Raw genomic sequence first — 54,144 nt, forward strand, 5'->3', positions numbered from 1 at the left:
CTTTTTCAAATGAGCTGCAGCAATTTTTTATGGACTTTGATCATAAAATTTCGTTTAAAAAAGGTGACTTTCTCTTTCAAGAAGGTTCACCTTCAACTCATTTATTTTTTATTACTTCTGGAGCTGTACAAGTAGGTAAAGTGACGCCGGAAGGACGCGAACTGACGCTTCAGCTGGCAAGCTCAGGAGACTTAATCGGGGAAGTTATGCTGTTTTGCGGATCTACTCCCCATATGCTTCAAGCAAAAGCCATTGAACCTTGTACAGCGATCAGCATTCAAAAACGGGTGTTAGAAAACGAACTAGCACAATACCCTGCTCTTTCTATGGAGTACATGAAGTGGATGGGACTCCAAATTAAGCGAATGCAGACGAAGTTTAGAGACTTAATTCTAAATGGAAAAAAAGGAGCTCTCTATTCTACTCTGATTCGCATGTCCAATAGTTTTGGGGTAATGAAGCCAAATGGTATTTTATTAAACGTAACGTTGACAAATCAAGAGATCGCTAATCTATGCGGGACATCCCGAGAAGTGGTCAATCGCATGCTCGCTGAGTTGCGAAAAAATGAAGTAATTTCAATGACAGATGGAAAAATTATCATTCATAAGCTCTCTTTTTTAAAGAAAGAAATAGACTGTGAAGACTGCCCTGTGGAATTGTGCAGAATTGAATAAGAAAAAAAGCCATCATTGATGGCTTTTTTTCTTATTGAACACCTAATGCAATTTTAGCGTAGCGCGTCATGCGATCTTTATCCCATGGCGGATTAAATGTGATATTCACTTCTACATTTTCTACTTCTTCAAGCGAAATTAATTGTTTTTTTACTTGTTCGCCAATCACACCAGCTAGCGGGCAGCCAATAGAAGTTAACGTCATCGTCACGATGACTGTGTTGTTCTCTTCCATTTCTACACCGTACACTAAGCCTAAATTTACGATATCAACGCCAAGCTCCGGATCAATCACTTCTTCTAGTGATTCCATAATTTTATCTTCTAACTGTTTATCCACATTCATTCTCCTTTCTTTTACTTCCGTAATTATCTTCACGTATTAAATATACCCTGAAACAATTTATCGTAAGCAATCAATAACTATGACTTACACCGTAACAAGACAATTTTTACATGTCAATCGTTCTGCTTTTCTCATAGGAAAAAGTTGTGTAAAATATGGGAATACAAGCATGAATACTGGTAGAATTCAATATAATCGTATAACTACTTCAATTTAAAAGGAGCCTATATGAGAAACGACCAACACTTAATCGCATTAGATCTAGATGGAACATTATTAACGAATGAAAAAACTATTTCCTCTAAAACAAAACGAGTATTAGAAAAAGCCAAACAAGAAGGACATATTGTAATGATTGCCACTGGCAGACCTTATCGTTCCAGTGCTATGTACTACAGCGAATTAGATTTATCCACCCCTATCGTAAACTTTAATGGAGCGCTGGTCCATCATCCCCTACAGCCTAATTTTGGCACGCATCACGAACCTTTAAACCGAAGTACTGTTCATGAGATTGTAACCGCTATGCAAGACTATCGCATCAACAACATCATGGCAGAAGTGCAAGATGATGTATACCTTCATTTTGAAGATCGAAAGTTAATGGATGTCCTTAGCATGGGGGATCCTAAATTACAAACGGGTGATCTGCGTCATACGCTGCAGCACGATCCAACGTCTATTTTAATTCACGCAGATGAAGAACATGTACAAGATATACGCTCTCATCTTTCAGATGTTCATGCAGAAGTACTAGAACATAGACGCTGGGGAGCACCTTGGCATGTTGTTGAGATTGTAAAAAAAGGACTGAATAAAGCGGTAGGTCTTGAGCGCGTAGCTAATCATTATCAAATTCCACGCGAACGAATTATTGCGTTTGGAGATGAAGACAATGATTTTGAAATGATTAAATTTGCAGGACATGGAATTGCCATGGAAAATGGTATTAACGAATTAAAACAGCTAGCGCGTGAAGTAACAAAATCTAATGAAAATGATGGTATTGCTTATTATTTGGAAAAAACGTTAAATTTATAACTTAGCTTTTTTTGAAAAGCAAGGTAAATTTTTATCGCTATCATTTTTTTTATTTAGCACACACTATAACCGACACTTCTTAAGGTGTCGGTTTTATTTATATTACGAGGAGGAATTTATGATGGGCAGAGGCAATCGATCAAAACGTTTTGTGAAACAAGGTGCAGACGCAGTTCAAAAACATGATGAACGAATTCCTTATCATATGACTATGGCGGAGGCAGAAGCATTTCAAGCTCAGCAGCGCCAAACTCCTCATGGAGGACAGTAACTTATGAAAAATTCACTTTTTGGTCAAGTAAAAGATGCGATTCGAAATGCAGTATCCGGCCATTCAGAAGATCAGCTTCACCGTCAAAAGAATGGCAACGGTGAACTTGATATTTCAGAAAGCGTATTAAATAGCATTGCTTCTAACGCTTCTCCACAAGAACAAGAGCAGTTAAAGCAATTCCAAAATTCATTGCATCAAGCGTATCATACAGATGGAGAATCACATTCGCGAGAGAAAAGCGCAGATATTACGTCGGATACGCTGTCTCATATCGTTCAGAATGCTTCTTCCGAAGAGAAGGCACAGCTTGAACAGCTTCAAAGCACTTTAGAAGGCGGTCAGTCTCACGCTCACGGTGAAGCTCACACGTCCAGCGAGAGCGTTGCAGCTGATATACTATCTCATGCACAGCAAAATGCTTCTCCTGAAGAAAAGAGCCAGCTTGAACAGCTTCAAAGCACTTTAGAAGGCGGTCAGTCTCACGCTCACGGTGAAGCTCACACATCTAGTGAAAACGTGGCAGCTGACATGCTGTCTCATGCACAGCAAAGCGCTTCTCCTGAAGAACAAGCTCAGCTTCAGCAGCTTCAGAATACTTTGGGAGCTTCTGGTCAAAATCATCAAACGTCTCAGGCTCATACGTCTGCAGCTTCTGATGAAAACATTGCAGCTGATATGCTGTCTCATGCGCAGCAAAATGCTTCTCCTGAAGAACAAGCTCAGCTTCAAGAACTTTCTAATGACTTAAAAGGTACACATTAATACAAAGGGTCCAGGTAATTAATACCTGGACCTTTTTAATCTTTGCGAAACAAACCAAAGATTCCCGTTGTCTGAACAATATTGGTAAATGCCTTAGGATCTACCTCTTTAATTACTCGTTCCAAGTCAAATAATTCATATCTAGTCAAGACAATCATTAGCATTTCTTTATCTTCGTTTGTAAAGCCGCCTTTAGCCGGTACCGCCGTAATGCCTCGCACGAGTTTGGCGTGAATCGCCTTTCTTAGCTCCACTCCTTTTTTCGTTACGATCATTGCTGTGAGTTTGACATGACGCGTATGAATAACATCAATGACGCGAGTGGTCGTATAAAGCGTCACAAGCGTATAGAGTGACTTCTCAGCACCATATAAAAGACCTGCTAGCACGATAATAATTGCATTTAATATGAACATATAAGTGCCAATTGGTCGGTCTTTTACTCGAGACAAAATTAGGGCAATAATATCGAGCCCACCAGTTGAAGCTCCAAATTTTAACGTAATTCCTACCCCTACCGCTAAAATAACGCCTCCAAAAACTGCGTTAAGGATGATGTCTTTAGAAAGTGCTTGAATAGGAATAATTCCAAGAAACAAAGTTGTTGCAGCAACGCTGATAAAGCTGTAAACAGTAAATGACTTCCCAACTTTTTTCCACCCTAAAATAGTTACAGGGATATTTAACAACAGCAGCAGCACTCCAGTGGAAATAGTAAAAGGGGTGTAATCTGTCACGATACTCGAAACAAGCTGCGCTACTCCCGTAAAGCCGCTCGAATATACATTAGCAGGTATCAAAAACAAGTTGAGCGCAAGCGCATTCAATAATGCTCCTACCAAGACGACTATCGCTTTTTTTGCTTCAAGCCACATATTCAAATGACCGACCTCCGCTTTTTTAAAACTTCTTACTTTCTTATACCCATTTATAAAATGAATAAAGTCAGCATCTTTAAAATAGTTAGTACATATAGTATGTACGATTTGGCAGAATTAAAAAAACTTATTCAAAAATTGTATTTTCCTCAAAGTGCTTATACACTAATACTATGTCGTATATAACGTTTCTCAATGTTTATACATCAAACTCATTTAATATTTTATAAATGCAATTAGGAAGGTGACATTTATGTCAATTAAACTTTTAACCGATAGTGCAAGCGATTTGCCTTTATCTTTTTTTAAAGAAAATAACATTGGCTTTTTACCGCTTCGCGTAAGCTTGGATAACCAAGAATATTTAGATCTACAAACGATTGAACCAGCCTCTGTCTACGAAGCCATTCGTAAAGGCAAGATGCCAAAAACATCTCAAGCGGCTCCAACTACTATGTATGAAGTCTTTGAGAACATAGCTAAATCAGGTGATTCGTGCATTTATTTAGCATTTTCTTCAGAATTATCCGGTACATATCAAACAGCAATGATGATTCGAGAAGAGCTCCTAGAAAAATATCCTGATTTCCAATTAGAAATAATCGATACGAAATGTGCATCTCTTGGCCAGGGAGTAGTTACTTATTATGCAGCACAATTATTACAACAAAACCTCTCACTAGTAGAGATGACAGAAAAAATAAAGCAATACGCTCTGCATATGGAGCATATTTTTACGGTAGATGACCTAGATTTTCTTGCTCAAGGAGGCCGCGTGAGCAAAGCTTCTGCTTTTGTAGGAGGTCTGCTTAATATTAAGCCGCTGCTTCATGTGGAAGATGGAAAATTGATTCCAATCGAAAAAATCCGCGGTCGTAAAAAAGTATTTAAACGCATGCTTGACGTGATGGAAGAGCGAGGAAAAAATCTCTCTTCTCAAACCATTGGAATTAGCCATGGAGATGATTTAGAAACAGCTCTTCAGCTGAAAGAGATGATTCAAGAACGTTTTGGAACCAAACATTTTATTATTAATATTATTGGTGCAGCCATAGGTTCTCACTCTGGCCCAGGGACGATTGCAGTCTTCTTTTTGAACGAAATCACCGAATAATTTAAAGAGGTCAGGGCATTCTAAAGGTACGATCAAAAAGGGGTGTATCACAATGCCAAAAACGAGCGATAACGATAAAAAAGCAAAAGATAATAACGCAAAGCTTCACGAAAAGAATCTGCAAGCTAAGCATAACGGTGAGCTTGGAAAACATTCATTTTCTAAAAAAACTGATCACTTATAAAAAGAAGCCGCTGAAAATTCAGCGGCTTCTCCTTTTAGTTTTCTTCTTTTTTAAAATATGTCCATCCTTCTTCTTGATAAACTTTTCCTTCTTTCATCATTTTACCAAGCGCACGCTTAAACGCAGCTTTACTCATATTAAAGCGCTCACGGATATCTTCTGGATAGCTTTTATCCCAAAATGGCATAACGCCACCGCGACTTTCCATGTAATCGTATAGTACTTGTGCATCTTCATCCATGCTTTCTTGTTTGCGAGGAAGAAGTGATACGTTTAAGGTTCCGTCTTCTTTTACATTAATGACACGGCCGGTTACATACGTACCAAGCTTTGGTTCTCTACGTCTTTCGCTTTCGTGGATAAACCCAACATACCCTTCATCTGTCATAATAAATGAACCTACGCGCAGGACGCGATAGATATATCCGCTCACTTCACGATTAAAAAGTTCAGGTGGAGCATCTAATGCCATTGCTTTCATCACATCATCTGTAGCAATTTTCCCGTACATCTTACCGCGCTTTGAAATCTTCATCGTACAGTAAACTTTGTTTCCAACTTCTGGCCACAGCTCTTCTAGAGCAGGTAAGTCGGTTGAACCAATTAACATATCTTTGTTCATGCCGATATTTACAAACACACCTAAACCTGGATTAACGTCTACGACCTCAACCCACTCATAGACACCTTCTTCAACAAGGGGTAAGTGCATCGTTGCCGTTAAGCGATCATGCTGATCAAGGTATAGGAAAACTTCTACTTCTTCTCCTTCAGCAAGTTCTCTTGTTGTTTCATTTTTATGTAGCAAAATTTCTTCTTCGCCTTCTGCTAACATATAACCAATCGGCGTTTCCCGGTTTACTGTTAAATACGCTTTCATCCCAGCTTCTACATTCATCGTTCTATCCATCCTTTATATAAATTAGTAGTGATTGTTCCTTCACCACATACCTTCTCACTTTGCATCAAACAGCATTCTAAAGTTCAAATTAACTTAAATGCATACGTTTTGTTAAAAAGCTGCTTCTATAGCTTACAACAAAAAGCATAACTTGTATTGTATCAATTACCGGCTCTCTATTCAATATCAGTTGTATACAGTTTGTGTTTTATTTATAATAAAAGAACAAACTCTTTACATATGGAGGTTATTATGGCTAAAGATAGTTCATTTGACGTTGTGTCACAAGTCGATTTATCAGAGGTAACAAACGGCATTACCATGGCAACAAAAGAAATTAAAACCCGCTACGATTTTAAAGGCAGTAAAAGCGAAATCTCGCTTGAAAACGAAGAGCTTGTTCTTATTTCTGATGATGAATTTAAGCTTGAACAGTTAAAAGACGTACTGATTTCTAAGCTCATCAAACGCGGCGTACCTACACGCAATATCTCCTACGGTAAAATTGAAAATGCTTCTGGAGGAACGGTTAGACAGCGCGCTAAGTTAATTCAAGGTATCGACAAAGACAACGCTAAAAAGCTAAATACAATTATTAAAAATACCGGTTTAAAAGTAAAAAGCCAAATTCAAGATGATCAGCTTCGCGTAAGCGGTAAAAATCGTGATGACCTGCAGCAAATTATTTCAGCTATTCGCAGCGCTGATTTACCTATTGACGTACAATTTATTAATTACCGCTAAAAATGGATGCCCCTGGCATTCATTTTTTCTTTCAAAGCCTTTTTTTATCCGTTTAGGCTTATCCCTGTGCATAGATACACTCTCTTAACAAATACTAGTATACGCTTACATACTTATATTAATTAAGGAGTGTATACCAATGAATCAAAATCAAAAACAAAACTTCCCTCCTCAGCATCAGCAAACTCAGCCAGGTATTGAGAAAGATATGCATCCAATCCCTACCTCTATCGCTCCAGACTATAAGGCAAGCGGAAAATTACAGAACAAAGTAGCCGTTATCACAGGAGGAGACAGCGGAATTGGGCGTTCTGTCGCTTACCATTATGCGAAAGAAGGTGCAAACGTTGTTGTAACCTATCTTAATGAACACGATGATGCAAATGAAACTAAAAAACAAGTTGAACGAATGGGAGCTTCTTGTTTGTTGCTTGCTGGTGACATAGGAGATGAACATTTTTGTCAAGAAGTCATCTCAAAGGCCATTCAGACTTTCGGAAAAATAGACATCTTAGTCAATAATGCAGCTGAACAGCACCCTCAAAAAAGTATTACGGATATCACGACTGAACAGCTTACCCGTACGTTTCAAACGAATATTTTTTCAATTTTCCATTTGACCAAAGCTGCATTGCCTCATTTAAAACAAGGAAGCGCTATTATTAATACAACGTCTGTGACAGCCTATCATGGGCATGACCAGCTGATTGATTACTCTTCAACCAAGGGTGCTATCGTGGCTTTCACACGTTCTTTGTCAGCTTCGCTCGCAACAAAAGGCATTCGTGTAAACGGCGTAGCTCCAGGACCCATCTGGACACCTCTTATTCCGTCTACGTTCGACGAACAGCAAGTTGCAACATTTGGATCTAACACACCTATGAAACGCGCAGGACAGCCTTCTGAGCTCGGAGCGGCCTATGTATATTTGGCAAGCTCTGATTCTTCTTATATGTCAGGGCAAGTCCTTCACATTAATGGAGGATCCATTGTAAACGGATAACATTTCTCTTCGGTCATTCATTTATTTTTATGTGGAAACACTATCAGAATTCAGCTATTTTTGTTTAAATAGAGATATGAACACCGCTAAAGGAGAGTATTTGAATGACCGATACATTAAGCACTCTTAAACATATATATGAAACCATTTTAAATAAAGTCGATGCTGGTATCCATGCGGTCGATGAAACAGGAAAGACGATTATTTACAATGAAAAGATGACAAAGATGGAGCTGATGGATGAACAAGACGTTTTACATAAAAACTTGCTAGATGTGTTTATGTTCAAAGAAAATCAGCAAAGCACGCTTGTACAAGCGCTGCAAAAAGGAAAAGAAACGGTTAACGTCAAGCAAACGTATTTTAACAATCAAGGGCAAGAAATCACAACGATTAATAACACCTTTCCTATTTTAAAAGACGGTGTCATTCACGGAGCGGTTGAAATTGCTCAGGACGTGACAAAACTAGAGCGTCTAATCCGGCAAAACATTAGGCAAAAAGGAAACACACGCTTTACGTTTGATAGCATCATCGGAAGCAGTCAAGCCGTTCACGATGTGATTGAAGACGCCAAACGCGCCACTAGAACTCCTTCTTATGTCTTAATTATTGGAGAAACAGGCACGGGGAAAGAACTGTTTGCTCAAAGCATACATAATGGCAGCAGCCGCTCTTCTGCTCCTTTTATTTCACAAAACTGTGCTGCGCTACCGGATAATTTAATTGAAAGCCTTTTATTCGGTACGAAACGCGGAGCTTTTACAGGTGCAATGGATAATCCTGGTCTTTTCGAACAAGCGCAAGGAGGCACATTACTGCTAGATGAAATCAACTCGTTAAACCCAAATCTGCAGGCTAAGCTTCTTCGAGTACTGCAAGAAAAAACCGTACGAAGAATTGGGGATACAGTGGACAAACCGGTGAACGTTCGAGTCATCGCGAACATGAATGAAGACCCAATCGATGCGATTGCAGAAAATCGATTACGCAAAGACTTATATTATCGACTTGGCGTCGTGACGCTTTTTATTCCTCCTCTTCGTGAACGAAAAGAAGATATTATTGAATTAACAAAGTTTTTCATCAAAAAATACAATGATTTGTTTCAGATGAATGTAAAAACCATAGATCACCAAGTCATGTCTTCGTTTCTCTCTTATGACTGGCCAGGGAACGTACGGGAATTAGAACACATTATTGAAGGTGCAATGAACTTGGTGATGGATGAAGATGTTATTCACTATTCTCACCTGCCTTTCCAATACAGAACGAAGTTCCAGCTAAAGCAGCATGAACACTTTGAAAATAAAACAAGCAGTGAAGCACCTTCTTATCCAAGCGCTTTTCAACCTTCTCTTCCTTTAAAGGAACAGCTGTTAGCGTTCGAAGCAGAATGTATTAAACAAACGCTTGAACAACACAGCCACAACATCTCAAAAAGTGCTAAGATACTAGGGCTGACTAGACAAAGCTTGCAGTATCGTATGAAACGATTAGACATCCGCTCTAAATAAAAAAGAAGTGCACAGTGCACTTCTTTTTTATTTTGCTTTATAAACCGGTGAATCCGATTGTTTTTGATTAATATTTTTCTTGATTCCTACGTGATAATACACGTAGAGTACAATAATTAAAGGGACCCCGCAGTAAAGACCAATTCGTTGATCCGGAATAAAAATTAAGCTGATTAATACAAGTCCATACAAACAAAAACCTAGAATAGGAACGAACGGATAAAGGGGCGTTTTAAATTTCAATTCCTTTACATCTCCCCCTTCCGCTAAAAAACGACGGCGGAACATAAATTGAGAGGCACAAATGGACATCCAAACAATAATGGTCACCATTCCTGAAATCGAAATAAACCAAAGATATACGGTTTCAGCAGCCACGACGCTTGTAATCAACGAGCATCCCGAAATAATCATCGTCACAATTAACGCGTTAATTGGAACACCTTTTGAAGATAATTTCTTTAAAGGTTTTGGCCCCATATTGCTGTTTGACAATGACCAAAGCATACGGGAAGCAGCGTAGACCCCAGAGTTCGCCACGGATAACACAGCTGTTAAAATGACAAAGTTCATGATATCCGCTGCATAGGGAATTCCAATTTGATCTAATACGGCAACAAACGGACTTTCAATAACTCCCGCTGTTTTGTATGGCAGAATAGAGACTAAAACAAACATAGCTAACACAAAGAAAAACAGCGTTCTCCAAATGACGTTTCGAATAGATCTCGGCAACGTTTTCTCAGGACTTTCACTTTCTCCTGCTGCAATGCCAACAAGCTCCGTTCCTTGAAACGAAAAGTTAACCGTTACTAAAGTCAATAAAACTGCCAGTATTCCATTTGGAAAAAGACCTGCGCCTTGGGTAAAATGTGAAAGAAACGGTGCGGGTTCTCCTCCCTTAAAATCAATAAAACCAAAAACAGCAGCTCCTCCAATTAAAATAAATAGAATAATAGCCGTAACTTTAATACTCGAAAACCAAAACTCAGTTTCAGCATAGCTTCGAGCAGAAAGAGCGTTAATTAAAAACGTAATGACCCCAAAAATCAAGCACCATGACCATATAGGTACATCAGGAAACCACCTCTGCATTAAAATTCCTGCTGACGTAAATTCAAGCCCTGTCGTATTTGCCCAGCTGAACCAGTACAGCCATCCAATCATAAAGCCTGTAGAAGGTCCTAAAAACCTTGTAGCGTATTCTTGAAAGGAACCTGAAACCGGCATTGCTACCGCTAGCTCTCCTAAACAAAGCATAACTAAGTACATGAGGAAGCCGCCTATTATATAAGCAAGAATGGCTCCTCCCGGCCCTGCCTGGCTAATAGTAAAACCCGAACCTAAAAATAGGCCTGTTCCAATCACGCCTCCTAACGCAATCATAAATAAATGTCTGCTTTTCATTGTTCTCTGTAATTGGTTTTGTTCTGTATGTCTATTCATCGGTACCTCCGTTCTTCATTTTCTTATATGTGGTTTGTACAAGCATGCCTACTTTTTAGCATCTGAACAGTTGTTTCTTGAATCAGCTTAGGAAGGACGCCGAACGAATAAGGCTTATACACTCGCTCTGTCCACTTATGTCCGTCTTTCCCATATACTCCTATATTGATGGACGGAATATTTAACTCTCGAATTTCACGGAAAGGAATCGCCCCTGCAATCCCCCACCCCGGAAAGTTACGTGTAAAAGCATCGATTTCCTCATCTGTCTCATGAAGAGATAAAAAGCTGCCATCCGCTAGGTAGGGAAAAAATTTTTTAAACTGAAACGTCTCTCCCGTCTGTTTTCCAACCTTCTCCACAGCCGCTTGTAAAGGATAAAGAAGCTGCTGATCTCTACTTTCGTCTTTCTTCAAGTGATTATGAGGCAAGTAAGGCGGTGCAAAAAAGACAATTACGCGCGGACTTTGATGCGGATCTAACTTTTGAAGTTCTTCAATTACTTTAAAGCACCTTGTTCTAAGTTCTAAATGCGCATACTGTTCGAAAGCTCGTTCAATACAAGCCTGAGCATTTATCCCTTTTTGATCCAATTCTTCCAGATAATCTTCCAAACTCACAACATCCACTTTCCAAGACAAGTTTCGCTTTGGTAAATTCGTTCTTCGCGCAAAAAGTTCGTAATAATCAGAAAGTTTTTTCTCTACTTTTTCACATGCTTCGATTGATAATCCAATTAATTGACTCATCACTTCTTTTGCCGTTCGTTCATAGATGAAATAGTTAAAATACAAATGACTGCTTACGGCGGTTTGCACATTATAAGCCTCTTTATTATCTCGTTGATACAGACAGGAAGGTGGCAGTACCAGCTCTCCTTCAATATTTTCAGCTAGATTAATATTGTTATGGATGCTTCCCGTAATCTCAGATGCAATCAAATTAGGATCTATACCAGCAAGCGTATCTCCTACGTGTACCTCCCTTCCGTAAATATAAAAACATGGAAGCAGTTTCCCAGCAGCTCCTGTATAAATATAGCGCGTGGAATCTCCATCGTAAAGAGGTGTAATAAAGTCGGTATTAATCGCTGCTACATATGAAAGATTTTTCTCTTTTTTCAAACGGTTCAGTTCAGAAACAGCAGAAATAATTCCAGCATGCTGACTTTCCTCATCTGGGTTGACCATAAAAAGGACGTTTCCTTCTAATTGATTTGGATGCTTAGTAAAATGCAGCACATTGGCTAAATGTACAGCAATTCCACTTTGCATATCAACGGCTCCTCTTCCAAACATCCATTCACCTGAACGAGCATCTCGCTGTACATCTTCATTAATGTTATGCATAGAGAAATAGTGCTGAAGTTCTTCTGGATCTAACGCTATGTCTTTTAATGGACCAAAATCTTCAATGCCAACCGTATCTAAGTGAGCGTGATAAATCATTGTTTGAGCATTTTTTTTGCTGCCTTGAATAAAAGCAAATACATTTTTTCTACCTAGCGTATCGCCATTAATTTTCTGTTCCCAAACGTGAAGGGGATTTTCTTTGAAATAAGGAAAACTTTGAAGCGTGTTTTTAATGAAATCAGCAATCTTTACTTCGCCGCTTGTCCCATTGATACTTTTGATTTTCACTAACGCTTTTGTTAAACATTCAACTTGCTCTTCTATGCTTAGCTGTGAGAGTTGGGTATACACTTCTATTCCTCCTGCCTATCAAATAAAAACGTTATTTAGCTGCATATGAACAAAAATAGTACGATATATACATATCGTACTATTTTTATTTATTTTAAACCGATTACTCAGCAAATACTTTTTCAATTCGTTCAATTGCCCAGTCCAACTCTTCTTTTGAAATCGTTAGGGGCGGAGCAAAACGAATAACCGTACTATGCGTTTCTTTACAAAGCAAACCTTGGTCTTTTAATTTTTCACAATAAGGACGAGCCTCTTCGTGTAATTCTACCCCGATGAACAGGCCTCGGCCGCGCACTTCTTTAATAACTGGATTGCTTAAGCTTTGGAGCTTCTGCTTGAAATAAGAACCTAATTCTAATGAACGCGCTGGAAGTTCTTCATCTTCAATTACTTCCAAAGCAGCTAATGATACGGCACAAGCAAGCGGGTTTCCTCCAAATGTTGAACCATGAGAGCCAGGGTTAAAGACACTTAAAATGTCTTCGTTAGCGACTACGCAAGAAATAGGGAAAACTCCTCCTCCAAGCGCTTTACCTAAAATCAGCATATCTGGTTCTACACCTTCCCAATCACAAGCAAACATCTTCCCTGTACGCGCTAAGCCGACTTGGATTTCGTCAGCAATAAATAGCACATTGTTTTCTTTACATAAGTCAGCTGCAGCTTTTAAGAAGCCTTCTGGAGGTAAAACGATACCTGCTTCGCCTTGAATTGGCTCAATTAAAAATGCGGCCGTATTTGGTGTAATAGCAGCTTTTAACGCTTCTAAATCACCGTAAGGAATCGTTTGAAGTCCTGGAAGCATCGGTCCAAAACCACGTTGATATTCTGCTTCAGATGATAATGAAACAGCTGTCATTGTACGACCGTGGAAGTTGCCCACACATGCGATGATTTGTGCTTGATTTTCAGCAACACCTTTCACATCGTAAGCCCAGCGGCGTGCAGCTTTAATGGCTGTTTCCACCGCTTCTGCTCCCGTATTCATTGGAAGAGCCATATTTTTATTTGTTAATTTACAAATCTTTTCATACCATGGACCAAGCTGATCATTATGAAACGCTCGTGACGTTAACGTTACTTTATCAGCTTGACGTTTTAATGCTTCAATAATTTTTGGATGACGATGTCCTTGGTTAACAGCAGAATAAGCACTTAGCATATCCATATATTTATTATTTTCTGGATCGTGTACCCATACGCCTTCTGCCTTTTCAATTACAATCGGCAGCGGATGATAGTTGTGTGCCCCAAATTTTTCTGTTTGTTCAATGATTTTCACCGTTTTTTGTGTTTCAGTTGTCATATTTACTCCTCCTTATTTCCCAATTAGAATGTTTCAGATGTTGTTTTTGCTTGCATGTGAAGAACAAGATAATCCGGTCCGCCTGCTTTTGAATCCGTTCCTGACATATTAAATCCACCAAAAGGCTGGTAACCAACAATCGCTCCTGTACATCCTCTGTTAAAATACAGATTTCCAACATGGAACTCTTCACGAGCGCGTTCAATATGCTCGCGGTTATTTGATAATAAAGCGCCTGTTAATGCATATTCTGTATTGTTTGCAATCTCCATCATATGATCAAAATCTCGCGCTTTAGAGAATGCTACTACCGGACCAAAAATTTCTTCTTGCATGAGACGAGCTTTTTCATCTACATCCGCAAAAATAGTTGGCTGAATGAAGTATCCAGTTGAATTGTCTGCTTCTCCTCCCGCAACGAGACGCCCTTCTTCTTTTCCAATTTCAATATACGATAATACTTTATTGTACGAAGCCTCGTGAATAACAGGTCCCATATAAGTCGAAACTTCTTCCGGGTTGCCAACGGTTAATGTTTTTGTTAGCGCAACTGCTTTTTCAAGCACTTCATCATATACATCTTGATGCACAACAGCACGAGAACCTGCGGAGCATTTTTGCCCTGCAAAACCAAATGCAGAATATACGATTGAAGAAGCTGCTAAATCAAGATCTGCATCTTTGTCTACAACCACCGTGTCTTTTCCGCCCATTTCAGCAATAACTCGTTTTAGCCATTTTTGTCCCGGCTGTACTTTTGCTGCTCTTTCGTAAATGCGGCAACCTACTGCGCGCGAGCCGGTAAATGAAACAAAGCGTGTTTTTGGATGTTCAACTAAGTAGTCACCGATTTCAGGTGTAGCACCAGGAATAAAGTTTAATACGCCTTTCGGTAAACCTGCTTCTTCCATTACTTCTACAAATTTCGCTGCTACTACAGGAGTGGCATCAGCTGGCTTTAATAAAATCGTGTTGCCTGTTACGATAGCTGCTACTGCTGTTCCAGCCATGATAGCTAACGGGAAGTTAAATGGTGAAATGATAATACCTACGCCAAGCGGAATATAATTGTACTGATTATACTCACCGTCTCGACTCTGTACTGGAGAACCGTCTTTTAACGTCAAGACTTGACGTGCGTAGTACTCTAAAAAATCAATTGCTTCTGCTGTATCAGCATCTGCTTCGTTCCAAGGCTTTCCTGCTTCTTTTACAAGATAACTAGAAAATTCATGCTTTCTGCGACGAATGATGGCCGCTGCACGGAAAAGAATATCTGCTCGATGTTCTACTTTCCATTTTTTCCACGTTTCAAAAGCTTTTAAAGCTGACTGCATCGCTTGCTCTGCTAGATCTTTATTTACTGTAGATACATATCCAATCACTTCTTTTATATTCGCTGGGTTAACAGACGTAATTTTCTCTTCAGTTTCCACTTTTTCACCGTCGATCACAAGCGGGTACGTTTTGCCAAGCTGTGTATTTACATATGTTAATGCTTCTTGAAATGCCTTTTTATTGTTTTCGTCCTTAAAATTTGTAAATGGTTCATGAGAATAAGAAACTACCATGATATATACCTCCTAGTATGCAAATCTTTGTTTACTTTATAGTTATGCAAATAGCGTGCCAACTTTTAATAAAACTTTACAGCCTATTTGTCATCAAGGTTTTCGCCACTTATATGATTCTTTCTTTTTGATAAAGAAAAAAATAATTGGCATGTGTATATTTTTTTTGCGCTTTAAATGCCAATTTATTTGGCATAAAAAAATATATTGAGACATACCTAAATCAATCTAATCTAAAAACGAAAAAATCCGAACGAGTTTGATTCTCCATCAAGAATCAAACTCGTTCGGACCTTCCTTCAACTACAATACTTTTGTCTCAGCCTCTTTTCTATTTGTATATAAAGTTATCTTTTCGTCATTTGAATGGTTTTGCAGGACTGTCTTTTAATCATTTTGTGAGGAACGCGCACTTGTTCTGCAACGGCATATGGCGTTTCAATCTGCTTAATCAAGCAGCGTACAGCCTGATAACCAAGTTCAAAAATATTAATATCAATAGATGTGAGAGCTGGTCTAGCCATTTCGGCGATTAAGACATTGTTAAAACTGACAATTGAAATGTCTTCAGGCACTGAAATCCCCAATTCATCTAATGTATTTAAGACACCTAATGCCATTAGATCATCTGCTACTACTAGAGCCGTTGGACGTTCTTTTAGAGATAAAAGTTCGCAAACAGCTTCTTTTCCTCCCTTTTGTAGAAATTCTTCATGAATCACATACTCGTCCCGGTAAGGAATGTTGGCTTTTTGAATCGCTTTATCATAGCCTGTTAAACGGTCAATGGTAACGACTAATTCAAGACTTCCACCAATAAACGCAATACGCTCATGACCAGATTCAATTAAATATTCCGTCGCTTCTTTTCCAGCTTTAAAATTATCATTATCAACAAACGTGATGCTTTCACTATGTTTAAACGGCTTTCCAATAACTACAAACGGTACGCTCTGCTCTTGCAAATAAGAAAGCACCTGATCATCAACTTTGGAGTACAACAAAATTAATCCATCCACTCTTCTCCCTTGCACCATTTGAACAACTTCTGCAAAAATCTCTTCTTCCGTTTCCCCAGTGGACATATAAATCGCTCTTTTGTTTTCATGAGCTCCAGTGCTGATTCCTCTTAGCACTTCAGGAAAGAATGGATTTTGAAACACCTTATCCGCTGAGCTCGGCATCACTAGGCCGACTGCCTCTGTCGTTTGATTTGCTAGACTTCGTGCAATAATATTTGGGTGATAACCAAGTTCTTTCATAGCCGATCGCACGCGCTGTTTTGTTTTTTCACTAATTCTTGAGCTGTCTGCAATGACGCGAGATACTGTCGAAGGGGCTACATTTGCTAAAATTGCCACATCTTTTATTGTTACACCCATAATTCCACCTCTTAATTATGTTTTCTTCAATACTTATCCAATATAATTTGACAACTACGACGCGCTGTCCTTTTTACGAGATTGAAAAATTTTCTTTTCTTGTCTTCTTTTTGACGATGCTTTGTACAAAAAGATGCCAAATCCCGTATAAACAGCGGCAACCGCTGCGATATATCCAATATTAAGCCCTGACTTTTTCACTACTTTATATACATTTGTGGTCTCAGGCTCCAATGAAATGTTGTATACATCGTCAACTGGCCGTATAATTCCTTCCGTTATTAACCCTCTTAGTTCATTTTCTTTTCCAACTTTTTCAAGCGGGACATTAATGGCCGATGTTTCCTTTGTATTATTAATCACAACAAACGTCGTTTCATCCTCATATTTTCTCTTATATACAGCCACACCTTCTTGTTCAGAAACAAGGGTAAAGCTTCCATTTCGAAGGGAGGGTGACTTTGCTCTAAGTTCAGCCAGTTTTTTCAAATGATCTATAATATCAGGATTAGCTAAAAAATTCATCATGCCATAATTTTCTGCTCCCTTTCCCCCATTCAGCGCAATTTCTGTTCCATAAAAAACGATTGGTACACTCGGCGAAGTATAAAGGTAGGAAAGCCCTTGCTTTGTTCGGGCTCCAGGGTGATTTTCACTCTTTAATGCTTTTGCTGTAAAACGTGTGCTATGAACATCATCTAAAAAGTTGGCTAAAGGCTGATTACTTCCTTTTCCCCACTTGTCATACAACATTTTCTGCGGATGATTAGTACCGCTAAACGTAGCGGCAGTGGCTTCGGCTAGCGTTCTATCTACAAGCAAATCCATTCCTAACGAATCAGTCTGCTCATTTTTTTTAAATCGTTGCCCGTTTATTTCTCCTATTAATAGAAAAGAAGGATCCATGCTTTTTAGCGTCTGAGAAAATGATGAAATAAATGCAGAAGGAGCTTGATCGATATCTTTAACGTAATATCCGTCAATATCTGCTTGTTTTCTCCACCAAGCAGCATTTTTAATAAGGTATTTCTGCACAGCGCTTTCTTTTAGATTAAGATGAGGCAATGCTTTAATTACTTCGTTATCTGTACCGGATTCATTACTTATCCATGTTTGTTTTCCTTCATCTGCTAACCAGGTATGATCGTTGCTGATTGTCAAAGGAAATTCGACCATAATTTTTATATTGCGCTCATGTGCTTTCTTCACAAGATTTTGTAAGTCTTTTAACGTTCCAAAATGATCGTCTATTTTATAATGGTTGGTCACCGCATATCCATGATAGCCTGTCTCGTCATTTTCCATAAAAGGAGTCAATAAAACAGCGGTAAATCCCATCTCTTGAATATAGTCTAACTTTTGTGCTACTCCCTGTAAATCGCCTCCATAATAGGCATCTGAGCGTTCATAGTTAACATTTCGATCATTTTGTTCACTTCCGTTATAAAAACGGTTAATCATCAATGAGTATATCACCTCATCACGTATATCTTTATGATCTTGCGCTGAGGCGCTGCTTCCAAAAAGCAATAATAGTATAAGTAGCATACTTGTCCTTTTCCATTTCATCTATTCCCCTCCTATAGACGAACTGTTTCAAACTCACTTTTGTTTCCATTATAACGTTAACGCTTACATTATTGTTAAATAAGTTGATAAAAACAAAAAAAGTGATTAAAAGTTTTTACTTTTAATCACTTTTTTCCATCTATATACTGCTATACCGTCTCATTTACGTTCGATATATGAGGTTTGTCCGATACTTTACCAACTTTATTTAATCGATCAATCAATCCAACACCAAATTCAGGATGAAGATTACCGTCTCCTGTCGCTACAAAACTTTCACGAAATTCGTAGGCGGATGAACCGTGTTCAGCAAAATCTAAACCAGCAATTTCTTCTTCGCTTGATACTCGAATAGAAGAAAAACGCGTGAGAACAAATAAGAATAACCCAACCGTTCCAATTGTCCAGCCCATCACAGCTATAATTCCAAGAGCTTGAATACCTAATAGCTGTATGCCGCCGCCATAAAATAAACCATTAGTCGTATCAAACAGCCCCACTGCTAACGTCCCCCAAATACCGCAAATTCCATGAACAGTAATAGCGCCAACTGGATCGTCTAACTTCATTTTGCTATCGATAAGATGCACAGCTTCTACTAGAATAATTCCTGCAATTAGCCCAATGACGATCGCACCTGGAATCGATACGTTTGCTGTTCCAGCTGTAATCCCTACAAGTCCAGCTAAGGCACCGTTTAATGTTAAGCTAGCGTCAATACGTTTGTAGCGAAACTTTGTATATAAAGCAGAAGACAGGACTCCACATGACCCAGACATTAATGTAGTTGCGATGATTCCTGGTACAAGGGCAGGATCCGCTGCTAATGTACTTCCTCCATTAAATCCAAACCAGCCAAACCAGAGGATAAATACACCTAATGCGCCAAGTGGAATGTTATGTCCTTGAATAGCATTGACTTTTCCATCGCTTCCATACTTTCCAAGGCGTGCTCCTAGAAAAGCAACTGCTACTGCCGCACCAAGAGCTCCAGTCAAATGAACAACTGTCGACCCTGCAAAATCTACGAAGCCTAGTTTAGACAACCATCCTCCTCCCCATACCCAGTGGCCTACAACTGGATAAATAACAGCTACCATCGCAATTGTGAGCAGCATATAGCTGGATAATTTCATACGTTCCGCTACCGCTCCTGAAATAATCGTAGCGCACGTTGCTGCGAAAACAATTTGGAAGACAAAAAAGCTCATTTGATCGCTTTCTCCATTTAAAAAGAAACCGCTTGAACCGATAAATCCTCCTTTAGAACTTCCGAACATAAGAGCAAAACCAATTACAAAATACAAGACGGAGGATACAGCTACCGTTAGCATATTTTTCATTAAGATATTAAGCGAATTTTTCGAACGAGTGAAGCCTGTTTCAACCATTGCAAACCCTGCGTGCATTAAAAACACCAATACTGCCCCAAACATTACCCACATCATATCAATTGATGCGCTGACTGATTCAACAGTTGGATCAGCGGCATTAACGCGTGTTGCTGCCAACAAACTAATAAACAAAACCGCACTAATTTTCTTTTTCAACGCTTAACTCCCCCTCTATTAAAATAACACTCTCTTTTTATAAAATTGCTTCTATACCTGCTTCTCCTGTTCTAATTCGTACAGCATCCTCTACCGGATATACAAAAACCTTTCCGTCGCCTATTTGATTCGTAGAACAAATTGATTGAATGATCTTAATGACTTCATCAACTTGTTCTGTTTCTAAAATCATTTCTACTTTGACTTTAGGTACTAGTTTTATTTCAAAACTTTGTCCTCTGAACAGTCCCTGCTCTCCTTTTTGCTGACCGCAGCCTGCCACTTCTGAGACAGTTAATCCGTTTATTCCTACTTCCTCTAATTTTACGCGCAGTGCTTGAAATTTTTCTGGACGAATGATAGCTTCTACTTTTTTCATCGTAATCCCTCTTTCATGTTAGTTTTATTCACATTTAATGTTATATATATTATCATATAGTTAATTTTCTGAATATTCAAGTTAATATATCGTAAAAATGAGACTTTTTTCTTATTTACATAATAGTTAACGCTTTCATATCTTTTCAAAAAAAAGTAACGCAAAGGAAAAGTAATTCCTTTGCGTTACCCCGTAGAAATAGATGTCATAATTTTCTTTTTCACTTGACTTGTGACAAAGTGCTTTTCTGTAAATACGTCATAATTTTCTTTTCGAATTTTATCAAGAATCGCTCGGTATAGATGCGCCGCTCCTGTAAGAGGTAAACGAGAAGCCACGGGATATTTATGAATCGACTGAAGCCCTTTTATATAATACATTTCCGCTTCTTTGGCCATGTGCTCCCACATTTCTATAAATTCAGAAGTGACCCACCGGTTCTCTAATAGCGTGCGCGTATATCCGTAAGAATTCATAAGGTCTTTCGGTAAATAAATGCGCCCTCGCTCTAGGTCTTCTCCCACGTCTCTTAAAATGTTGGTCAGCTGCATCGCAATGCCTAATGCAACTGCTTCTTCTTCTAATTCTTTATGAGTAGTTGGAGCTAAAATCGGTAACAGCATTAACCCTACCGTACTCGCTACGTGATAGGAGTATGTTTTCACTTCATCAAGCGTATCGTATTCTTTTTTTACTAAATCCATTCGCTGGCCGGTAATCATATCATCAAACGCTTGAACATTCATCTCATATTGTTCAAATACATTTCGCAGAGCTACCCACATGGGGCTTTCGTTTAATAATTCTCCATTTTTAAACCGGGCAAATTCTGATTCGAATTGCTGCAGCTCTATTTCAGGGTTGCTTCCTTCATCCACAATATCATCAACTTGACGGCAAAATGCATATACCGCCCATACTGCCTTTCTTTGTTTTGACGGCAGCATGGAAAAAGCTTTATAAAACGTTTTTGAGTTTTCTTTAATAATTTCTTCACACTGATTGTACGCTTTGTCTAACGAAATGTTCATCATATAGGACCCCTTTCTCTATTAAAGGATAAACCATCATTTCCTAATGGCTTCACAAGATCTTAAGAGAGCTTTGCAACCGTTTGAATAGACGATTGTTCAATGAGATGATCAGCCAACATTTTTGCTCCTTGCATAACAATTGGCACGCCTCCGCCTGGATGAATAGATGCTCCGACCGCAAAAACATTTTTGTATTCGTACGGCTGATACTGGGGTCTGAATACGCCTGATTGAAACAGCTCAGGAGCAATACCAAAGCTTCCGCCTTCGTAAAGTCCAAATGCTTGCGCATCATTTGGCGTGCGTACTTGTACCCACTCTATTTCTTTACGAAGGTCTTCAAACCCTTTTTCTTCCAAGGTGCAAATAACTCTATCAACAAATTCTTGCTGATTGCTCCAGTCAATATGTCCACCTGATGGAACCGGTACAAGTGCATACAGTACACTTTTTCCTTCAGGAGCTAACGACGGATCAATAACAGAGGGATTAAATGTATAAATAGCTGGATCTTCAGGAATCGTTTTATGCTTAAACACCGCTTCCATATGTTTAGCCAAATCATTGCCCATGAAGTATTGATGTACATTGTGATGATCATATCTTCTCTTCAAACCAAGGTAAAGCAGCAGACAGCTGGACGAAGGTACATATTTTTTTTCTTTTTTTTGAGCAATTTTCGCCATGTTAGGAAAGTCTCCATTTAAAATAACTTGATCAAATGGGTAAAGTTTTTCGTCAACAATAACCCCTTCTGTCTTGTCTCCTGATATAGAAAGTTCCTGAACCGCCTTATTCAAATGAATGTTTACACCCTGCTCCATTAGCGCCTTTTCAAGAAGTGGCACAAGACTTGCGTATCCACCTTTTACATAATAGATGCCGTGAGCGTGCTCACTGTAAGGAACAAGGGAATAAATAGCTGGTGCCGAATAAGGATTCCCTCCAATATAGAGAGATTGCAGAGAATAAGCATCTACTAGACGCTCGTCATCGAAATACGTTGAAACAAATTTTCTCATTGATTTATTTGCATTCATTTTTTTTAATGTCTTAATGTTTTGCCATGTCCAAAAATCTCGTTTATTTACAAATGTTTTTTCCAAAAATGCCTTGCTTCCTAATTCAAATCGTTTTTTTAACTCCTCCATAAAGCGCCGGTAGTTTTGCTCTTCACCTGGAAATAAACGGCTAATCTCCTCTAACTGATCTTTTTCAGTCGCTTTTTTGGTATAGGTCGTTCCATCTGGAAAGTGAATATCGTAAAGTGGATCACAGCGTATTAGTTCATATTGAGAAGAAGAAATGCCCGCTTCATCTAAAATACGTTTAAGCATTAAAGGCAATAAGACAATTGTTGGGCCTTCATCAATTTTATAACCGTCTTTTTCTACAAACGCCAGCCGGCCGCCCAGCTTGTTTTCTTTTTCGAAAATATCAACAGAAAAACCTCGTTTGCTTAATAACAAAGCGGTGATTAAACCGCCTATGCCGCCTCCAACAATTGCTGTTCTCATAATGCACTCTCCATTTCCTTCATGTTTTTAAACGGCTCATTCAGTAATTGTCCGTCTCTTTTTAAGATGAGCTTTGTCGTAATGCGAGATGATTCCAGAATAGTTGGTAGACCGCTCCCTGGATGAGTTCCTCCTCCAACTAGCCAGCAGTTTTCTAATTCTTCAAATTTATTATGCGGACGCAGCACCATCATTTGAGTGAGCTGATGTCCAAGGTTAAATGTCGCTCCTTTATAAACCAGCACGTCTTCTTCCCACTGCTTAGGTGAAATGATTTTTTCAACTTCAATATGACTCTCTAAATCTTTGAAACCCGTTTTCTTTTCTACAATTTTTAATACTGCATCTCGAAAAGCTTTTTGTTTTTCATCCCAGTTTACACCGCTGAAATTATTCGGAACCGGCGCTAAAATATAAAGAGCGGACTTTCCTTCCGGCGCTAAAGTTGGGTCTGTTACAACTGGGTTTTGGATGTAGATGGAAGGGTCTTCTGAAAGAGCTAACGTTTTTGTGATCTCTTCTACATTTTTCTTATAGTCTTCAGCAAACACAATCGTGTGATGAGGCAGGTCTTTGTACTGTTTGTCTATGCCTAGATAAATCATAAAAGTAGAACAAGAGTATTTTTTCTTCTCTAGCTTTTTAACTGCATATTTTTTAAGCGTACCTTCATCTAGTAAATTCGTCATCGCATGGGCAAAATCTCCATTGATAATGACGTCATCTGCCCCTATTCGCTCTCCATTTTCTAGAATAATTCCTTTTACTCTCTTATTTTCAACCCAGAGTTTCTGAACACCTTGGTTTAAGTGGATGTGCCCTTGATGTTCTTCCACTACTTTTGCCATTGCTTGAGATAGCTGATTTACTCCTCCTATTGGATGGAAGATACCGTAAGCATGTTCCATAAAAGATAAAATAGAAAAGGCTCCTGGACATTCCCAAGGGGACATTCCCAAGTACTTTGATTGAAAGGTAAAAGCTAATTTCAATTTCTCATCAGTGAAATATTTGCCAAGTACATCATAGAGCGTTTTACCTAAGGATAAATGCGGAAGTGCTCGAATTGCTTCGGGCTTTAAATAGTGATGAAAACGATCCATCTGGCCCTGCAATAAAGGCAACAAAGCCGCCATCTTTGCTTCGGTGTCTTTCATGAAACGCTCATACCCTTCTCCGTTTCCTGGGTATAAACGTTCAATTTCTTCTTTCATCTTTTTATGGTTATCCGTCATCTGAATCTTTGCATCATCAAAGATAAGCTCATACATGAGATTTAGACGTTTTAAGTCCATGTAATCATGCGCATTGCAATTAGCAGCTTGAAATAATTCTTCAAAAATCTGTGGCATGCTCAAAAATGTAGGGCCCATATCAAATGTATAACCTGACATTTTAATCGCTGAATTTCGCCCGCCCACGTATCCTTGCTTTTCATATACATCTACTTTATAGCCATGACTTGCTAACAGCATCGCTGCCGCTAGTCCTCCTGGACCTGCTCCAATCACGATTACGTTTTTTTGCATACATACACTCCTAATCCTATACAATAGTTATACAAACATTATACAAACCTTTATTATTAAACACAACGATAAACTGCTTGTCTTTATCCAAATCATAAAATTACCAGTAACTACACCATTGAAATATGACGTTTGTACCATTTTTCCGGGGTTTCAATACACTTTCCCTTTATTCGGTGCTTTCAAGCGTTTATTTTATATCTATGTAAAGTTATACAAAAATAGACTGCAGTCTCCTTCTCTACTTAAACGTACAAAAAAGAGAAATAGATGACTAATGTCATAAAAAAAACCCTCTGTACTGAGAGGGTTCTGTCATTCAACAACCTGAATATTATTGTGAGTAAACCAGACGTGAATTTGAGCTAGATGAGCTAGCAGCTGAGGCCCTGTCATTAATTGACCAAACCACGGTGCTTTAAACCCTTCTCCGCCTGTATCAATAATATGCTTTAACTGCTGCTTATCAAAAAATTCATGAAGAGGTGACTGTTTATCTTGTAAAAGGGATTGAAGCCATACAGTTACAGCCTTTGTATAAGCAGGATTATGCGTTTTAGGGTACGGGCTTTTCTTGCGATAAAGAACGTCATGAGGCAAAATCCCTTCAAGGGCTTTACGTAAAATGCCTTTCTCTTTATTGCCCGTCATTTTCATCTCCCACGGAATGTTCCATGCATATTCCACAAGACGATGATCTGCAAAAGGTACGCGTACTTCTAAGCTCGCTCCCATGCTCATGCGATCTTTACGATCTAATAAAGTTGTCATAAACCAAACCTGATTTAAATAAAACAGCTTTCTCCGCTGCGCATCTTCTAACGATTCACCTTCTAATTCAGGCACTTCCTTTAATGTTTCTTCATATCTTGCACGCACATAATCTTCTAACTGTAATTTCTTTCTCCATGAACTTTGCAGCAAATCAATTCGAGCATCTAATGAACGCATCCACGGAAAGGTATCCGAAGACAAATCGTGTTTTCGGTGAAACCACGGATATCCTCCAAAAATTTCATCTGCACATTCTCCTGATAAGCTCACGACAAAGTCCTTTTTGATTTCACGGCAAAACCAAAGCAGCGATGAATCTACATCAGCCATTCCAGGAAGGTCTCTCACCTCTACAGCCTCTGTTAAATGCTGCACAAGGTCCTCCGTTGAAATAATGCAGCGGTGATGATTTGTTTGAAACGTATCCGACATGAGCTTGATATAAGTTCCATCAGAATTGGGCTGAAACTCATTTGCTTTAAAAAATTTATCATTGTCTTCATAATCGATAGAATACGTATGAAGAGAGCCCTTGCCGCTTTCTTTGAACGCATTTGCAGCGATTGCTGTAATGGCGCTTGAGTCTACTCCACCGGATAAAAATGTACAAACCGGAACATCGGAAACTAGCTGTCTTACAATCGCGTCTTGCACTAAAAATTTAACTTTTTCTGTCGTTTCACCTAGATCATCTGTATGCTGCTCACTTTTTACGTTCCAGTATCGCCAAATCTTCAACCCGTTACGCGTAAGCGTGAGCGCGTGAGCCGGACGCAATTCATTTATTTCTTTAAATACGCCGTGGCCGGGAGAACGAGAAGGTCCTAAGCCAAATACTTCTGCTAATCCATCTAATCCTACTTCCGCTTTCACTTCAGGATGAGCTAATATCGCCTTTAATTCTGATGCAAATTGAATTCCGCCTTCATAAGATCGATAGAATAGAGGCTTCACTCCCATTCTGTCACGTGCTATAAATAACTTTTCATTGGCTTCATCCCAGATTGAAAACGCAAAGATACCGTTAAAATGATCTACGCACGCTTCTTTCCATTCTATATAAGATGTTAGAAGTACTTCCGTATCGGAATGCCCTTGAAATTGATAGCCCCTTTTTATTAATTCTTTCCGAATATCTTCTGTGTTGTAAAGCTCCCCATTATAGCAAAGCGTGTAGAGCTGTTCGTTTTTTTCTCTCGTCATCGGCTGTCTTCCGCCTTGAGGATCTACTACGACTAAGCGTTTGTGTCCAAAGGCAACATGCTGCTGTGTCCATACGTTGGTGTCATCAGGACCTCTTTTCGATAAAGTATCAGCCATTTTTGTTATTGTTGCTGTTTCATTTAAAAGCGATCGCTTTAAGTCGACCCAACCCGTTATACCACACATCGTTTATCATCCTTTCTTTCACGCTCTTGTTTATGAATGAAATAATGCCATTGTATGCACGCAATAGGTACAGTTGAATTGTCCTTATATTTTATTTTCACTTTCGAGTTATAAAGACAGCTTTTTTAGGCAATAAAAAAATATGGATAAATTTCACACGGAGGTTTGATTATGAATCATTATTCTAAACAACAAGCTATGAACAATCAGCCGCGTTCCTTCGTGATTGGTACGGTTGAATGTGTTGATTCACAGTGGATTTTCTTTGAAGATGAAAGTGACGAAGCTTCCATGCTCCATGAAGTAATGGATGATACATTAGAACTTCTTATTGATACACGCTGGGAAAAAGCCATTATGGTTGATGACCGTCAAATAAAGCTTCACGATGGAACGTATTTATTGCGAAATGGGGATAAGCTAAGACTGACCAAAAAGCTACCTTATGCATACGAACAGCTGCTTCAATCACTGCCGAAAGAGACCTTTTTATCATTTACTCATCACTTAAACTCATTAAAATTCTCTCTTTATGATTGTATTTACTGTCACAACACATTATGTTTTTTACCGACAGACGGTGATACAAAAGGTGCTAATTTTATCATTTATGACAATGAGGAAAAAATTTGTGCGGTTCAGCATTTATTCGAACGAGGCACGCATCATCTAGACCGGTTTGAATATACGGTTAACGATGGAGAACGTTCAATGAATCTTTTTTTAGATTAAAGCAAAATAAAAAAGCTATCTTGTTTAAGATAGCTTTTTTATTATCCTAGTACAACATATCCGTAATAGAATACTAAGATAAGCGCAATTGCAAGAACTGCCCAAGCAACGCCTGTACGCTTGCTTTTTTCAGTACGAACAAGTACCATTTCCATTCCAACAAGCACTAACACTCCGGCAATTCCTTTAATAAGAGCTGCGCCTTGAAAATGATACCAAGCTGCTAACATATGCAGACCTGACACTAATACTAATAAGTATAAAAGTCTCGCTACCATATGTAAGATCTTTTGACCTTTAGCTTTACCTGCTCGATGTAAAATCAACGAAACCACAAACGAGATAATCAATAATGTCCAAAGCGTTACATGAATATGTAGTGGAGCCATTTATCTCACGTCCTTTCTGAAAATATCATATCATGAAAACCTTTCCTTCACCAATAATAAAAGGAAGGAAAAGGATTTTTAGCGACTTCGTCCATAAGTAGCATACCGAATGAGTTTTTCAAGGGGCCCATCTGAAAATAGGCTAATCCATATCCAGCTTCCCAGCAGTTGAATAGAAAGGATAATCGCCGCAATAGACAAACCTTCTACAATTGAAATATGCCCATAGTATCCTAATCCATATGAGTAAAAAAGAAATGTACATACAATAGACTGGACAATATAATTAGTTAAAATCATTCTTCCCAAAAAAGCAAATGGCTGCATGACTTTTTGAATAGATACGCTTCGCATAGCTAATGTAACCAACGTTACAATAAAAATTGCTCCTGCCGTTCCTCCGATTGTATCGTGAATATAGGATGTGGCTACATTGTGATCTAAAGTATAAGGCAATACAGATGATGCTCCGTATACGATGAATGAAATAAGACAAATCCACTTTGTCTCAACTATATATTCTTCTATTTCTTTAAACCATTCGCTTTTTGCTATAAAGCCGCCTAATAAAAACAGCGGAAATAGTGATAAAAACATAAAAGGAACCGTATTTAAATTATAAGCGTAGTACCAATCAAGCAGGCGCTGATGAAAGATTGATGCAAAACTTCCGTGTCCATATACTTGAAGAGCTTTATCAATAATTGGCTGGTAAATTCCTGCTGCTGTCTCTCCTTCATTAGCAAAAGCAGCTACTGTTAAAATAACAGTCATAATTACAGCGTAAATACTAAATATTCCAGTTCCCCACGCTAATAACACTTCTTTCTTTGCTTCTTGAAAAAACAGCATAATCAAAGCAAAAAAGCTGTATATCACAATCATATCACCATGCCAAATAAATAAAGCATGAATGGCTCCAACGATAAGCAAAGCCGCCATTCTTCGTACATAAAAAGGAGTAAAACTTATTTGTCTTTCATATGTACGCTCGAACATTTTCATAAAACCAAACCCAAACAAAATAGCAAGCAGCGCGTATCCTGTCTGCCCTACAACTACATCAACTAATCCGTTAGCAACATAATTCATTCTTGAACCGTCTAACAAATTATTGTCGTAATACGAAGCAGGCGAATAAAAATTCGGCATGTTTATGAGCAAAATACCGATAAGGGCAATTCCTTTTAATACATCCGCCGCTTCAATACGCTGTTCTTTATCAGCTGCATTCATTTTAAAACGTTTCATTCTTTCACACCTTACATGATTTCATTATTGCCTTCACATTATATCGAACGCAAAAGTTTTTCTTCAATGTTTACTATTTCCATTCCTCTTTTTAATGTTTTACTTCTCCTCTGCATATAGATAAGGAAAAAGCATTAATCACCTTTTTATCTAGGCTTCATATGCTGTTACTAGACTAAATTAAAAGGGTGTTTGCCTATGCCTGCCATTGTTGGTGTTGTTAATCTTAACAGTGTTGGTTCAGCCAGCGTCTTTCATATTGGAGATGTTTATACAATAGCCCCTATTTCCACTGCTAAAACATTTGCTGGCGCAGGTTCGTTTAATACAGGTGACGGATTATATGTTGTGAATCAGCAGAGCTCAACCAATACGTCAGACAATGACGTAAATGACCAAAATGTCGCTGGAAATCTATAATAGAAATGAAGCTCATACAGGGGGATGCTTATGAACTTTTACGTGAATCAAAGTATCTGTATTCAAAGTATGAAGATTAGTGCTGTAAGTAACTCGTCGGTACTTCAAATTGGAAGCGTAGGTGTTATTAAACCGAACTCAAATCTCTTTAATACAGGAGGATTTACAGGCGCTGCACCTACTGAAACAAAAAAAGGAATTCTTGGATCTGTCTCTCCTTCTACCTTTACTCCAGGAACCGGCGCAGGAGCCGCCCCAGCCCCTTTTTCACAGTCGCTAACTCCTCCAGCTCGAGACAACGACTGACATGTTACAGCCTTCAGCGCCATATGTATATATATAACTATTTTCTTTATCAGAAGGTAAGGAAATCGAGGTGATTGAAGGTGGATAACATGGACTATATTCAGCAGGTACATCAGTATGTTCAGCAAATGTCTTCGTATATTCAGCAGCAAGAAGGACGAATTGCTCAGCTTGAAAAAAACGTACAAGAACTTCAGCAGAAAATAAAAGAGTTAGGTGAACAGCCACCTATTAAAATTGATAAAATTGAATATAAATTTGAACAGTTAAAAATTGATTCTTTAGATGGAACACTTAATATTGGATTAAACCCTCTCACACCTGACAATTTAGAAGATATCATTATTAATGAGAAACCAGAAGTAACATTTTCGCAAGGAGCTCAGCCACAAGGGCAGCCGCCTCAAGGTGAGCAGCCGGGACAACCCGGAGGCCCTGGACCCCAAAATCCTAGCTTAAAACCATTGGAACGTCACTTAGAAAAACAGTGGGTCTCAGATATTCACGAAACGATTATAAGTGAACTGAATCAACATGGATTTTCGATGGTTCAACATGTGCTAGATGAGCGCTCGATGATGATTGATGAATCGTACTACGAGTTTATTTTAGAAGATATTAAAAAGCAGCTGCAGCAGCGAATTACTTTTTATATACAGCAAGTTCAACCGGAAGAAATGGAACGAAATTTCGAACAAATCAAACCTCAAATTATCGGTAAACTTTATGAAGATATGAAAAAAGGAATTGACGCATTTTTAACGTATTTACCTGAATCTTTAAAGAAAGGTGGACCCCCTTCATGAACTTTAACGTTGTAAACCGCGAATTGCTTGTTGGAGACGTTAGTATTACAGGCGTATCTTCTTCCTCTCTTTTTTTAATTGGTGATGCAAACTATATCTCTTTATCCTCAACATTTGATACGCCAGCTGAATCTTTGATTATCGGCCCTTATGTCCCACTATCGTTATCATAAAGGAGCTTATGTATGCTTTCACGCACATCTTCTGTTAATTATATAGAAATTAATTCCTTGTCGGCGAGCTCCTTTTGCCAAATTGGAGATTCAACAGAAATTCACTTACTTAATAGAGCTTTAGCTGATCGGAGACAGTATCCGTTTTTCTACGGCAGAGAAGGAAATTTTGATGATTATGCTATCTTTAGTGAGCCTATTCCCCATGGTGACTACGAACCTATTCCCGTTCAAACGTGGAATGAAATACCTTTAATCCGCGTTAACAGAATTGATATAAAAGGGTGCTCATTCTCGTCAGTTATTCATGTTGGCTCGACCTGCAATGTTTATGCAGAAGCCCGCATTAAGCATATTCGTGAACTGATCAACGATGAACCTTCAAAGGAAGCTGAAGCCGGAACATCGAAAAAAGCTGCCTCAGCACCTAGCGGCAGTGAGTGAACCTTTTAAGAAATGGCTCATATACTAAACTAATATCACGAAAAAAAGGGTGTGAACCTCATGCCAGCAATAATCGGACCCGTTAGTATCACGAGCGTCGGGGGCGGTGTCGTAACGTTTGGAGATACGTTTTATGTTTCTCCAAAAAGCGCTGCTAAAACAGCCTCAGGCTCCGGCTCTTTAAATACAGGTAACTTTGTTAATACAAATAACGGCATTTCAGGAACAAATACGTTAGATCCAGATTTATTCGATCAAAATATAGCGGCAAATGCTTAAAAAAACCCCTTATCTTTGCTACTAAAGCAGATAAGGGGTTTTTTATTCACTTGGATTTTCGGCTGTTTGATTTTTTGGTTTTAGGTAATTTAGAAGAAGGCTGTTTACGAATCCATTTAATAAAAGAGCTAATTTTAGAATCAGCTTGTAATAAAGAAATCGTATTAAGACGAATGGCTAATTCATCATTTGTGTATAACGCATGAATTTGTTTATGACACGGAATACATAAGTTTGCCGTTGGTTCAAACGCTCCGCCCATTTCCTTAGGCGTTAAATGATGTACGGTCGTCAAGACATCCTGCCTTCCGCATAATTCGCATGTTCCTATTCGCCTGTCTTTTTTCTTCATATAGATTTCCTTCCCTATAAAGTTTCTACTCTTACACTAGTTCCTTTGCCGGAAGGCTCGGACGGCTCAACAATCAAACGTTTTGGCAGCCGAGCCCGAAGTTCTTGCACGTGACTAATGACTCCAATTGATAAATTATTGGACTGAAGTTTTTCAAGCGCCGTAACCACGGTATCAAGAAGCTCGCCATCAAGCGTTCCAAAGCCTTCATCTAAAAAGAAAAACTGCAGCGGATATTCTCCTCTTAGCTGAATTTGTGCAGACAATGAAAGGGCCAAAGCCAGCGAAGTTAAAAACGTCTCTCCTCCGGATAAAGTTGAAACCGGACGTTTCACCCCTCCATTTGCATCATCTCTCATGATAAAGCCGCCTTGTGAATCAACTTCAATCGCATAGCGCTGACGTGTTAATATACCCAGACGCTCTGAAGCATCTCGGCTAACGGACATCAGCTGCTCTTCAGCAATATATTCCACGAAAGCATTCCCTTTAAATACTGTTTGAAGCTTCTGATACTGTTCAAATAAAGCTTGTTTTTCTTCACGGTTCTGTTCAAGCACTAAAAATCGCTCATGTCGTTCTTTGACGCTTTTTAACGTTTGCTCAGCCGCTCCCTTAAGCTGAACCGCTTCTTTTACAGCCGCTTTTATATCATGAAGCAGCTGCTGAGTTTCTTCAAATTGCTGCTCTTCTATGGACTGGTGATTCAGCTGGATATTTAACTGTTCAATTGATGACTTCATCTGTTTTATGTTGTCCCAATAAGCCTGAACAGTTTCATCCAACAATTTCATCTCATCATTTGATAACAAAGCTTGCTGAACTTCTTTTCCTTCGCTGAATAAAGAATTCCCTATAGCTTCTTCCCATTTTTCAGCTGCTTTTTTATACTGGATATGAGCTGTTTCTAGAGATTCGCTCGCTGCTTTTTCATCCATTTGCAGCGTTTGATACGCTTTTTGAACAGTCTGCCAATGCTGATACGCCTGCTGTTCATTCGTCTCTAACTCCGTAAGTAAGTGCACTGTTTTTTGCAGCGCTTGTTCAATATCTTCTTGATCTGTAAGCGTACGCAAGCGTTCAATTTGCGAGTGAACAAGAGATTGTTTATGAGACAGCATTGCTTTTAATTCTGTAAATTCTTTTTCGCCCGCATATTTCTCTTCTTTTAGACCTTCGATTTTCTTTTGCTGATTTTCAAAAAATATGCTACTTTTTTCAATTCGAGCCTTTATTGTCTGCTCTTCTTTTTCTCGCTCATTTAGCTGTTCATTAATTTTTTCCATCTCTTCAAATACAAAGGAAGGATAATCTTGTTGAAAAGCTTCTTTTCCTGCTTGTAACGCTTGTTTTTGCTGATTGACTTTTCCTTCTAATTCAATTTGTTCTTTTTGATAATGAGCAAGCTCTAATTCAATCTTTTCAAGACTTTGCTGGACCTTTTGTACCTTCCCTAGAATTGCCTGCTGTTTTTCACTTACCTGCAAATAATCCTGCTCAAGAGATTTGATTTCAACTTCTATTTTCTTAGCATACTGGCCAAAGGCATCTGTACCCATTTCTCCTAAAGCAGAAACTTCGCCAGCTTCGTTCATAAACTCAGCTAACTCAGGTATTTTTTCAACAAGAGGTTTAGCTAGCTGTTCAAGCTGCATTTTGAGCGACGAATAGCTAAATCGCTGTTCACGCAATTGATTGACTTGATCTTCGAACTGATCCGCTGACTCAGTTGTGACGTCATCTTCTTGTTGGTGTAACACGGGGTTAGGATGATGCTCAGAGCCACAAACTGGACAAGGCTCTCCTTGGGTCAGCTGCTCAGCTAATTGATGAGCCAGACGGCGTGACCATTCTTTTTCTTTGCGTCTTTTTAGATCGCTCATTAAACGATCTGCTTGTTGAAAAAGCTGCTGAAACTCTTTTTCCCGCTCACATACAGTATGATACAAGCCTTGAATATCTGAAAATAACGCTTTACTTTGTTCTATTGTTTGCTGATATCTCTCTTGGTGTGTCTGTTTTTGTGTATGCAAATGCTGAAGCTGTTCCGCTTTTTCTTTATACGTTTTTTGGCCTTCATCTAGATTTTTTTTATCATTATTCCATACTTGATAACGGTAAAATGCTTGCTGAACAGCCTGCCGATAATCAGGTTGAATCTCCACCTTTGTTAATGCTTCTTTTAACTCTTTTTGAAGAGTCAAGCCTTGCTGATACCGCTTATCCGCTTCCATTAATTCATCGTTTTTCGCTTGAAGTGCCTGCTGCTTTTGCTGAAGAGAAACTTCCGCTTCTTTTATTTCTTGCTGACCTTCTTTAATTTGTTTTTGAAGATCAGAAGCTTGTTGAAGCTGTTCTTTTTGAACAACTAATTTGGGCTGCTGTTCATTTTTGTACAAGCGAGCCTGCTCATATAAGCTATTCGAACGCTTATATTCCTCACTTTTTTGAACAATTTGTGCTTTTAAATTTTCTACTTTATCTTCATAAAGCTTCTGCTGTTTTTCAGCTTGTTCAAATGTTTCTAAATAAGGAAAAAGACGCTCAGCCTGCTGAGCTTTCGTCAGCACATCCTGCTTTTGTTTAATCTCCTCTTCCTGTCTAGAAGCATGTACTAGCTTTTCTTCTAGCAATGTTTTTTCCTGCTGTGCTTTCCAAAGAGACGCCTGCTGATCGTATCGCTCTTGCAAATCAGCCGCTTCTTTTTCTCGTTTTTCCAAAAGTACAATGCTATCACTTACAAGCTGCTCAGCTTCCGTTACTTTCTCTGTTGAAGCTTCACCTAATCCCGTTTGTTCTGCCGTAATTTTATCTAGGTCTGTTTTTAGCTGCTGAACTTGATAGCGTATTTTCTTACTAAGCTGATCCCCGTACTGCTCGAGATTAAAAAGACGCTGAAGCATTTGACGACGCTCCGTCCCTTTTAATGATAAAAACTCCGCAAATTTTCCTTGTGGTAATACAACAGCTCTTGTAAAATCATCAATTGTTAAACCAAGAAGTTCCTGTACCTGCTGGTTTACATCATTTGTTTTATCCGCTAATACGTACGTTTCATCTTCGATTTCAATCAACCGACTGGAAGCTGATTTCACACGCAGCTCATCCGTCCGTTTAAAGCTTCGTTCAACAGTATAGCGTTTTTTATGATTAGCATTTTCCAGTTCGAACGTAAACGATACTTTCAGTTCATTTTCCCCGTGATTTAAAATTCCTTGTGTATTATTAGCTGCACGCTCTACTTTTCCGTATAAAGCTAGTGTAATGGCATCCAAAATGGAGGATTTCCCGCTTCCAGTAGGACCAAATATTCCGAAAACACCGCCTGAACACAGCGCTTCAAAATCGACAGTTTGTTTTTCTCTAAAACTGTGAAGCCCCGAAACGGTCAAGTTAATAGGTTTCATTTTTCATCCTCCTTTCCCGATATATCTTCGTCGTTAATCAAGGTTAAAAACAGTTTGACTAATTCAGTATCAGGTGCCCCTCCGCCGGTTTGCCTGCTGTAGAACTTTGTAAACAGTTCTTCGATTGGCACTTCGCGCTGTGAACGTGTTTCAAGTGCTAGTTCTTCTGCTTTGAATACCGGACGGATATGAATAAAGCCTGGATGAAGCTTGCGAAGACGATGGATTTCTTCTAGTGAAAGTGCATCTTCTACGTGAACTTCTAAATCAACCCATGCCTGCGTATCTTTTTGCTCATCAAGCCATGTATATACTTCTGCCAATCCGTTTTTCGCTTTCCAACGCGTCAAGGGCTTTCCGCTAGATAATGGAATTTCAGTCATCTCAACCTCTTTTCCTGGCTTAGCATCTAAAATGGTAACCGACTTTGCGTATCCTGACTCCGAAAAGCTGTAAGCAAGAGGTGAACCGGAATACCTTGCCAGAGTGTGGGCGCGATTGATCATTTGCGGACGATGCAAATGCCCTAACGCTACATATTGAGCGTTGGCAGGTAAACTAGTTGCCGCCACCGTATAAGCTCCTCCTACTTCAATTGGACGTTCTGAGTCCGTTGAACTTCCTCCTGCTACGTAAATATGGCTCATCGCAATGTTAACGCTATCTGTAGTAAACTGCTCACTCATTTTATCGAAAATACCTTTTACTCTGGCATCATATGAATTTCGAAGAGCCAGCTCATCATTTTCTTCTGCTAACAGTTCTTTTAATCTAGATTCAGATGGGTAAGGAAGAGCCGCAACCCTTAATATTTCATCTGATGTAGGAATGTGAATGCTTTCTACATCGGTAGTAGGCAAACCAAGAAGCGTAATATTTTGATGAACAGCTAATGGAGAAGCTGCCGAAAGCCGATCTGGATTATCATGGTTACCCGCAATAACAATAATTGGACGTTTACCATTGTTGCTCAGCCTAGACATACTTTCGTAAAAAAGCTGCTCTGCAGCTGCTGGAGGGTTGACCGTATCAAAGGCATCGCCCGCCATGAGAATAGCATCTATCTTTTCCTCTTCCACAATGTCTGCCAGTTCATCTAAAAACTGTGCTTGCTCAGCTAGACGGCTTCGGCCTTCTAACGTTCGCCCCAAATGCCAATCCGCTGTATGTAATAAACGCATGTTACTCTCTCCTTATTGGTGAAAAAGAAGAAGACTATCGCCTTCTTCTTTTTTTATATTTCAACAGCATGTCCACCATCTAAAAAGTACAGATAGCGATGCTGCACAGGTTGTTTTACAATCCGCTCAATGGCCTTTGCGTAAAGCTCTAACTGAATGCGGTACCTTTCGATTAGAAACGGTTTTGCTCGTTCAAAATCCCCTTCAAAACGATCCGAAATATTATCCGTTTTAAAATCAAGTAAAACGAGGCCTTCTTCCGTTTCATACAAACAATCAATAATACCTTGCACTAAAATCGTTTCGTCTTCCTGCTCCCAATGATCATAGATTTCTTTAGCCGAGACACCTAAACTAAAAGGCATCTCTCTATAAACCTTGCGAGCCGTTCGAATACCTTGTGCAATGTCACTGTCTAAAAAGTCTGCTACATCATTTGCATCAACGGCATCCGCTTGTTCTTGCGTCAATAATTCTTTGGTAACCATTGATTGAATAAAGTCTTGAACCATTTCGAGGGTATAAGCTTTATTTAATGGAAGCTGCTGCATAACGGCATGTGTGGCTGTTCCTTTTTCAGCTCCTGTGAGAGATTTTTCTTGAAGAAACAGCGGACGGTTTTCAAGAGGTGCTTTAGATCCCCGAACGAGATCGTCGCTTCCACCTGCATCCGTCAGCTGCTGCTGCCTTTTTAGTTCAGAAACAGATTGCTTCGAACGATGAACGGAAGCTACACGATAATCATAAGACCAATTTAAGCGTCTATACACTTCGTCTTTATAATCGCTGGACTCTGAAACTGGCTCATGCTTTTGAAGAGCGTTCAAGAGCTCTTCATGATGCTGCTGCTCTTCAAGAGGCTGTTCGGCTAAATCAACCGCTAATAACGTTGAAAGTTTCCAGCTTGAAGCATGCTGATGAACCATCTCAGCCGGCTGGACCTCTCCTTCAACCATGTGACTAACATTTTGGTGACGAATTAAAGAAGGTCCAATCCAGTCTAAATAACATTTTGCATCTCTTCTCACGTGAGCTGGAAGCGTCCAATCTTCATGTGCCATAACAGAGCTCCACTGTCTAAGCTTTTCTGGTGCATCTTTTACTGTTCCGACTAAAATAAGCTTTTCTTTCGCACGCGTCAAAGCTACGTATAATACCCGCATTTCTTCTGCCATGCTTTCTTTTTTCATTTTTTTCTTCATGGTCTGCTGAAGAAGCGTTGGGTACGTAATACGCAGTTTCGGATCAATATATTTAGATCCAAAACCTAGTTCTTTATCGAGTAAATATGCTTTATTCAAGTCCATCAAGTTAAACTGACGCGTGAGGCCAGCTACAAAAACAACAGGAAATTCAAGACCTTTACTGCTGTGGATCGTCATCAAACGCACCACATCTTCTTGTTCTCCTAGTGCTCGAGCAGCTCCTAAATCGTTCCCCCGGTCCTGCATACGTTCAATAAAGCGTAAAAATCGAAACAGACCTCTAAAGGAAGTTGCCTCATACTGGCGAGCGCGATCGTAAAGAGCACGTAAATTGGCTTGACGCTGCTTCCCGCCAGGAAGTCCGCCAACAAATTCAAAGAAACCCGTATCGCGGTAAATTTGCCAGACTAGTTCTGACAAAGAGCTTTGTCTAGCTTGTGTTCTCCATGCTTTTAACTGATCATAGAAATATTTTACTTTATCGCGAAGTTCTTCATCATCTGAAACCGCTAAGTACGTTTTTAACGCATCGTAATACGTTCCTTTCTTTTGCTCTGCTCTCAGTGTAGCTAACTCTTCATCTGAAAGTCCTACTACCGGCGAGCGAAGAACAGAAGCTAATGGAATGTCTTGATGCGGGTTATCTACTACTTTTAATAAAGACATCATAATCATCACTTCAGTAGCATCAAAATAACCTGTTGATAAATCGGCATAAATCGGCACGCCTTCTTGCTTAAATTCATCCATAATCTGCGCAGCCCAAGGCATGGAACGAAGCAAAATAACAAAGTCACGATACGTCACGTTTCTCATAATATCGAGCTTGCGATCATATATTTGAAAACGGTTTCGAACGAGTTCTTTGATTTTACGCGCCATTGCTCTTGCCTCTAACTGAGCCGTTTCAAGCTCCGCTTCTGAAAAAGCGACGAGAGAAGAATCCGATTCTTCTTCCGCTCCTTCTTCTGCATTTTCTTTTGCAATTAGCAGAAGCTCCGTTTCCATTCCTTCCACTTTTGGATACGATGCTCCTAATTTTAAAGAAGCATCATCGTCATATGCAATTTCTCCTACTTCTTCATCCATCAGCTGGTTAAAAATAAAGTTTGTCGCATCAAGCACTTGAGAACGACTGCGGAAGTTTTTATTCAAATCGATACGTTTTCCGAACTGGCGACCATCTTGTGTAAAGCGCTTGTACTTTGTTAAAAATAAAAATGGCTCCGCTAAACGAAAGCGGTAAATGGATTGTTTTACATCTCCAACCATAAATAAATTTCCTTGTTCTTCACTATCTCTCGTCACTAATTTAATCAATGTTTCTTGAACCATATTTGTATCTTGATATTCGTCAACAAGTACCTCTTCAAACTGAATGCGATATTTTTGGGCAATGGACGAAGGCTTAAGCACACCGTCTTTTTTTACACTCAAGATTTGCAGGCAATAATGTTCTAAATCAGAAAAGTCCACTAACCCTTTCTCTTTTTTAATGTGTTCATATCGTTCACCGAAGCGCTGAACTAAAAAGATTAGCGTTTCAATAACCGGCTTCATTTTTTCAAAATCAGCCATGTAGCCTTGCAAAGGCCTAGAAAACAGATCAGCATGAAGCTTTTCAAGGCTTGTCTTAGCTTTTTTGCGAAGCTCTCCGAAATCATCTAAAAGCTGAGGGTCGTATGCTTCTCCTTTACATGGCTTTAAACGAGTAAAATTCAAACTCTGCATTTCTTCATGCAAATCAGCAAAAGAATGCTTAGAAGCGCTGAGCAGCCGATGAATTTGAGCCAAGTCTTCCTCTGCATTAACAGCGCGAGGAGCAGGCCCTCCTGGCAGCTTTGTTAGCTCTAAGCATTGTTTTAAAATCGATTCAATGCCAATCAGCTGCGTTGTTACTTCTTGTAAAAGAAAAGATAGAAACGGAAGTGAATCAATAGAAGAGTCCTCTGTGACATCATATTGACTCACGATCATTTCAAGCCAGCCGTTTGGGTCAGGGTTAGATCTTGCAAAGTCATATAGCTTTCTTACCATAAGCTGAATATCTAAATCATTTCGGTCACTTGTATAACGATCAATTAAATCAAAGAATCGCTCGTTCTGTTCAATACTGTACTGTTCTTCAAACAGTTCTTCCAATACTTCTTCACGAAGGAGCTCTGCTTCCGTATCATCCGCAATTCGAAAACCAGGGTCTACATCAATCATATAATAATACGTACGAATGACTTCTAAACAAAAAGAATGAAGCGTAGAAATAGACGCACGGTTTAATAAATTAAGCTGTCTGCGCAAGTGTAAAGAAGATGGATTCTTTTTTAACTCTTTTTCTAATGCTTCGCCAATTCGATTTCTCATTTCGGCGGCAGAAGCATTTGTAAACGTAGCAACGAGTAATCTATCAACATCGATTGGCTCATCACCCATCGTAATCTTTTTAATAATACGTTCAACTAAAACCGCTGTTTTTCCTGAACCAGCAGCCGCGGCTACTAATATATCTTGACCTGATGAAACAATGGCGTTCCACTGATCATCCGTCCACTGGGAGTCGGCCGGTTTTACGTGTATATCTTTACTCATCTCGTTTGGCCTCCTCTCGAATTTTATCTAAAATAACATTTTGGCTCTCTGTACTAAGCTGACGATATTCATTGTCTTCCATTGATTCATCGAACTGACAAATTGAGCGGTATTCACAAAACGCGCATGGTGTTTTATCTTTTAGCTTATAAGGCGAAATATCAATTTTTCCATTTGTAATCTCTGTACCTGCCTCCACAAACTTACCTCGCACATACTGACGGAGATGTGTAAAATCTTCTTCGCTCGCAACCGAAGAATTGGAATAAAAGCCCCCTGTCTTTTTAATGCCCGCCGATATAACTTGTGAGTGCCCTGATTCTAACGTTTCGTCCATTAATCGTACTGCTTCCTCGTCCCCTAAAAGCAGTCCTTTCATTTTAAACTTCTTGAAGATTTCGGCTTCAATTTGATCAGGTTGTAATGCTTTAGTACTGTTGATCATTGGATTATGAACATGGAAATAAAGAACGCCAGCAGGCAATGCTCCTCTATTGTCATGAAGAAGCTGTTCAGCATACGTCACGACTATGTCTAAATAAGCTAAAATTTGAAGAGATAAACCGTAGTACACTTCCACTAAGTTTAATGCTTTATCGCTTGATTTATAGTCGACAATACGCAGTAAAAGTCCTTTGGAGCTTTCCGCTTTATCTACCCTGTCAATTCGGCCAACGAGTTCCATCGTATGGCCATTTGGCAGTGTGAACTGCATAGAAGGCAGCTCCGCGCTAGGTCCAAATCCAAGCTCCAATCCAACAGGAACAAACCCACTCACCTTAGCGTGCTCACTTAACACAAGCGACGCCCTTTCAATAATTTGCTGCAGCTTATGCGTTAAATAATGGTGACGATTAGAGCTCAATAAAATCTCGTTTTGTAAGCGCGGAGCAAGTTCGTGCACCGCAGCCGTAGAAAGCTGCTGACAGTCTTTTCTCGTTAAGTTCTTCCATTCTTTTTGACCGCCCCGAAGCTCGTCTGAAATCATCTTCAGCGCCGCGTGAAATAACTCGCCTATGTCAGGAGCTGCTAATTTGAAAACTTTTCGTTCTTTAAGTTTGAGCCCATGAGAAGCAAAATGAGCGTACGGACAGGCTTCAAATTTCTCCATTCTCGATACGCTTGCTTGAATATGCTTTCCATACAGACGCTGACTCGTTTTCTTTGTTAACCTTTTTGCTTCGTTTTTATAAAATAAGCTGCTTAGTACCCTCTCACTGTATGAGTTCCAATTTGGATTTTCTACATAAAAATTATATACATCCCACCAAGCCGAACTCATCGGATAATGACGTTTCCAACCTTGCAGCTGGCTGGCTAAATGCGCGATGCTTGTTAAAGGATTTGTTATATAATCAACTTGCTTTTCTTCTTCTAAATTCGTAGGCTCCATCATTAACAGCTTTTCCTGCAGGAGCGGAAACAGCTCTTTTACTCGATTAATAACGAGTGAAGGCAGCAGAGTCTTCCCTTCCTCATTGGCAAGAGGATACGAAACATAAAGTTTTTCAGAAGAGCTGGAAAGTGCTAAATAAATGAGAAATTGTTCGTCAAACAACTTTTGCCTTCCAGTTGGCGCAAGTAATAAACCTGATTCAAGCAGCTGCTCTCTCTCCTTCTCAGATAACAGGCCATCGCTTTTTGGTTTAGCTGGAATCACACCGTCATTTACACCTAACACAAAGCTTGCTTTGATACCGGATAAACGCGAACGCTCGAAGCTTGCCACAACCACTTGATCCAGTGCAGGCGGAACAAGTGCAAACTGCATGCTGTCAAGCCCTGTCTCAAATAGATCTGCGAACAAAGAAATCGATACTTTCTCTTCTCCCATCATTTCAACAAACTGATCAAATAAGTGAAGAATTGCTTTCCATACCTGCTCGTGCTCTCTTGCTTCTTGAAGCTTTCCTTCTTCTTCACATCGATTGCGCAGCGCTTCTATCTTTTGTGGAATATCTAAATTCGTTAAAAAACGATAGAGTGCTTCTGCTTTTTCTTTTCCTATTTTCGCTTGCTTTAATTTTTGCTGAAGCGAATAAATAGGAGGAACAATCATATTTTTTAATTCATTTATTTTTTGCTCAAAAGCAAGCTCTTCGTCCGTTTTCCCAAGGTTCATATCTTCAAGCGAACGATATTTTCTGTAGGTAAATGGTTCCTTACTCGTCCACTTAGATCCTTGAATACCGTAAGCAAGTACGTAATTTTCTAATTCATCCATCTCTTCGCGAAGCTGGTGCACATCAGATGACAAAGGAAATAAAAGATCTGTTTTCACTGCTCGAAAGATGGTTTCATATCGCCATGACCCGCTTACCACCTCTAAGACTGAACGAATAAATTCAACGAGTGGATGATGAAACATCGCTCGCTTTTGGTCAATAAAGTATGGAATTTCATAATCTCGAAAAATGGTTTGAAGCAAGTCATGATAGTCTTCTGCATTTCTAACAATCAAAGCAATGTCACGATAGCGATAGCCCTGATCACGCACAAGCGACAGCACTTCTCTTGCAATCCCTTCTACCTCTGCTCTTCGGCTAACCGCCGGCAGCAGCTGAATGTGCTCGGGCTCTGACTGAAATTCCGGCGTTGGCCGTTCATCATAATATCGTTCTAAATAGGCAAGCTCTGGACTGTTTTGATGCCTTTTTTGTTCATTAAATACGTTTGGCTCTTGAACTTCTATCCCGTTTTCAGCCGCCAGACTCATTATTTCTTGATACGTTTCGCTCGTTAATCGAAACAAGTGCAAGTCATTTGGAATAAAATCTTGATATGAATAATCAGAAGTCACCGCTATTTTCACTTCTCTACAAACTTTCATCAGCTCTACTAATACCGTTAATTCTTGAGGAGTATAGTGATGAAATCCATCTACATAAATCGTTGCTTGAGCAAGGTAGGCAGAAGACGCTACTTTTTCACTCAGCAGCTTCAAATAATCTTCTCCATCTACATATTTTGTCATCAGCTGTTTTTCTAATTCTCCGTAAATAAGATGTAAATCATGTAATTTATCAGCAAGGACCTTCTCATCTTCTACTTGCAGCTTTTGCTTTATCTCTTCAAGAGACGGTGCATCCACCGTGTACTGTTTAAACTCTTTAACCATTTTTTCTAATTCTTCAATAAACCCTGCTTGTTCTGAAGAATTCGCAAACAGTCGAAGCTCTTCTTTTCGATGCTCGATAATTTTTTTAAGCATCATATGAATACCTGTTTGATCCACATGATAGCGGCTAATACCTCCGACTTCTTGCAGGATACGCCATGCAAGACGTGTAAAACTATAAACTTGAGCACGCATCATGCCTTCTAAACCAGGTGTTTGAACAAGCGCATACTCCGACTGAAATGTCATCTGTTCAGGTACAATATAAATAAGTGGATGCCCAAGCGGAGCATTTAACAGCTCTTGGCGCATGCTATTTAAAAGATATTCCGTTTTCCCGCTTCCTGAACGTCCTAATAAAAACTGTAGCCCCACGTTTTCACCCCTTCATTTTTCTTCTCTATATTTTTAGTTGTTTAAGTGCAAAATGGATAAACGCCACGCAAACACGTGACGCAGTCGTCAAAATTTTATAATGATAATCATCAAAATCTCTCTATCTCTCTCCTTATTATTTTACTGAACTTGCAGACAAAATTCCACTTTGCACATATGTGAAATGCTGGATGCAATAAAAAAACTTTTCAGTAGCCAAATGACCACTAAAAAGTTTTAGGAAAGAGAGTTATTTTCTACTTTTACATCATGATTCCACCATCTACATGCAGTGTTGTGCCGTTAATATAGTTGGACTCATCAGAGGCTAAATAAAGATAAGCATAACCAATGTCAGAAGGCTGACCTAACCTTTGTAAAGGAATAGTGGATTTCATTTGATCAATGATTTTGTCCGGCATCGCCTTCACCATATCCGTCTCAATAAACCCGGGAGCTACAGCGTTTACATTAATTCCTTTTCGCCCAAGCTCTTTAGCCCATGTTTTTGTCATTCCCACTACGCCGGCTTTTGTCGCCGCATAGTTCGTTTGACCAACATTTCCATATACGCCGGATACCGAAGATGTGCTGATAATTTTCCCTTTACCTTGAGCAATCATATGCGGTACAACGGCTTGCGTACAGTGAAAAACGCCTGTAAGGTTTACGTTAATGACCGCTTGAAAATTTTCAACTGATAATTTAGTTAGCATTCCATCTCTGGTAATACCTGCATTATTAATTAAAATATCTATTTTAGAGAAGCGTTTCACGACTTCTTCTACCATTGCATCTACACTGTCTCGATCCGCTACGTTTACTTGAAAGAATGCTACATCTCCGCCTTCTTCTTTTAGCTGAGCTGCTCGTTCTTCTCCTACTTTTGCATCGTAGTCAACCATAGCGACCTTTGCACCCTCTTGTGCGAAAATTCGAGAAGCTTCGAACCCTAACCCATTTGCTGCACCCGTAATAATTGCCACTTTATCTTTTAATCTCATGTCACCCGCGCTATAAGACGCTTACTAACAACGATTAATCAGCAAGTCGCTTGAATCTTAGTAGCGCATTCCCCTCCTCAAAACGACGCCAAGCACGTCTTAATGATCATTCGGTGCTTTTCTAGTAATGATCCCTCTACTTACATCTTAGTAGTCAAGCTCAAAAATCATTCATATAATTTTTAAGAAAACGTTTTGAAATACATGAGGTGATAATACATGTTGAGAAAAAACATGTATATCTCGAGAAAACAAAGGGTTCATTACTTAGGTGCAACTAGGAATAGATATCTAATTTATTCCCAGTTTTTTCTTTTATTTTAGCATATTTTTCATAATTGATAAACAAAAAACTTGTTCATTACTGGACAGATATTCTGTATGTGCATTGTTCTTCCAACCGAATAAACAGACAAATAACTTCTTTAAGAAAAATTTTAAGATCCTTTCAAAAATGCTGCTGTATTCCTATAAGAAAAGGCTTCTCTATAGTTTACGATACCCTTTTTGGCTGCATGTATAACAAAAGACTGCCTATTAAAACGCAGTCTTTTATCACTATTTGTTATATATAAACAAACTATTTGTCATACTGTTTCACTTTAGATTTTTCATTTAACCTTCGTTCAATTTGCTTTCCAACAAGCCATAGGACAAAAATGATCACTAAAACAAGTACTGCTTTTAAAGGCTGTTTCACAAATGAAACAAAATCGGCCCCAATAAAACTCATCATAAATATCATTACCATTTTACCCGCTAATACAGCAAGCATAAACTGAGCCATACTGACACGTGATAGTCCGGCTACTACATTAATCGCTGAAGATGGGGTAAAAGGAAAACAAAGCATAATAAACAGCGGTCCAAAACCGTGTCGTTCCACCCAAATCATGATTTTTCGAATTTGCGCATGGCGGCTGATGAAATGTAAAAACCTCGCCTGTCCATATTTTCTAAAAATCAAAAAGACAAGCAGTGATCCAACGCAGCTCCCAATCCATGAAATTAAAAAGCCTGACCATAAGCCAAAGGCAGCAGCATTAGCCATTACAAACGCAAAAAGCGGCAAGATAGGGATAAACGCTTCTAAAATAGGCAACAGCAGCCCCGGAATGATTCCAAATGATTGATATTGTTTTAATAACTCGAGGACGCCGTCTAATGTCAAATAATGCTTTAATGTTTCAAAATCCATCGAATGTTCTCCTTATTTAAACAACTGTGCTACTTTTCACTTATTGTACTACTTTCCTTTACCAAACAAAAGTTTTACAGCGTTTTATCTTTCCTGCCCTTTTACGTTTGTCATACAGCCTTTATTTACGCACACATATTTGGTTGAACAGCCATGCACTTTTTACTGAGACTGTTTTAAATAACGTTTAAACCAGCTTGTTAAATATTTTAGTCTCGCCGTTCGTAAATTGGGCTTACCGCTTCTAGAGAGTTCATGGTTAGACTGAGGAAACCGAATAAATTCTACTTCTTTATTTTTTCTTTTCAGCGCTACATAAAGCTGTTCAGCTTGTTCAATTGGACATCTATAATCCTGTTCGCTATGTAAGATTAAAAGTGGTGTTTTAACGTTCTCTGCTAAACGAAGCGGCGAGTGACTCCAAAGTTTTTCCGGGTTTTCATAAATATCAGCTTTTAACTCCCATTCGGTAAAATAATAGCCAATATCACTAACGCCGTAAAAGCTCGTCCAATTTGAAATAGACCGTTGCGTCACCGCTGCTTTAAACCGATTTGTACTTCCTACAATCCAGTTTGTCATAAACCCTCCGTAGCTTCCTCCTGTTACGCCAAGCTTATCTTCATTAATATAAGAGTAGCGGTTAATTGCTTCGTCGGTCACTGCCATCAAGTCCGTATAATCCATGCCTCCGTAATCTCCTCGAACGGCATCTGTAAAGGCTTGACCATACCCTCTGCCGCCTCTTGGATTAGAAAAGATAATATTGAACCCTTTTGATGCAAGTACTTGGAATTCAAGCATAAATGTATGACCATACATAAGATGCGGACCTCCGTGGATTTCTAAAATGGTTGGAGATCCATGGTTTGTGGCAGCAGCTTTTACTACCCAACTATGGATATGTATACCGTCCGTAGAAGTCGCGTAAAAAGATTCTGCTTCTGTGAGCTGCACATGCTTTAAAAATAAGTCATTAACGCTTGTCAGCTTCACTAGTTCCTCTGTTTTTAAATTTAGAGAATAAAGATCTCCGGGATGTGTAAATGTGCTGATTGCCACGATAGCCTCCTCACAGTTTGGAAGAACAGATATCCCATATACGTGAGCATTGTCCATAAGCACAGGATCTAACTTCCCATTTACATTTCCTTTATATATGCCTACAGACCCCTTTTCACTTACGACAAAATAAAATTCTTGATTACTGCTCCACATAATTCCCGCTGCGGTTCTTCCAAAGTGGAAATCTCCCGCTACCATATCTCCTATTTCTACGTCTATACCAGCAGTGATACAAGCTGTTTTTTGGTTGGAAATCTGATAAATATATATGTCATTCATTGAAGCCGATCCGTATGTACGTTCATTTCCAATGTAAGCTATGTATGATCCATCTGGTGACCACGAAACTTGATGAAAATATCCTGTTTCTGCTGTAATAGATGTTAATTTTTTAGTATCACGATGCAAAATAAACACGTCCATGGTTAACGATAAATCCGGATTCTCTCCTCGGCTGCTGCAAAATACAATTGAGCTTGCATCGGGAGACCAGCACCCTACAGAGTGATGATAAGGTCCATCCGTTAAAAACGTCACTTCTTTATTTTTAAGTTTAACGACAGCAACTTGCGTATATTCACCTTTTAAATAGCCGCTACCATCGGATTTGTACAGTAAACGTTCCACTTCATACGGCTGGGGATGTTCATGATTTTGTTCAACTCTTACAGCTTTTTCTTCTACTTTTGTGGAAAACATAATTTCGTCACTATAAGGAGACCACACTGGATTACTAACGCCTTTTTCAAGATCTGTGAGTGCTTCTGCTTCCCCGCCTGTCGCTGCTAATAGGTAGAGCTGAACGGCTTGACTGCGATCGGATAAAAAAGCAATCCACTTGCCGTCCGGGGACCAGGCGGGAGAATGATTATTCCCTTTATAGTACGTTAATTGCTTAGTTTCTTTCGTTTCAAGATCTAATATAAACAGCTGCGTTTCATACGCGTTCTCTATTTTCTTCGTTTCTCGAACCGTATAAACTACACTTTTTCCATCTGGAGAAATCTGAGGATTATAAACAGACTTCAATTCATACAAATCCTCTATCGTTACCGTACGCTTTTTTAAATGATTCAATTTCTTCGCCCCCAAGCATTCATTTTTAAACCAAATAGTCAATCGATAAAAACGAAAGTAGCGTTTCCCTCTTACTTTATCATTTCTAAAAATAAAAATCTAAAAATTTAGAAAATTAGTTGTTTTTTCTTCTTTTAATCTATATAATAATAAAAAGGGTGCAGAGGTGATGAGGTATGAACAATGAAAAATCGTACACGGAAATGATGAAGTCCCTCGCTCGCAAGAAAAAAGTAATTGATACTGTGAGTATGTTGGATGTTTATATCGAAATGGTAATTGATGAATCGCTTTTTAAGCGTCAAAAAGAACTGTTAGAAACAAACATTAACACGGCATTAGATCAACGTGATGAAATTGCTTTTTATGAGCTATCAGCACAGTACCAATCCCTGCTTCAAACATCTACTTAATATTTTAAGAACTTAATTCATGTTAATGATTTATATGTACGTTTAACAGGCAGATACTTTCTTCTCAGGAAGAACAGCTGTCTGTTAAATCGTGTTTACTACATAAAAAAAGATTCTTACAGATGTAAGAATCTTTTTTGTTAGGATTTTTCCTATGAGTGGAAGTAACTAACCGTTCCACTCATAGATTTTTTGTTATTTATGTGCCTGAAACTGCTCTTCTTCCGTTGAACCTTTTAAAGCTGTGGTAGAAGAAGTCCCACCAGAAACTACTTGCGCCACTTCATCAAAATAACCCGTTCCTACTTCACGCTGATGTCTTGTAGCAGTATATCCATTTATTTCACTAGCAAACTCTCTCTCTTGTAACTCTGAATAAGCTGCCATTCCTCTTGTTTTATATCCTCGTGCCAGCTCAAACATGCTGTGATTTAAAGCATGGAAGCCAGCAAGCGTAACGAATTGGAATTTGTAGCCCATTTTTGCGATTTCTCTTTGGAACTTTTCAATCGTTTTCTTATCTAATTTTTTCTTCCAGTTGAAAGATGGTGAACAGTTATAAGCAAGCATTTTACCTGGGAATTTTTCATGAATAGCATCTGCAAATTTTTGTGCTTGTTCCAAGTTTGGTTCAGACGTTTCACACCATACTAGATCAGCATATGGCGCATATGCTAAGCCACGAGCAATAGCTTGATCGATTCCGGCTCTCGTGCGATAAAAACCTTCAGCGGTGCGTTCACCTGTAATAAACTGGCGATCTACAGGATCAACATCACTTGTAATTAAATCAGCGGCATCAGCATCGGTACGAGCAATCAGAAGTGTTGGAACACCCATTACATCAGCAGCTAAACGAGCAGCAATCAAATTTTTCACAGCGGTCTGAGTTGGCAGCAATACCTTGCCGCCAAGGTGGCCACACTTTTTCTCAGAGGATAATTGATCTTCAAAGTGTACGGCAGATGCTCCCGACTCAATCATTCCTTTCATTAGTTCAAATACGTTTAACTGTCCTCCAAACCCTGCTTCTGCATCTGCTACAATTGGAGCAAAGTAATCGATATCCCCTTCTCCTTCTAAATGCTGAATTTGATCGGCACGCTGCAGCGCTTGATTGATTCGTTTCACAACATGCGGCACGCTGTTTGCCGGGTATAAACTTTGATCAGGATACATGTTTCCTGAAAGATTTGCATCTGCAGCTACTTGCCATCCGCTTAAGTAAATTGCTTTTAACCCCGCTTTTACCTGTTGTACTGCTTGATTTCCTGTTAAAGCTCCTAATGCATGAACGTATGGCTCTGTTTTTAATAAGTTCCAGAACTTTTCGGCTCCTCTTCTAGCAAGCGTATGTTCAATATCAATGGACCCTCTTAGCCCAATGACTTTTTCTGCAGAATATGGACGTTCAATTCCTTTCCAACGCTCATCGCTTTTCCAGTTCTCTTCAAGGTTTTTTACACGAATGTCTTTCATTCTTTATACCCCCTAATGAATTTAAAATTCTATATTCATAAAAATATAAAACGCAGCAGTTAGAATATGTCTGTTTCATGATGAAGTAAATTAGCAGTTTGCCATAGTGTTAGCGAGAACGTAGATGAAATAAGTAAGTAGTTGAAGGACATGTAGTAAGACTTAGCTGAGGTGAATATACGCTGAGAATTTAGACTGCTATCTTTTCAATCACAAATAACTATTCCTCCCTATTGTTATAAAACAGTTTTTATTTTACATACGTTATTATATAACAGTACTTTCGAAAATGAAACCTCCTTTTAGAATTTTTTTCCTACTCGCAAGGAGGCTTTTCTATTAATACCTACGTATAAAAGGCTTCATATATCCTTTACTTTTTCTTATATCACTTATTCATTTCTTTCATACTTCTCAACAAATGAAATTCTTTCCAGTATTGTTGGGTGACCATATCGGAAAATCTTCACTAAATACGGCGGATTTACCTGAGACAGTCCTGATTTCGTTAAGTCCTGAAACGTTTTAATAGCAGCTTGCTTATCTCCTGTTAGGTCCATGGCGTACGTGTCAGATTGAAGTTCATGATGACGCGACTGCATATTTGTTAACGGACTCACAGCAAATGTAAGAACAGAAAAAATAAGTAGAATAAGCGGTAAAGAATTTAAATCACTAAGAGAAGTAATTTTTAATGCTTTTCCCCATCTCTTAATCACAAAGCGAGCTAAGTGCTTCGTTAGCCATAAACCTACGATCGATAAAACTAATGCTGAAGCAATCCCCACATAAATATGTTTCTTTACATAATGACCCATTTCATGCGCCATGATAAACAAAATTTCACGTTCTGTTAATTTATTAAGAGTAGTATCCCATAACACAATTCTTGAATTAGAACCTATTCCCGTCACATATGCATTGAGAGAGTTCGTTTTTTCAGACATGTTTACTTCATATACATGCTTAGCAGGTATATGAGCTTCGTCTGCTAAATGTAAAATTTTCGTCTCTAGCTCTTTATTCTTTAATGGATAAAAATCGTTATATAACGGATCGATAACCACTGGTTGAATAAACGTCAAAAATAGCGTAAATGGAATAGATACTAGCCATGCATACAGCCACCATCTTTTTGAAAACTTACGAATGAATGCATATAACACAGCAATCACTAAAAACATGGTGGCATAGTTTACCCAAAAATCTGTAAAGAGATCCTTCATCCATCCTTGGAAAGGTTGCGTCGTAATATGGTAAGCCTTTGAAAGCTTAAAGCTAATCCAGTCCATAGGAAAAGAATAGATCAGCAGCAGAACGGATAACCAAAATACATAAATAGCAGTTTGGAGAAGACTGAAACGGCTGATGTCTTTAGACCACTTATTAACTTTCTTAGATACACCTAACACTAAAATTAAAATAAACCCTAGCCACTCATATGGAATTCGGATAAAAAAGAGTGCATCTCTAATTTTTGAATATTTTTCGGTCAACATAAGTTCTCGTGCATTCATAAACGTAGCCGGGTCTACGCTGGTGCCCTTTAATGATTGTGGAATAGAGGTATCGCTTATATAGAATAAATACACCCAAATACACGCTCCATACACAAGAAAAACTCCGATGGACCACCAAACAATTTTTTTCACGCATTCCCCTCCTTTTGTACAAACAGTATGCCGTTATTACTATTGTAGGTTTTTTTTCGAAATTTAGAACAAGCTTTTATAGATGTGCTATAAGAAATGCAATTCGGAGAGAGGCAATCATAGAAAAACGAAAAATAGAGTTTAGACAAAAGAATAAACTCTGTTTACAAACAAAAAAAGCAGTTTGCATATGCAAACTGCTTTTAAGATGACCCGTACGGGATTCGAACCCGTGTTACCGCCGTGAAAGGGCGGTGTCTTAACCGCTTGACCAACGGGCCAGTATGGCTCCACAGGTAGGACTCGAACCTACGACCGATCGGTTAACAGCCGATAGCTCTACCACTGAGCTACTGTGGAATATGGTGGGCCTAAGTGGACTCGAACCACCGACCTCACGCTTATCAGGCGTGCGCTCTAACCAGCTGAGCTATAGGCCCATTATTTGGAGCGGGTGATGAGAATCGAACTCACGACATCAGCTTGGAAGGCTGAGGTTTTACCACTAAACTACACCCGCGTTACTTAAGATGGGGCGACTGATGGGAATCGAACCCACGAATGCCGGAACCACAATCCGGTGCGTTAACCACTTCGCCACAATCGCCATCTTAAAATGGTGGCTCGGGACGGAATCGAACCGCCGACACAAGGATTTTCAGTCCTTTGCTCTACCAACTGAGCTACCGAGCCTTTATGTAAATGGCGGTCCCGACGGGAATCGAACCCGCGATCTCCTGCGTGACAGGCAGGCATGTTAACCGCTACACCACGGGACCACTTTGGTTGCGGGGACAGGATTTGAACCTGCGACCTTCGGGTTATGAGCCCGACGAGCTACCGAACTGCTCCACCCCGCGATGATATAAATAGATGGCGGAGGAAGAGGGATTCGAACCCCCGCGGGCTTTAACACCCCTGTCGGTTTTCAAGACCGATCCCTTCAGCCGGACTTGGGTATTCCTCCGTATATTTATAACAAATGTAACTTATATGGTAGCGGCGGAGGGAGTCGAACCCACGACCTCACGGGTATGAACCGTACGCTCTAGCCAGCTGAGCTACACCGCCATATTATTCGTTACAATTATTTATTTAATTTAATTGGTGGAGCCTAGCGGGATCGAACCGCTGACCTCCTGCGTGCAAGGCAGGCGCTCTCCCAGCTGAGCTAAGGCCCCATAAATGGTCGGGAAGACAGGATTCGAACCTGCGACCCCTTGGTCCCAAACCAAGTGCTCTACCAAGCTGAGCTACTTCCCGTTTATGGCGCGCCCGAGAGGAGTCGAACCCCTAACCTTTTGATCCGTAGTCAAACGCTCTATCCAATTGAGCTACGGGCGCTTTATATGGAGCGGAAGACGAGGTTCGAACTCGCGACCCCCACCTTGGCAAGGTGGTGTTCTACCACTGAACTACTTCCGCTTATTAAAATGAGCCATGAAGGACTCGAACCTTCGACCCTCTGATTAAAAGTCAGATGCTCTACCAACTGAGCTAATGGCTCTCTATGGCTGGGCTAGCTGGATTCGAACCAACGCATGACGGAATCAAAATCCGTTGCCTTACCGCTTGGCGATAGCCCAATAAAGATGGTGGAGGGGGGCAGATTCGAACTGCCGAACCCGAAGGAGCGGATTTACAGTCCGCCGCGTTTAGCCACTTCGCTACCCCTCCGATATAAATGGTGCCGGCAAGAGGACTTGAACCCCCAACCTACTGATTACAAGTCAGTTGCTCTACCAGTTGAGCTACACCGGCACGGTGGTGGAGGATGACGGGATCGAACCGCCGACCCCCTGCTTGTAAGGCAGGTGCTCTCCCAGCTGAGCTAATCCTCCAAATATCATACACAACATTCAGTGTGTATTGTATATAAGTTTTTTACAAATGAGCCAAATAAAAAACCCCTAGACTCTTTTACAAGAGCATAAAAAGGGGTCTTATTCATTGCCTGGCAACGTCCTACTCTCACAGGGACAAAGTCCCAACTACCATTGGCGCTAAAGAGCTTAACTTCCGTGTTCGGTATGGGAACGGGTGTGACCTCTTCGCTATCGCCACCAGACAAGAGATTATTCTCTCAAAACTAGATAACAGTTCGCTGAGTAAAGCTTACGCTTTTAAAAGTTTGGTTAAGTCCTCGATCGATTAGTATCAGTCAGCTACACATGTCGCCACGCTTCCACCTCTGACCTATCAACCTGATCATCTTTCAGGGATCTTACTAGCTTGCGCTATGGGAAATCTCATCTTGAGGGGGGCTTCATGCTTAGATGCTTTCAGCACTTATCCCGTCCACACATAGCTACCCAGCGATGCCTTTGGCAAGACAACTGGTACACCAGCGGTGTGTCCATCCCGGTCCTCTCGTACTAAGGACAGCTCCTCTCAAATTTCCTACGCCCACGACGGATAGGGACCGAACTGTCTCACGACGTTCTGAACCCAGCTCGCGTACCGCTTTAATGGGCGAACAGCCCAACCCTTGGGACCGACTACAGCCCCAGGATGCGATGAGCCGACATCGAGGTGCCAAACCTCCCCGTCGATGTGGACTCTTGGGGGAGATAAGCCTGTTATCCCCGGGGTAGCTTTTATCCGTTGAGCGATGGCCCTTCCATGCGGAACCACCGGAT

Annotated in this window: 44 protein-coding genes, 19 tRNA genes and 2 rRNA genes (2 of these 65 running past the window's edge); 17 read left to right on the forward strand and 48 right to left on the reverse strand. The window is 39.5% G+C overall.

Translation table 11 applies throughout. The features are described 5' to 3' along the window. Positions 1-677: the 3' portion of a Crp/Fnr family transcriptional regulator gene (locus ACO1DI_RS16315; RefSeq protein ID WP_014461611.1), read on the forward strand. Its footprint begins 22 nt before the window's first position; 677 of the gene's 699 nt are visible here — the last part of the coding sequence; its start codon lies off the left edge, out of view; the stop codon is at positions 675-677. Positions 678-708: 31 nt separating this feature from the next. Here the strand turns inward: ACO1DI_RS16315 and ACO1DI_RS16320 are convergent, their stop codons facing one another. Next, positions 709-1,017, reverse strand: coding sequence for a metal-sulfur cluster assembly factor (locus ACO1DI_RS16320; protein WP_013055384.1), 309 nt, complete (start codon positions 1,015-1,017; stop codon positions 709-711). A gap of 234 nt (positions 1,018-1,251) precedes the next feature. On the opposite strand from ACO1DI_RS16320, the gene ACO1DI_RS16325 reads away from it, so the two are divergent. The 3 genes from ACO1DI_RS16325 to ACO1DI_RS16335 all read left to right on the forward strand — a co-directional run bounded on the left by ACO1DI_RS16325 (position 1,252) and on the right by ACO1DI_RS16335 (position 3,100). Then, positions 1,252-2,064 carry a Cof-type HAD-IIB family hydrolase gene (locus ACO1DI_RS16325; RefSeq protein ID WP_014461612.1) on the forward strand — a complete coding sequence of 271 codons (813 nt, stop codon included), beginning with the start codon at positions 1,252-1,254 and terminating at the stop codon, positions 2,062-2,064. 121 nt (positions 2,065-2,185) lie between these two features. Then, entirely contained in the window at positions 2,186-2,335 is a 150-nt protein-coding gene (locus ACO1DI_RS16330; RefSeq protein ID WP_013081728.1) for a hypothetical protein, read from the forward strand. 3 nt (positions 2,336-2,338) lie between these two features. After that, positions 2,339-3,100: a DUF3813 family protein gene (locus ACO1DI_RS16335; protein WP_115653053.1), complete on the forward strand. Its 762-nt coding sequence runs from the start codon at positions 2,339-2,341 to the stop codon at positions 3,098-3,100. 35 nt (positions 3,101-3,135) lie between these two features. Here the strand turns inward: ACO1DI_RS16335 and ACO1DI_RS16340 are convergent, their stop codons facing one another. Further along, a complete protein-coding gene (locus tag ACO1DI_RS16340) occupies positions 3,136-3,975 on the reverse strand; it encodes a YitT family protein (RefSeq protein WP_042992588.1) in 840 nt (279 codons plus the stop codon). 256 nt (positions 3,976-4,231) lie between these two features. Between ACO1DI_RS16340 and ACO1DI_RS16345 the strand changes: the two genes are divergently transcribed. Together ACO1DI_RS16345 and ACO1DI_RS16350 are read left to right on the forward strand one after the other, a co-directional pair. Beyond that, positions 4,232-5,092, forward strand: coding sequence for a DegV family protein (locus tag ACO1DI_RS16345; RefSeq protein WP_182421379.1), 861 nt, complete (start codon positions 4,232-4,234; stop codon positions 5,090-5,092). A gap of 52 nt (positions 5,093-5,144) precedes the next feature. Then, entirely contained in the window at positions 5,145-5,276 is a 132-nt protein-coding gene (locus ACO1DI_RS16350; protein ID WP_014461616.1) for a DUF3941 domain-containing protein, read from the forward strand. A 34-nt stretch (positions 5,277-5,310) separates the two neighbouring features. Here ACO1DI_RS16350 and ACO1DI_RS16355 read toward each other — a convergent pair whose 3' ends face one another. Then, entirely contained in the window at positions 5,311-6,174 is an 864-nt protein-coding gene (locus ACO1DI_RS16355; RefSeq protein WP_014461617.1) for a CvfB family protein, read from the reverse strand. A 255-nt stretch (positions 6,175-6,429) separates the two neighbouring features. Between ACO1DI_RS16355 and ACO1DI_RS16360 the strand changes: the two genes are divergently transcribed. From ACO1DI_RS16360 to ACO1DI_RS16370, 3 genes are all read left to right on the forward strand, one after another. Then, positions 6,430-6,921, forward strand: a complete 492-nt coding sequence (locus ACO1DI_RS16360) for a YajQ family cyclic di-GMP-binding protein (protein ID WP_014461618.1) — start codon at positions 6,430-6,432, stop codon at positions 6,919-6,921. Between the two features lie 139 nt (positions 6,922-7,060). Further along, positions 7,061-7,924, forward strand: coding sequence for an SDR family oxidoreductase (locus ACO1DI_RS16365; RefSeq protein WP_014461619.1), 864 nt, complete (start codon positions 7,061-7,063; stop codon positions 7,922-7,924). 104 nt (positions 7,925-8,028) lie between these two features. Further along, positions 8,029-9,441, forward strand: coding sequence for a sigma-54 interaction domain-containing protein (locus ACO1DI_RS16370; RefSeq protein WP_014461620.1), 1,413 nt, complete (start codon positions 8,029-8,031; stop codon positions 9,439-9,441). A gap of 27 nt (positions 9,442-9,468) precedes the next feature. Here ACO1DI_RS16370 and ACO1DI_RS16375 read toward each other — a convergent pair whose 3' ends face one another. From ACO1DI_RS16375 to asnB, 12 genes are all read right to left on the reverse strand, one after another. After that, complete coding sequence (locus ACO1DI_RS16375) at positions 9,469-10,887, reverse strand: amino acid permease (RefSeq protein ID WP_098113546.1); 1,419 nt, start codon at positions 10,885-10,887, stop codon at positions 9,469-9,471. A gap of 23 nt (positions 10,888-10,910) precedes the next feature. Further along, positions 10,911-12,590: a M20/M25/M40 family metallo-hydrolase gene (locus ACO1DI_RS16380; RefSeq protein WP_014461623.1), complete on the reverse strand. Its 1,680-nt coding sequence runs from the start codon at positions 12,588-12,590 to the stop codon at positions 10,911-10,913. A 103-nt stretch (positions 12,591-12,693) separates the two neighbouring features. Beyond that, positions 12,694-13,899, reverse strand: a complete 1,206-nt coding sequence (locus tag ACO1DI_RS16385) for an ornithine--oxo-acid transaminase (RefSeq protein WP_014461624.1) — start codon at positions 13,897-13,899, stop codon at positions 12,694-12,696. A 23-nt stretch (positions 13,900-13,922) separates the two neighbouring features. Next, entirely contained in the window at positions 13,923-15,470 is a 1,548-nt protein-coding gene (gene pruA, locus ACO1DI_RS16390) for an L-glutamate gamma-semialdehyde dehydrogenase (protein ID WP_014461625.1), read from the reverse strand. 347 nt (positions 15,471-15,817) lie between these two features. Next, entirely contained in the window at positions 15,818-16,852 is a 1,035-nt protein-coding gene (locus tag ACO1DI_RS16395; RefSeq protein WP_014461626.1) for a LacI family DNA-binding transcriptional regulator, read from the reverse strand. Between the two features lie 54 nt (positions 16,853-16,906). Beyond that, complete coding sequence (locus ACO1DI_RS16400) at positions 16,907-18,421, reverse strand: alpha-amylase family glycosyl hydrolase (RefSeq protein WP_042992334.1); 1,515 nt, start codon at positions 18,419-18,421, stop codon at positions 16,907-16,909. Between the two features lie 149 nt (positions 18,422-18,570). Next, a complete protein-coding gene (locus ACO1DI_RS16405) occupies positions 18,571-19,971 on the reverse strand; it encodes an ammonium transporter (RefSeq protein ID WP_042992335.1) in 1,401 nt (466 codons plus the stop codon). A gap of 37 nt (positions 19,972-20,008) precedes the next feature. After that, a complete protein-coding gene (locus ACO1DI_RS16410) occupies positions 20,009-20,350 on the reverse strand; it encodes a P-II family nitrogen regulator (protein WP_014461630.1) in 342 nt (113 codons plus the stop codon). Between the two features lie 185 nt (positions 20,351-20,535). Continuing rightward, positions 20,536-21,384: a phytoene/squalene synthase family protein gene (locus ACO1DI_RS16415; protein WP_042992336.1), complete on the reverse strand. Its 849-nt coding sequence runs from the start codon at positions 21,382-21,384 to the stop codon at positions 20,536-20,538. Positions 21,385-21,443: 59 nt separating this feature from the next. After that, complete coding sequence (locus ACO1DI_RS16420; protein ID WP_423145472.1) at positions 21,444-22,901, reverse strand: phytoene desaturase family protein; 1,458 nt, start codon at positions 22,899-22,901, stop codon at positions 21,444-21,446. Continuing rightward, positions 22,898-24,430 carry a phytoene desaturase family protein gene (locus tag ACO1DI_RS16425; protein ID WP_423145473.1) on the reverse strand — a complete coding sequence of 511 codons (1,533 nt, stop codon included), beginning with the start codon at positions 24,428-24,430 and terminating at the stop codon, positions 22,898-22,900. The genes ACO1DI_RS16420 and ACO1DI_RS16425 overlap by 4 nt, the downstream gene beginning before the upstream one ends. A gap of 315 nt (positions 24,431-24,745) precedes the next feature. Continuing rightward, entirely contained in the window at positions 24,746-26,593 is a 1,848-nt protein-coding gene (gene asnB / locus ACO1DI_RS16430) for an asparagine synthase (glutamine-hydrolyzing) (protein ID WP_014461633.1), read from the reverse strand. 171 nt (positions 26,594-26,764) lie between these two features. Between asnB and ACO1DI_RS16435 the strand changes: the two genes are divergently transcribed. Continuing rightward, positions 26,765-27,325 (forward strand): DUF2777 domain-containing protein, encoded by a 561-nt coding sequence (locus ACO1DI_RS16435; RefSeq protein WP_014461634.1) that lies wholly within the window; start codon positions 26,765-26,767, stop codon positions 27,323-27,325. A 41-nt stretch (positions 27,326-27,366) separates the two neighbouring features. On the opposite strand, the gene ACO1DI_RS16440 is transcribed toward ACO1DI_RS16435, so the two are convergent. Both ACO1DI_RS16440 and ACO1DI_RS16445 read right to left on the reverse strand, forming a co-directional pair. Continuing rightward, a complete protein-coding gene (locus ACO1DI_RS16440; protein WP_140451665.1) occupies positions 27,367-27,714 on the reverse strand; it encodes a DUF1516 family protein in 348 nt (115 codons plus the stop codon). Positions 27,715-27,792: 78 nt separating this feature from the next. Continuing rightward, positions 27,793-28,965, reverse strand: coding sequence for a DUF418 domain-containing protein (locus ACO1DI_RS16445; protein WP_208732742.1), 1,173 nt, complete (start codon positions 28,963-28,965; stop codon positions 27,793-27,795). Positions 28,966-29,163: 198 nt separating this feature from the next. Here ACO1DI_RS16445 and ACO1DI_RS16450 point away from each other — a divergent pair, with 198 nt between their 5' ends. The 6 genes from ACO1DI_RS16450 (at position 29,164) to ACO1DI_RS16475 (ending at position 31,393) form a co-directional block, all read left to right on the forward strand. Continuing rightward, positions 29,164-29,385 carry a spore germination protein gene (locus tag ACO1DI_RS16450; protein ID WP_013055358.1) on the forward strand — a complete coding sequence of 74 codons (222 nt, stop codon included), beginning with the start codon at positions 29,164-29,166 and terminating at the stop codon, positions 29,383-29,385. A gap of 30 nt (positions 29,386-29,415) precedes the next feature. Then, the gene (locus ACO1DI_RS16455) at positions 29,416-29,691 is read left to right on the forward strand and encodes a spore germination protein GerPB (protein WP_014461637.1); all 276 of its coding nucleotides are present in this window, start codon (positions 29,416-29,418) and stop codon (positions 29,689-29,691) included. An 89-nt stretch (positions 29,692-29,780) separates the two neighbouring features. Continuing rightward, entirely contained in the window at positions 29,781-30,497 is a 717-nt protein-coding gene (gene gerPC / locus ACO1DI_RS16460) for a spore germination protein GerPC (RefSeq protein ID WP_014461638.1), read from the forward strand. Further along, positions 30,494-30,670 carry a hypothetical protein gene (locus tag ACO1DI_RS16465; protein ID WP_013055355.1) on the forward strand — a complete coding sequence of 59 codons (177 nt, stop codon included), beginning with the start codon at positions 30,494-30,496 and terminating at the stop codon, positions 30,668-30,670. Before gerPC ends, ACO1DI_RS16465 begins: the two co-directional genes overlap by 4 nt. 12 nt (positions 30,671-30,682) lie before the next feature. Then, positions 30,683-31,114 (forward strand): spore germination protein GerPE, encoded by a 432-nt coding sequence (locus ACO1DI_RS16470; protein ID WP_014461639.1) that lies wholly within the window; start codon positions 30,683-30,685, stop codon positions 31,112-31,114. A 60-nt stretch (positions 31,115-31,174) separates the two neighbouring features. After that, on the forward strand, positions 31,175-31,393 hold the full coding sequence (locus tag ACO1DI_RS16475; RefSeq protein ID WP_013055353.1) for a spore germination protein: 219 nt from the start codon (positions 31,175-31,177) through the stop codon (positions 31,391-31,393). Positions 31,394-31,439: 46 nt separating this feature from the next. Here the strand turns inward: ACO1DI_RS16475 and ACO1DI_RS16480 are convergent, their stop codons facing one another. The 8 genes from ACO1DI_RS16480 to ACO1DI_RS16515 form a co-directional block, all read right to left on the reverse strand. Beyond that, positions 31,440-31,745, reverse strand: coding sequence for an HNH endonuclease (locus ACO1DI_RS16480; protein WP_013081707.1), 306 nt, complete (start codon positions 31,743-31,745; stop codon positions 31,440-31,442). Positions 31,746-31,759: 14 nt separating this feature from the next. After that, positions 31,760-35,152, reverse strand: a complete 3,393-nt coding sequence (locus tag ACO1DI_RS16485; RefSeq protein ID WP_423145474.1) for an SbcC/MukB-like Walker B domain-containing protein — start codon at positions 35,150-35,152, stop codon at positions 31,760-31,762. Beyond that, positions 35,149-36,333: an exonuclease SbcCD subunit D gene (locus ACO1DI_RS16490; protein WP_014461641.1), complete on the reverse strand. Its 1,185-nt coding sequence runs from the start codon at positions 36,331-36,333 to the stop codon at positions 35,149-35,151. Before ACO1DI_RS16490 ends, ACO1DI_RS16485 begins: the two co-directional genes overlap by 4 nt. Before the next feature lie 53 nt (positions 36,334-36,386). Beyond that, positions 36,387-40,124, reverse strand: a complete 3,738-nt coding sequence (gene addA, locus ACO1DI_RS16495; protein ID WP_423145475.1) for a helicase-exonuclease AddAB subunit AddA — start codon at positions 40,122-40,124, stop codon at positions 36,387-36,389. Further along, the gene (gene addB, locus ACO1DI_RS16500) at positions 40,117-43,617 is read right to left on the reverse strand and encodes a helicase-exonuclease AddAB subunit AddB (RefSeq protein ID WP_140451669.1); all 3,501 of its coding nucleotides are present in this window, start codon (positions 43,615-43,617) and stop codon (positions 40,117-40,119) included. The genes addA and addB overlap by 8 nt, the downstream gene beginning before the upstream one ends. Before the next feature lie 263 nt (positions 43,618-43,880). Further along, positions 43,881-44,621: a 3-oxoacyl-ACP reductase FabG gene (gene fabG / locus ACO1DI_RS16505; protein ID WP_014461644.1), complete on the reverse strand. Its 741-nt coding sequence runs from the start codon at positions 44,619-44,621 to the stop codon at positions 43,881-43,883. A 580-nt stretch (positions 44,622-45,201) separates the two neighbouring features. Next, complete coding sequence (locus ACO1DI_RS16510) at positions 45,202-45,819, reverse strand: TVP38/TMEM64 family protein (protein WP_140451670.1); 618 nt, start codon at positions 45,817-45,819, stop codon at positions 45,202-45,204. A 162-nt stretch (positions 45,820-45,981) separates the two neighbouring features. After that, positions 45,982-47,961, reverse strand: coding sequence for a S9 family peptidase (locus ACO1DI_RS16515; RefSeq protein WP_423145476.1), 1,980 nt, complete (start codon positions 47,959-47,961; stop codon positions 45,982-45,984). A gap of 176 nt (positions 47,962-48,137) precedes the next feature. Here ACO1DI_RS16515 and ACO1DI_RS16520 point away from each other — a divergent pair, with 176 nt between their 5' ends. Beyond that, positions 48,138-48,374, forward strand: a complete 237-nt coding sequence (locus tag ACO1DI_RS16520; protein WP_013055344.1) for an IDEAL domain-containing protein — start codon at positions 48,138-48,140, stop codon at positions 48,372-48,374. 195 nt (positions 48,375-48,569) lie between these two features. On the opposite strand, the gene aceA is transcribed toward ACO1DI_RS16520, so the two are convergent. The 23 genes from aceA to ACO1DI_RS16635 all read right to left on the reverse strand — a co-directional run. Beyond that, positions 48,570-49,853, reverse strand: coding sequence for an isocitrate lyase (gene aceA, locus ACO1DI_RS16525; protein ID WP_014461647.1), 1,284 nt, complete (start codon positions 49,851-49,853; stop codon positions 48,570-48,572). Positions 49,854-50,245: 392 nt separating this feature from the next. Beyond that, on the reverse strand, positions 50,246-51,505 hold the full coding sequence (locus ACO1DI_RS16530) for a M48 family metallopeptidase (protein WP_115653039.1): 1,260 nt from the start codon (positions 51,503-51,505) through the stop codon (positions 50,246-50,248). A 209-nt stretch (positions 51,506-51,714) separates the two neighbouring features. Beyond that, positions 51,715-51,786 (reverse strand) — tRNA-Glu (locus tag ACO1DI_RS16535). Between the two features lie 4 nt (positions 51,787-51,790). Then, a tRNA-Asn gene (locus tag ACO1DI_RS16540) sits at positions 51,791-51,865 on the reverse strand. Positions 51,866-51,868: 3 nt separating this feature from the next. Continuing rightward, positions 51,869-51,945: transfer RNA gene (locus tag ACO1DI_RS16545), tRNA-Ile, on the reverse strand. Positions 51,946-51,951: 6 nt separating this feature from the next. Next, positions 51,952-52,025, reverse strand: a tRNA-Gly gene (locus tag ACO1DI_RS16550). An 11-nt stretch (positions 52,026-52,036) separates the two neighbouring features. Continuing rightward, positions 52,037-52,112 (reverse strand) — tRNA-His (locus tag ACO1DI_RS16555). Positions 52,113-52,122: 10 nt separating this feature from the next. Further along, positions 52,123-52,198 (reverse strand) — tRNA-Phe (locus ACO1DI_RS16560). A gap of 10 nt (positions 52,199-52,208) precedes the next feature. Next, positions 52,209-52,284, reverse strand: a tRNA-Asp gene (locus ACO1DI_RS16565). 4 nt (positions 52,285-52,288) lie between these two features. Beyond that, a tRNA-Met gene (locus ACO1DI_RS16570) sits at positions 52,289-52,365 on the reverse strand. Between the two features lie 14 nt (positions 52,366-52,379). Further along, positions 52,380-52,472: transfer RNA gene (locus ACO1DI_RS16575), tRNA-Ser, on the reverse strand. 27 nt (positions 52,473-52,499) lie between these two features. Then, positions 52,500-52,576: transfer RNA gene (locus ACO1DI_RS16580), tRNA-Met, on the reverse strand. A gap of 34 nt (positions 52,577-52,610) precedes the next feature. Continuing rightward, positions 52,611-52,686: transfer RNA gene (locus ACO1DI_RS16585), tRNA-Ala, on the reverse strand. Between the two features lie 5 nt (positions 52,687-52,691). Beyond that, positions 52,692-52,768: transfer RNA gene (locus ACO1DI_RS16590), tRNA-Pro, on the reverse strand. Positions 52,769-52,772: 4 nt separating this feature from the next. Then, a tRNA-Arg gene (locus ACO1DI_RS16595) sits at positions 52,773-52,849 on the reverse strand. 6 nt (positions 52,850-52,855) lie between these two features. Continuing rightward, a tRNA-Gly gene (locus ACO1DI_RS16600) sits at positions 52,856-52,930 on the reverse strand. A gap of 9 nt (positions 52,931-52,939) precedes the next feature. Next, positions 52,940-53,012: transfer RNA gene (locus tag ACO1DI_RS16605), tRNA-Lys, on the reverse strand. Between the two features lie 4 nt (positions 53,013-53,016). Continuing rightward, a tRNA-Gln gene (locus tag ACO1DI_RS16610) sits at positions 53,017-53,091 on the reverse strand. A gap of 7 nt (positions 53,092-53,098) precedes the next feature. Then, positions 53,099-53,182 (reverse strand) — tRNA-Tyr (locus ACO1DI_RS16615). A gap of 8 nt (positions 53,183-53,190) precedes the next feature. Then, a tRNA-Thr gene (locus ACO1DI_RS16620) sits at positions 53,191-53,266 on the reverse strand. A 4-nt stretch (positions 53,267-53,270) separates the two neighbouring features. Next, a tRNA-Val gene (locus ACO1DI_RS16625) sits at positions 53,271-53,346 on the reverse strand. Between the two features lie 111 nt (positions 53,347-53,457). Then, positions 53,458-53,573 (reverse strand): 5S ribosomal RNA (rrf, locus tag ACO1DI_RS16630). 63 nt (positions 53,574-53,636) lie between these two features. Then, positions 53,637-54,144: ribosomal RNA gene (locus ACO1DI_RS16635) — 23S ribosomal RNA — on the reverse strand; it runs 2,428 nt beyond the window's last position.

The organism is Priestia sp. 40, from assembly GCF_049368575.1.
Taxonomy (GTDB): Bacteria; Bacillota; Bacilli; order Bacillales; family Bacillaceae_H; genus Priestia; species Priestia zanthoxyli.

Excerpts from the sequence above, each read along its gene's own strand:
- ACO1DI_RS16325 (WP_014461612.1), top strand. The coding sequence starts at position 1,252 with ATGAGAAACGACCAACACTTAATCGCATTAGATCTAGATGGAACATTA.
- ACO1DI_RS16330 (WP_013081728.1), top strand. The coding sequence starts at position 2,186 with ATGGGCAGAGGCAATCGATCAAAACGTTTTGTGAAACAAGGTGCAGAC.
- ACO1DI_RS16335 (WP_115653053.1), top strand. The coding sequence starts at position 2,339 with ATGAAAAATTCACTTTTTGGTCAAGTAAAAGATGCGATTCGAAATGCA.
- ACO1DI_RS16340 (WP_042992588.1), bottom strand. The coding sequence starts at position 3,975 with ATGTGGCTTGAAGCAAAAAAAGCGATAGTCGTCTTGGTAGGAGCATTA.
- ACO1DI_RS16345 (WP_182421379.1), top strand. The coding sequence starts at position 4,232 with ATGTCAATTAAACTTTTAACCGATAGTGCAAGCGATTTGCCTTTATCT.
- ACO1DI_RS16350 (WP_014461616.1), top strand. The coding sequence starts at position 5,145 with ATGCCAAAAACGAGCGATAACGATAAAAAAGCAAAAGATAATAACGCA.
- ACO1DI_RS16355 (WP_014461617.1), bottom strand. The coding sequence starts at position 6,174 with ATGAATGTAGAAGCTGGGATGAAAGCGTATTTAACAGTAAACCGGGAA.
- ACO1DI_RS16360 (WP_014461618.1), top strand. The coding sequence starts at position 6,430 with ATGGCTAAAGATAGTTCATTTGACGTTGTGTCACAAGTCGATTTATCA.
- ACO1DI_RS16365 (WP_014461619.1), top strand. The coding sequence starts at position 7,061 with ATGAATCAAAATCAAAAACAAAACTTCCCTCCTCAGCATCAGCAAACT.
- ACO1DI_RS16370 (WP_014461620.1), top strand. The coding sequence starts at position 8,029 with ATGACCGATACATTAAGCACTCTTAAACATATATATGAAACCATTTTA.
- ACO1DI_RS16375 (WP_098113546.1), bottom strand. The coding sequence starts at position 10,887 with ATGAATAGACATACAGAACAAAACCAATTACAGAGAACAATGAAAAGC.
- ACO1DI_RS16385 (WP_014461624.1), bottom strand. The coding sequence starts at position 13,899 with ATGACAACTGAAACACAAAAAACGGTGAAAATCATTGAACAAACAGAA.
- pruA (WP_014461625.1), bottom strand. The coding sequence starts at position 15,470 with ATGGTAGTTTCTTATTCTCATGAACCATTTACAAATTTTAAGGACGAA.
- ACO1DI_RS16395 (WP_014461626.1), bottom strand. The coding sequence starts at position 16,852 with ATGGGTGTAACAATAAAAGATGTGGCAATTTTAGCAAATGTAGCCCCT.
- ACO1DI_RS16400 (WP_042992334.1), bottom strand. The coding sequence starts at position 18,421 with ATGAAATGGAAAAGGACAAGTATGCTACTTATACTATTATTGCTTTTT.
- ACO1DI_RS16410 (WP_014461630.1), bottom strand. The coding sequence starts at position 20,350 with ATGAAAAAAGTAGAAGCTATCATTCGTCCAGAAAAATTTCAAGCACTG.
- ACO1DI_RS16415 (WP_042992336.1), bottom strand. The coding sequence starts at position 21,384 with ATGATGAACATTTCGTTAGACAAAGCGTACAATCAGTGTGAAGAAATT.
- ACO1DI_RS16420 (WP_423145472.1), bottom strand. The coding sequence starts at position 22,901 with ATGAGAACAGCAATTGTTGGAGGCGGCATAGGCGGTTTAATCACCGCT.
- ACO1DI_RS16425 (WP_423145473.1), bottom strand. The coding sequence starts at position 24,430 with ATGCAAAAAAACGTAATCGTGATTGGAGCAGGTCCAGGAGGACTAGCG.
- asnB (WP_014461633.1), bottom strand. The coding sequence starts at position 26,593 with ATGTGTGGTATAACGGGTTGGGTCGACTTAAAGCGATCGCTTTTAAAT.
- ACO1DI_RS16435 (WP_014461634.1), top strand. The coding sequence starts at position 26,765 with ATGAATCATTATTCTAAACAACAAGCTATGAACAATCAGCCGCGTTCC.
- ACO1DI_RS16440 (WP_140451665.1), bottom strand. The coding sequence starts at position 27,714 with ATGGCTCCACTACATATTCATGTAACGCTTTGGACATTATTGATTATC.
- ACO1DI_RS16445 (WP_208732742.1), bottom strand. The coding sequence starts at position 28,965 with ATGAAACGTTTTAAAATGAATGCAGCTGATAAAGAACAGCGTATTGAA.
- ACO1DI_RS16450 (WP_013055358.1), top strand. The coding sequence starts at position 29,164 with ATGCCTGCCATTGTTGGTGTTGTTAATCTTAACAGTGTTGGTTCAGCC.
- ACO1DI_RS16455 (WP_014461637.1), top strand. The coding sequence starts at position 29,416 with ATGAACTTTTACGTGAATCAAAGTATCTGTATTCAAAGTATGAAGATT.
- gerPC (WP_014461638.1), top strand. The coding sequence starts at position 29,781 with ATGGACTATATTCAGCAGGTACATCAGTATGTTCAGCAAATGTCTTCG.
- ACO1DI_RS16465 (WP_013055355.1), top strand. The coding sequence starts at position 30,494 with ATGAACTTTAACGTTGTAAACCGCGAATTGCTTGTTGGAGACGTTAGT.
- ACO1DI_RS16470 (WP_014461639.1), top strand. The coding sequence starts at position 30,683 with ATGCTTTCACGCACATCTTCTGTTAATTATATAGAAATTAATTCCTTG.
- ACO1DI_RS16475 (WP_013055353.1), top strand. The coding sequence starts at position 31,175 with ATGCCAGCAATAATCGGACCCGTTAGTATCACGAGCGTCGGGGGCGGT.
- ACO1DI_RS16480 (WP_013081707.1), bottom strand. The coding sequence starts at position 31,745 with ATGAAGAAAAAAGACAGGCGAATAGGAACATGCGAATTATGCGGAAGG.
- ACO1DI_RS16485 (WP_423145474.1), bottom strand. The coding sequence starts at position 35,152 with ATGAAACCTATTAACTTGACCGTTTCGGGGCTTCACAGTTTTAGAGAA.
- ACO1DI_RS16490 (WP_014461641.1), bottom strand. The coding sequence starts at position 36,333 with ATGCGTTTATTACATACAGCGGATTGGCATTTGGGGCGAACGTTAGAA.
- addA (WP_423145475.1), bottom strand. The coding sequence starts at position 40,124 with ATGAGTAAAGATATACACGTAAAACCGGCCGACTCCCAGTGGACGGAT.
- fabG (WP_014461644.1), bottom strand. The coding sequence starts at position 44,621 with ATGAGATTAAAAGATAAAGTGGCAATTATTACGGGTGCAGCAAATGGG.
- ACO1DI_RS16510 (WP_140451670.1), bottom strand. The coding sequence starts at position 45,819 with ATGGATTTTGAAACATTAAAGCATTATTTGACATTAGACGGCGTCCTC.
- ACO1DI_RS16520 (WP_013055344.1), top strand. The coding sequence starts at position 48,138 with ATGAACAATGAAAAATCGTACACGGAAATGATGAAGTCCCTCGCTCGC.
- aceA (WP_014461647.1), bottom strand. The coding sequence starts at position 49,853 with ATGAAAGACATTCGTGTAAAAAACCTTGAAGAGAACTGGAAAAGCGAT.